General features: G+C 66.7%; 42 protein-coding genes (1 of these 42 running past the window's edge). 22 read left to right on the top strand and 20 right to left on the bottom strand.

Annotated elements, in window-relative coordinates; translation table 11 throughout:
* Window positions 1–121: 121 nt before the first annotated feature.
* The 6 genes from IAE41_RS05440 to IAE41_RS05465 are packed head-to-tail and all read right to left on the bottom strand — an operon-like array spanning window position 122 to window position 6269.
* Window positions 122–922, bottom strand: coding sequence for a class I SAM-dependent methyltransferase (locus IAE41_RS05440; protein WP_200732362.1), 801 nt, complete (start codon window positions 920–922; stop codon window positions 122–124).
* A 2-nt stretch (window positions 923–924) separates the two neighbouring features.
* Window positions 925–1695 (bottom strand): ABC transporter ATP-binding protein, encoded by a 771-nt coding sequence (locus IAE41_RS05445; RefSeq protein WP_200732363.1) that lies wholly within the window; start codon window positions 1693–1695, stop codon window positions 925–927.
* Window positions 1692–2660: an iron ABC transporter permease gene (locus IAE41_RS05450; RefSeq protein ID WP_234458323.1), complete on the bottom strand. Its 969-nt coding sequence runs from the start codon at window positions 2658–2660 to the stop codon at window positions 1692–1694. Before IAE41_RS05450 ends, IAE41_RS05445 begins: the two co-directional genes overlap by 4 nt.
* A gap of 47 nt (window positions 2661–2707) precedes the next feature.
* Window positions 2708–3781 (bottom strand): iron ABC transporter substrate-binding protein, encoded by a 1074-nt coding sequence (locus IAE41_RS05455; RefSeq protein ID WP_325166981.1) that lies wholly within the window; start codon window positions 3779–3781, stop codon window positions 2708–2710.
* Complete coding sequence (locus IAE41_RS05460) at window positions 3742–4281, bottom strand: DUF2478 domain-containing protein (protein WP_200732365.1); 540 nt, start codon at window positions 4279–4281, stop codon at window positions 3742–3744. The genes IAE41_RS05455 and IAE41_RS05460 overlap by 40 nt, the downstream gene beginning before the upstream one ends.
* A gap of 2 nt (window positions 4282–4283) precedes the next feature.
* A complete protein-coding gene (locus IAE41_RS05465; RefSeq protein WP_200732366.1) occupies window positions 4284–6269 on the bottom strand; it encodes a TonB-dependent receptor in 1986 nt (661 codons plus the stop codon).
* A gap of 183 nt (window positions 6270–6452) precedes the next feature.
* Between IAE41_RS05465 and IAE41_RS05470 the strand changes: the two genes are divergently transcribed.
* Window positions 6453–7259, top strand: a complete 807-nt coding sequence (locus IAE41_RS05470; RefSeq protein ID WP_200732367.1) for a TOBE domain-containing protein — start codon at window positions 6453–6455, stop codon at window positions 7257–7259.
* Between the two features lie 144 nt (window positions 7260–7403).
* Here the strand turns inward: IAE41_RS05470 and IAE41_RS05475 are convergent, their stop codons facing one another.
* Together IAE41_RS05475 and IAE41_RS05480 are read right to left on the bottom strand one after the other, a co-directional pair.
* Window positions 7404–8933 carry a sulfite reductase flavoprotein subunit alpha gene (locus IAE41_RS05475; RefSeq protein WP_200732368.1) on the bottom strand — a complete coding sequence of 510 codons (1530 nt, stop codon included), beginning with the start codon at window positions 8931–8933 and terminating at the stop codon, window positions 7404–7406.
* Complete coding sequence (locus IAE41_RS05480; RefSeq protein WP_200732369.1) at window positions 8930–9358, bottom strand: PAS domain-containing protein; 429 nt, start codon at window positions 9356–9358, stop codon at window positions 8930–8932. Before IAE41_RS05480 ends, IAE41_RS05475 begins: the two co-directional genes overlap by 4 nt.
* 331 nt (window positions 9359–9689) lie before the next feature.
* On the opposite strand from IAE41_RS05480, the gene glgA reads away from it, so the two are divergent.
* From glgA to glgX, 7 genes are read left to right on the top strand one after another with little or no spacing between them, the layout of a single operon-like run.
* A complete protein-coding gene (gene glgA / locus IAE41_RS05485; protein WP_200732370.1) occupies window positions 9690–11234 on the top strand; it encodes a glycogen synthase GlgA in 1545 nt (514 codons plus the stop codon).
* Window positions 11231–13465 (top strand): 1,4-alpha-glucan branching protein GlgB, encoded by a 2235-nt coding sequence (gene glgB, locus IAE41_RS05490; RefSeq protein WP_200732371.1) that lies wholly within the window; start codon window positions 11231–11233, stop codon window positions 13463–13465. The genes glgA and glgB overlap by 4 nt, the downstream gene beginning before the upstream one ends.
* Window positions 13462–15183 (top strand): malto-oligosyltrehalose trehalohydrolase, encoded by a 1722-nt coding sequence (treZ, locus tag IAE41_RS05495; RefSeq protein WP_200732372.1) that lies wholly within the window; start codon window positions 13462–13464, stop codon window positions 15181–15183. Before glgB ends, treZ begins: the two co-directional genes overlap by 4 nt.
* Window positions 15180–17018 carry a 4-alpha-glucanotransferase gene (locus IAE41_RS05500; protein ID WP_200732373.1) on the top strand — a complete coding sequence of 613 codons (1839 nt, stop codon included), beginning with the start codon at window positions 15180–15182 and terminating at the stop codon, window positions 17016–17018. The genes treZ and IAE41_RS05500 overlap by 4 nt, the downstream gene beginning before the upstream one ends.
* The gene (gene treY, locus IAE41_RS05505; RefSeq protein WP_200732374.1) at window positions 17015–19555 is read left to right on the top strand and encodes a malto-oligosyltrehalose synthase; all 2541 of its coding nucleotides are present in this window, start codon (window positions 17015–17017) and stop codon (window positions 19553–19555) included. Before IAE41_RS05500 ends, treY begins: the two co-directional genes overlap by 4 nt.
* A complete protein-coding gene (locus tag IAE41_RS05510; RefSeq protein WP_200732375.1) occupies window positions 19542–19715 on the top strand; it encodes a DUF2934 domain-containing protein in 174 nt (57 codons plus the stop codon). Before treY ends, IAE41_RS05510 begins: the two co-directional genes overlap by 14 nt.
* Entirely contained in the window at window positions 19702–21822 is a 2121-nt protein-coding gene (gene glgX, locus IAE41_RS05515; protein WP_200732376.1) for a glycogen debranching protein GlgX, read from the top strand. Before IAE41_RS05510 ends, glgX begins: the two co-directional genes overlap by 14 nt.
* 67 nt (window positions 21823–21889) lie before the next feature.
* On the opposite strand, the gene IAE41_RS05520 is transcribed toward glgX, so the two are convergent.
* Together IAE41_RS05520 and IAE41_RS05525 are read right to left on the bottom strand one after the other, a co-directional pair.
* The gene (locus tag IAE41_RS05520; protein WP_200732377.1) at window positions 21890–22204 is read right to left on the bottom strand and encodes an AzlD family protein; all 315 of its coding nucleotides are present in this window, start codon (window positions 22202–22204) and stop codon (window positions 21890–21892) included.
* Complete coding sequence (locus tag IAE41_RS05525; protein WP_200732378.1) at window positions 22201–22935, bottom strand: AzlC family ABC transporter permease; 735 nt, start codon at window positions 22933–22935, stop codon at window positions 22201–22203. Before IAE41_RS05525 ends, IAE41_RS05520 begins: the two co-directional genes overlap by 4 nt.
* A 125-nt stretch (window positions 22936–23060) precedes the next feature.
* Here IAE41_RS05525 and IAE41_RS05530 point away from each other — a divergent pair, with 125 nt between their 5' ends.
* A complete protein-coding gene (locus tag IAE41_RS05530) occupies window positions 23061–23525 on the top strand; it encodes an Lrp/AsnC family transcriptional regulator (RefSeq protein ID WP_079222062.1) in 465 nt (154 codons plus the stop codon).
* Between the two features lie 10 nt (window positions 23526–23535).
* Here IAE41_RS05530 and IAE41_RS05535 read toward each other — a convergent pair whose 3' ends face one another.
* Window positions 23536–23934 carry an OsmC family protein gene (locus tag IAE41_RS05535; protein ID WP_200732379.1) on the bottom strand — a complete coding sequence of 133 codons (399 nt, stop codon included), beginning with the start codon at window positions 23932–23934 and terminating at the stop codon, window positions 23536–23538.
* A gap of 148 nt (window positions 23935–24082) precedes the next feature.
* Here IAE41_RS05535 and IAE41_RS05540 point away from each other — a divergent pair, with 148 nt between their 5' ends.
* On the top strand, window positions 24083–24484 hold the full coding sequence (locus IAE41_RS05540) for a response regulator (protein WP_108760729.1): 402 nt from the start codon (window positions 24083–24085) through the stop codon (window positions 24482–24484).
* A gap of 9 nt (window positions 24485–24493) precedes the next feature.
* A complete protein-coding gene (locus tag IAE41_RS05545; RefSeq protein ID WP_200732380.1) occupies window positions 24494–26071 on the top strand; it encodes a PAS domain-containing protein in 1578 nt (525 codons plus the stop codon).
* 14 nt (window positions 26072–26085) lie between these two features.
* Here IAE41_RS05545 and IAE41_RS05550 read toward each other — a convergent pair whose 3' ends face one another.
* Entirely contained in the window at window positions 26086–27174 is a 1089-nt protein-coding gene (locus IAE41_RS05550) for a catalase family protein (protein WP_200732381.1), read from the bottom strand.
* 107 nt (window positions 27175–27281) lie between these two features.
* Complete coding sequence (proP, locus tag IAE41_RS05555) at window positions 27282–28769, bottom strand: glycine betaine/L-proline transporter ProP (RefSeq protein WP_200732382.1); 1488 nt, start codon at window positions 28767–28769, stop codon at window positions 27282–27284.
* 597 nt (window positions 28770–29366) lie between these two features.
* On the opposite strand from proP, the gene IAE41_RS05560 reads away from it, so the two are divergent.
* The 3 genes from IAE41_RS05560 to IAE41_RS05570 all read left to right on the top strand — a co-directional run bounded on the left by IAE41_RS05560 (window position 29367) and on the right by IAE41_RS05570 (window position 32242).
* Complete coding sequence (locus IAE41_RS05560; RefSeq protein ID WP_200732383.1) at window positions 29367–29783, top strand: host attachment family protein; 417 nt, start codon at window positions 29367–29369, stop codon at window positions 29781–29783.
* A 4-nt stretch (window positions 29784–29787) separates the two neighbouring features.
* Window positions 29788–30108, top strand: a complete 321-nt coding sequence (locus tag IAE41_RS05565; protein ID WP_200732384.1) for a thioredoxin family protein — start codon at window positions 29788–29790, stop codon at window positions 30106–30108.
* 121 nt (window positions 30109–30229) lie between these two features.
* On the top strand, window positions 30230–32242 hold the full coding sequence (locus IAE41_RS05570) for a DUF4034 domain-containing protein (RefSeq protein WP_200732385.1): 2013 nt from the start codon (window positions 30230–30232) through the stop codon (window positions 32240–32242).
* Between the two features lie 126 nt (window positions 32243–32368).
* Here the strand turns inward: IAE41_RS05570 and IAE41_RS05575 are convergent, their stop codons facing one another.
* Both IAE41_RS05575 and IAE41_RS05580 read right to left on the bottom strand, forming a co-directional pair.
* Window positions 32369–32617, bottom strand: a complete 249-nt coding sequence (locus IAE41_RS05575; RefSeq protein WP_200732386.1) for a hypothetical protein — start codon at window positions 32615–32617, stop codon at window positions 32369–32371.
* Between the two features lie 426 nt (window positions 32618–33043).
* On the bottom strand, window positions 33044–35353 hold the full coding sequence (locus IAE41_RS05580; RefSeq protein ID WP_200732387.1) for an autotransporter outer membrane beta-barrel domain-containing protein: 2310 nt from the start codon (window positions 35351–35353) through the stop codon (window positions 33044–33046).
* A gap of 346 nt (window positions 35354–35699) precedes the next feature.
* Here IAE41_RS05580 and IAE41_RS05585 point away from each other — a divergent pair, with 346 nt between their 5' ends.
* From IAE41_RS05585 to IAE41_RS05595, 3 genes are all read left to right on the top strand, one after another.
* Complete coding sequence (locus IAE41_RS05585) at window positions 35700–38054, top strand: GH92 family glycosyl hydrolase (protein ID WP_200732388.1); 2355 nt, start codon at window positions 35700–35702, stop codon at window positions 38052–38054.
* A gap of 445 nt (window positions 38055–38499) precedes the next feature.
* Window positions 38500–41307: a type VI secretion system Vgr family protein gene (locus IAE41_RS05590; RefSeq protein ID WP_200732389.1), complete on the top strand. Its 2808-nt coding sequence runs from the start codon at window positions 38500–38502 to the stop codon at window positions 41305–41307.
* 27 nt (window positions 41308–41334) lie between these two features.
* Window positions 41335–44427 carry a DNA repair protein gene (locus IAE41_RS05595; RefSeq protein WP_200732390.1) on the top strand — a complete coding sequence of 1031 codons (3093 nt, stop codon included), beginning with the start codon at window positions 41335–41337 and terminating at the stop codon, window positions 44425–44427.
* Between the two features lie 51 nt (window positions 44428–44478).
* On the opposite strand, the gene IAE41_RS05600 is transcribed toward IAE41_RS05595, so the two are convergent.
* Window positions 44479–45414 (bottom strand): SUMF1/EgtB/PvdO family nonheme iron enzyme, encoded by a 936-nt coding sequence (locus tag IAE41_RS05600; RefSeq protein WP_325166982.1) that lies wholly within the window; start codon window positions 45412–45414, stop codon window positions 44479–44481.
* A gap of 313 nt (window positions 45415–45727) precedes the next feature.
* On the opposite strand from IAE41_RS05600, the gene IAE41_RS05605 reads away from it, so the two are divergent.
* The gene (locus IAE41_RS05605) at window positions 45728–47341 is read left to right on the top strand and encodes a hypothetical protein (RefSeq protein WP_200732392.1); all 1614 of its coding nucleotides are present in this window, start codon (window positions 45728–45730) and stop codon (window positions 47339–47341) included.
* A 48-nt stretch (window positions 47342–47389) separates the two neighbouring features.
* Here the strand turns inward: IAE41_RS05605 and IAE41_RS05610 are convergent, their stop codons facing one another.
* From IAE41_RS05610 to IAE41_RS05620, 3 genes are all read right to left on the bottom strand, one after another.
* Window positions 47390–48322 carry an SUMF1/EgtB/PvdO family nonheme iron enzyme gene (locus IAE41_RS05610; protein ID WP_325166983.1) on the bottom strand — a complete coding sequence of 311 codons (933 nt, stop codon included), beginning with the start codon at window positions 48320–48322 and terminating at the stop codon, window positions 47390–47392.
* A gap of 367 nt (window positions 48323–48689) precedes the next feature.
* Complete coding sequence (locus IAE41_RS05615; RefSeq protein WP_200732394.1) at window positions 48690–50063, bottom strand: sensor histidine kinase; 1374 nt, start codon at window positions 50061–50063, stop codon at window positions 48690–48692.
* Window positions 50056–50730, bottom strand: coding sequence for a response regulator (locus IAE41_RS05620; protein ID WP_108746788.1), 675 nt, complete (start codon window positions 50728–50730; stop codon window positions 50056–50058). Before IAE41_RS05620 ends, IAE41_RS05615 begins: the two co-directional genes overlap by 8 nt.
* Window positions 50731–50792: 62 nt before the next feature.
* Here IAE41_RS05620 and IAE41_RS05625 point away from each other — a divergent pair, with 62 nt between their 5' ends.
* The 3 genes from IAE41_RS05625 to IAE41_RS05635 are packed head-to-tail and all read left to right on the top strand — an operon-like array spanning window position 50793 to window position 56283.
* A complete protein-coding gene (locus IAE41_RS05625; RefSeq protein WP_200732395.1) occupies window positions 50793–52040 on the top strand; it encodes a TolC family protein in 1248 nt (415 codons plus the stop codon).
* Complete coding sequence (locus IAE41_RS05630) at window positions 52037–53209, top strand: efflux RND transporter periplasmic adaptor subunit (protein ID WP_200732396.1); 1173 nt, start codon at window positions 52037–52039, stop codon at window positions 53207–53209. The genes IAE41_RS05625 and IAE41_RS05630 overlap by 4 nt, the downstream gene beginning before the upstream one ends.
* Complete coding sequence (locus IAE41_RS05635; protein WP_200732397.1) at window positions 53206–56283, top strand: CusA/CzcA family heavy metal efflux RND transporter; 3078 nt, start codon at window positions 53206–53208, stop codon at window positions 56281–56283. Before IAE41_RS05630 ends, IAE41_RS05635 begins: the two co-directional genes overlap by 4 nt.
* Window positions 56284–56413: 130 nt before the next feature.
* Here the strand turns inward: IAE41_RS05635 and IAE41_RS05640 are convergent, their stop codons facing one another.
* The gene (locus tag IAE41_RS05640; RefSeq protein ID WP_079225234.1) at window positions 56414–57157 is read right to left on the bottom strand and encodes an SDR family oxidoreductase; all 744 of its coding nucleotides are present in this window, start codon (window positions 57155–57157) and stop codon (window positions 56414–56416) included.
* Window positions 57158–57263: 106 nt separating this feature from the next.
* On the opposite strand from IAE41_RS05640, the gene IAE41_RS05645 reads away from it, so the two are divergent.
* Window positions 57264–57671: the 5' portion of a LysR family transcriptional regulator gene (locus IAE41_RS05645; RefSeq protein ID WP_200732398.1), read on the top strand. It continues 486 nt past the right edge of the window; the window shows 408 of its 894 coding nt (coding positions 1–408); its start codon is at window positions 57264–57266; the stop codon falls past the right edge of the window.

Here is a 57671-nt window from a genome sequence, read left to right on the forward strand (position 1 = left end):
TAGAGCCGAGCCCATGCTCGGCTGCTCTTCGCGTTGCCGCCAACGGCAGCCGAGCGTGGGCTCAGCTCTACAGAAACGTTAGCGCGGTGGATATCCGCCGGGCATGGCCCGGCACTACCGGTCAGCCGTCCGTCGCCCACTGGATGAACGCCCAGCGCCGTGTCGGTGCCATGCCAAAGCGATGCTGCGGTGAGCGGGCATGCCAGGCGCGCACGCGGTCCTGCTCGTCCTCATCCATTGCACCGAACAGGTCCACCGCCTGGCGCACCAGGCCATCGGCATCCTGGTCCACGTCGCGCACCGATTCGGGCAGGTAGTCCACCTGCGGCTCGCGGCCCATGTCCAGCAGCATGTTGATCGGGTAACGGTGATCGGGCATCGGCACCCACTCGCGGCCCAGCAGCTCGGCCAGTTCCGTGACACCGGCACGCGGCCCGGTGGCGAAGGTGATGCAGGCGCGCTGCCGTGCATGTGCATCCAGCCGGCGCAGCGCCGCTTCCAGGTCGGGCACCATCAGCGAGCGCGAGGCGATGGCCAGGTCGCAGGGCGGCACGGCCTGCCAGTCATCGGTCCAGGACAGCGGCCACGGCGTGACATTGCCGATGCTGTCGCGCTCGATGGCCGCGCGCAGTCCATCAAGCATGCCGCTGCTGTAGTCGAGTGCATGCACGTGCTCCACCTGCGCGGCGATGGGCAGGCTGAGCAGGCCGGGACCGCAGCCCACGTCCAGCACGGTGGCAATGCCAGTGAGATCGAGCCGGGCGAGGAAGGCCTCGCTGTAGTCATCATGCCGGCGCTTCCAGCTGGACTGTGCCGCCCGCGCGTCCCAGGCGCTGGCGGGCTTGGGCTGGAAGCCGCAGGCCAGCAGGTGCTGGCGGTAGCGGGCACTGTGGTCGATGGGCTGGGGAAGCGGGGTGTTCACGATCATGCTCCAGACGCGGGAAGTGCGGCGGCGACGCGGGCAGCATCGACGCCATAGAGGGCGGCCAGCCGCGCGGGCGTGGCGATCTCCTGCGCGCGACCGAGCGCGGTCAGGCTGCCCGCCGACATCAGCGCGATGCGATCGGCCACCTGCAGCGCGTGCTGCGGTTGATGGGTGGACAGCAGCACGCCGATGCCGCGCCCGGCCAGGCGCCGCACGGTATCGAGGATGTGCAGCTGGTTGCCGAAATCGAGACTGGCGGTGGGTTCGTCCATCACCAGCAGCTGCGCCTGCTGGGCCAGGGCGCGGGCGATCAGCACCAGCTGCCGTTCGCCCCCGCTGAGAGTGGTCACTGTGCGGTCGGCCAGCGCCTGCAGGCCCAGTTCGCGCAGGCAGTCTTCGGCGATCGCTTCATCGGCGCGGCCGGGTGCGGCCAGCAGGCCCAGGTGCGCAGCGCGCCCCATCGCCACCACGTCGCGCACGCGCCAGGCAAACGGCAGTGGCGCGGCCTGGGGCACGTAGCCCATGCGCCGCGCGCGTGTGGCGCGGTCAAGCCCGCGCAGCGGCTGGCCCAGCAGGCGTACCTCGCCGGCCACCGGCGGCAGCAGCCCGAGCAGGGTACGGAACAGGGTGGTCTTGCCGCAGCCGTTGGGGCCGAGCAGGCACATCACTTCGCCCGGCTGCACCGACAGCGCGAACGGTGGGCCCAGTGCCACCCCGGCATGGCCGATCACCAGGGCGTCTGCATCCAGCAGCGACGGGGGCGGGCTCATGCACGACGCTCGCTGCGCGCCAGCACCAGCAGGAAGCAGGGCACGCCGACGAAGGCGGTGAGGATGCCCAGCGGCAGTTCGATCGGCGCCACGATGCGTGCCAGCGTGTCGGCCGCCAGCAGGAAGCTGGCGCCCAGCAGCAGGCTGGCCGGCAGCAGGCGGCGGAAGTCCGCGCCGACCAGCAGACGGGCGATGTGCGGGACCACCAGCCCGACCCAGCCGATGATGCCCGCCAGTGAAACCGCCGCGGCGGTGCACAGCGTGGCCGCTGCGATCAAGGTCCAGCGCAGCGGCGTCACCGCCACGCCCAGCGCGCTGGCTTCTTCGTCGCCCAGGCTGAGCAGGTTGACCCGCCAGCGCAGCAATACCAGCGGCAGCAGGCCGATCAGCAGCAGCGGCGCGGTTACCCGCAGATCATCGGTGACCACCGCGTTGAGGCCGCCCAGCAGCCAGAACGTGATGGACGGCAGCTGGGTGTACGGATCGGCCAGCAGCTTCAGCAGCGAAATGCCCGCGCCCAGCAGTGCGGAAACCGCTACGCCGGCCAGCACGAGCACCAGCACCGGGTCATGCCGGCGCACCAGCGCGGCCACCATGCAGACCAGGCCGACCGCACCCAGCCCGCCCGCAAAGGCAATGCCCTGGACCAGCAGCATCGGCAGGCCGAGGAACAGGCCCAGCGAAGCGCCGAGGCCGGCGCCGGCGGAGACGCCAAGGATGTCCGGCGAGACCAGCGGGTTGCGGAACATGGCCTGGTAAGCCGCGCCGGCAGCAGAGAGCACCGCGCCGATCAGCACCGCCGCCAGAACGCGCGGCAGGCGGATATGCCAGAGCGCGGCCTGCACTGCCGGAGGACTGGGCTCGCCGATGCCGAACAGCTGCCAGCCGATGGCCTGCAGCAGCGCGCCGGGCCGCACGGGGAACTGGCCGACCGAGAACGCCGCCAGCAGCATCGCCAGCAACAAGGCCCAGCCACCCACATGCCAAGCCCAACCAGGAAGCGGACGCCGCATCAGCTGCGCGGGTCCAGGTGGCGTGCGATGTCGGCGGGCAACGGCTGGCCCCACAACAGCAGATGCAGTGCCGCCAGCCTTGCGTGCAGTGCGGCCGGTGCCAGTGCCGGCGCTGCGCCGGGGTGCAGCTTGGACAGCAGCCAGGGCAGGCCTGGCAGGCGGTTGATGCCCGGCGGGCCGTCCAGCCAGCCGAACGGCAGCACCGGCGCGCAGTGCAGGCGCCCCTCGCGTACCGCGCGCAGGGCCCGCCAGCGCGGATCCTGCACGGCACGTGCGGCAAAGCCGGCATCCTGGGTCAGGATCACGTCCGGGTCCCAGGCCAGCAGCTGCTCGAACGACACCCGAGCCAGGCCACCGCTGCCGGCACTCGCCGCCACGTTGCGGCCGCCACAGAATTCGATCACCTCGGTATTGATGGAGCCGGACAGGCCGCTCTCCAGGCCATCGCTGCCGCGGCCATAGTAGACGGTGGGGCGGGAGGCGGGCGGACGCGCGGCCAGCACCTCGCGCACCAGCGCCAGTTGTGCTTCGGCGGCCGTGGCCAGCGCTTCGCCGCGCGCAGGCACGCTCAGCAATCTGCCGACGTGGCGCAGCTGCGCGGGATGGTCGGGCAGCCGGCCTGCAATCAGCTCGAAGGGGATGGCGGTCTGCTTCCAGACGCGCTCGGCGCCGTCGCGGTAGTTGGCATCGAAATCCCCCGCGTCCAGCACCAGGTCCGGCTGCAACGACAACAGGCGTTCCAGGCTGACGGTGCTGCCACGGCCGGCCAGGCGGCCGACCACGGGCAGGGTGCGCAGCGATGCCGGCAACTGCGCCAGGGCATCCGGCGAAACCTTCATCGGCCAGCCGAGCAGGCGGTCCGGCGCCACGGCGGCGATCAGCACGGCGGCCGGCGGACCGGCCGCGAACACGCGCCAGGGCGTGGCCTTCGGCGCACCCAGGCGCAGCACGCGCTGGGCGGGCATGGCCAGCAGTTCTGCACTGGCGGCCAGCAGGGGTGCCAGCGCGAAGGCCTGCAGCAGCGCACGCCGCCTCATGCCGCCGCCACCGGAGTGCTGCGGCAGGCCTTCCACCAGCGCTCCAGTGCATCGGCGTCGGCGGGCAGTTCGGCGGCCAGCCCGCCGGTGAATTCGCGCCAGGCCTGCAGGTAGGGCAGCTTCACTGCGGTCAACACGGGAATGTCGGCCATCATCAGCGCCAGCAGTTCGTCGGCCATGCCGCCGCCTTCCGATTCCAGCGTGCCGAAGCGGTTGGCGATGGCCAGCTCGGCAGGTTCCTGCAGGGCACGACGCAGTACGACGCTGGCATCGGCGATGCCGCCCGGGTCCAGATTGCAGCCGCACGACGCCGGGCCGAGCGCCTGGCTGATGGGGTAGCGTGAGCCGGGGTCGGTCACGTCCATCAGCGCCATGCGCTTGCCGTTGGCAGTGGATTCGTGTGGCAGGTGCACCAGCCCGCGCACGCGCACCCCGGCAGCCAGCTGGCGCGCGGCGAACGCGGCCAGCAGCCCATCGGGTTCGCCGCTGTGGTCATGCACGATCGCGGCGATGCGCGGTGTCGGGGTGGTGCCCATGCTCAGAACCTCCAGTTGGCGTTGGCGAACCAGGTGCGGCCGGGCATCGGGTAGCCATCGGCCAGCTCATACCACTTGTCGCCGATATTGCGCACGCCGACGTCGAAATCCAAGGCGTCGCGCGGGGCCCAGCTGGCCTTCAGGCCGACGATGCCGTAGCCGGGCAGGGCACGTACCGGGCGCGCGGTGTCGGCGTAGCTGACCTTGCGCCCCTGTTCGGCTTCCACCGTGGCCTGCAGCTTCACCTGCGGCAGCATCTGCCAGCCAAGGGCCATGAACAGGCGTTGCCGCGGGCTGTCGAGCAGGGCGACGTCGCGGTTCTGCAGGTTGGTGCGGCGCAGCCAGGTGTAGCTGCCCTGCAGATTCCAGTCATCGCCGAAGCGCTGCTGCAGCCCCAGTTCCACGCCCTGGTGGCGGGCCTTGCCGATGTTCTGCGCCTGGTTGCAGGTACTGCCGCCGCAGTCGGTCGAGGCCACGATGGCGGTCTGGATCAGGTCATCGATGCGGCTCTGGAACAGTGCTGCCTGCAGCTGGCCGCCTTCCCGCCAGCGCCCGCGCAGGCCCAGTTCGAAATGGGTGGCGTGCTCGGGGTCGAGGTCCGGGTTGGGCAGGGCCGCACCCATGCGCGCCGAATAGCGGTCCTTGATGGTCGGGAAGCGCGTGCGCCGCGCGACGCTGGCGTACCACTGCTGGTCCGGCGCCATCTGCTGCACGTACTCGACCACGCCGTTGGTGGCGTCGGTGCTGCCGGTCGGCCAGAAGTACACGCGCTTGGCTTCGCGGCGGTCGTGGCCGATGCCCACGCGCAGGTGCGAGGTATCGGTGAGCGCGATGCGGTCTTCGATGGCCACCGAGGTGGTGACATCGCGGTAGTCCCTGGTCGGCGAATGCGGATTGCTCTCGCTGTGCTTGTCTTCCTTGTAGTGCATCGCCAGTTGCAGTTCCTGGCGCGGCAGCACGGTGGTGGCCAGGGTGACCGAGCCGCCGACGGTGCGGTCGTCGTAGATGCTGGGGAAGCTGGCGTTGTCCATGGCCACCTGGTAGGTGCCATCGGTATAGGCATCCAGGCCGTTGCCGTAGGTATCGCGGTAGACGCGCGTGCGCAGGGTGGTGTGTTCGCCCAGGGCGGTGTTGCCGATGAAGTACAGGCTGTCCTTGTCCCACCAGGGCCAGCGCCAGTAGCGGATGCCGCTGCGCGCGGTGCCGGTGTAGACCGGGTTGCCCTTCTCGCCGTCCTGGCGTGCATAGCCGATGGCGTACTCATCGCCTTCGCGCGGCGTGTAGCCGAGCTTGAACGACAGGCGACGGTCTTCGCGCTGGGCATTCTGGCGGTCGCTGCCGGTGTCGGTGGGCACGCGCTTGTAATCGACGAAGCCGTCGGGCAGTGGGAATTCATCGGCCTTCAGGATCGATGCGCCCAGCTGGTAGTACCAGTCGCCCTGGCGGCCGCCAAGGTTGAAGGCCGCCTTGCGCTCGCCGCCATCGGCGATGCCCAGGCGCACATCGCCTTCGAACGGGCGGTCGGGGCGGCGACTGACCAGGTTGATCGCACCGCCGAGGATGTTGGGGCCATACAGCAGCGAGGCGCCACCGCTGGCGACCTGGATCTCGGCGAGATCGAAGGTGGTGAAGCGGCCGAAATCCACATAGCCGTCGTAGGGCACGTACAACGGGATGCCATCCAGGAACACCGGCACCTGGCGCGCATCGAAGCCGCGCAGGTAGATCATGTCCTCGTTGCGCGAGTTGCGGGCGAGGCTGACGCCGGGCAGCACGCTGACGGCCTCGCCGACGGTGTTGCGGTCCAGCTGCTGGATGCGTTCGGCATCCAGGCGGCGCTCGGCGACGGTGGCCGACGTGCCGCGGGTGGCGTGCACGTCAACCGTGCCCAGGGTGAATACCGGGGGCGGCGCGGCCGCCTCGAGGGCATGTGCGGAGAGAGGGAGCAGCAGGGACGACAGGGGTAGAACGAAACGACAGGTACGCATCCTCGCGAGTCCTCGGGTTCGTTATATCCACGATGATATAACGGTTGGCAGGGGTCAACTTGATGACCGGCCGGGGTAGTGTCGGCGGTGCGGTGAATGGGCACCTTGATTCATATCAAGGCCGGTGCGGTGCGGCGACGCCTTACACTGGGGTCCCGCACGCGCGGCATGGAACGGAGCACGATGAGCGAGGCCGACCCCACCCTGGAACTGCAGGGCAACCTGTGGCTGAGCATCGCCGGGCAGAACCTGGGCGGACGCGGGCGCTTCGCCCTGCTGGGCCTGATCGACGCCTGCGGTTCGATCAGCCAGGCCGCCAAGCGCATGGGCATGACCTACAAGAACGCCTGGGATGCGGTGGACGCGATGAACACCGCGGCCGGCGAACCGCTGGTCGCGCGCAGCGTGGGCGGTCGCGGTGGTGGCGGTGCGCGCCTGACCGAGCGTGGCCGGCAGCTGATCGCGCGCTTTGAACAGGTCGAACGTGCGCACCGCGCATTCCTGCAGTCGCTGCAGGCCACCCCCGGGCTGGACGAGGATCTGGCCCTGATCCGGAGAATCGGAATGATCACCAGTGCACGCAACCAGTTCCACGGGCGCGTCAGCGCGCTGGCCAACGGCGCCGTCAATGACGAAGTGCAGATTGAGGTCGCGCCCGGCGTGGCGGTGGTCGCCACCGTCACCCACGGCAGCGTGGAATCGCTGGGCCTGGCCCTGGGGGTGCCGGCGTATGCGCTGGTCAAGGCGTCCTCGGTGATCGTGGCGCAGGGCGATGGCACGCGGTACTCGGCACGCAACCAGTTCAGTGGCACGGTCGAGCGCATCACCGAAGGCGCGGTGAATGATGAGATCGTGGTGGATATCGGCCATGGCTGCACCGTGGTGGCGATCATCACCCGCACCAGCACCCGCGCACTGGGGCTGCAGGAAGGCGGCCCGGCCACGGTGCTGTTCAAGGCATCAAGCGTGATTGTCGGCGTGCCGATGTAACGGCGCGCATCCCGCCGGGCACGGCCCGGCGCTACCAAAGGCAGCGGCGCCCCGCCGGTGGTAGCGCCGGGCCATGCCCGGCGGAGGGCAGCGTCGCCTGCAGGTGGTAGCGCCGGGCCATGCCCGGCGGAATGGACCCCGCCGTCAATACAGCTCGCAGTGGGTGCGGCCTTCACCGCGCAGTGTCTCCCAGCGCCCCTCGCCACCGATCACATCGATGGCCTCACGCACCGCTGCTTCCAGGTGCCGCTTGTTGCCGCACAGGTACAGATGGCCGCCACGTGCCAGCAGATCACGCACGTCATCGGCGCGCTGCTGCAGCACATGCTGCACGTAGACCTTTTCGGTACCGTCACGCGAGAAGGCGGTATGCAGGCCGGCCAGCAGCCCCTGTGCGTGCCAGTCCTGCAATTGTTCGCGGTACAGGTAATCGTGTTGCCGGTGCTTCTCGCCGAACACCAGGTGCACGTCGCGCGCGTGCGTACCGGCCTGCAGTTCCTGCATCAGGCCCATCAGCGGCGCGATGCCGGTACCGGTGCCGACCATCAGCAGCGGCACATCGGCAGCGTCGGGCAGGTGGAAGCCCGGGTTGGACCGGCAGTACACGCGTGCATGGCCGGCACCGTGCAGCAGGCTGCCGGTGGCGGTGCCGCAACGCTCGCGGCCGCGAAGGTGATATCGCACCTCGCGCACGCACAGGCTTACCTGGCCGCCGCCGGGGTGCGAGGCAATGGAGTAGGCGCGCGGCAGGCGCGGCGAAAGGATGCTGCACAGCCGGTCCAGCGGGATGCTGTCCGGCGTGGCATGGTCCTGCAGAAGGTCCAGCACATCCAGGCCATGCAGGTAGGCGTCCAGTTCGCGCTTCTGGCTGACCTTGAGCAGGCCTTTCAGCGTTTCGCTGCCGCCAAGGCGGGCCAGTTCGCGCAGCATGCCCTTGCTGGGCAGGCGCAGCTCGCGGTCCTGCAGTGCCGTCACTGCCGCGGGATTGCCGTACCACGTTGCGAGTGCCTGCAGCAGCGACGGATCGTTGTCCGGGACCACGTGCAGGGTGTCGCCGGCGCGGTAGGCCATGCCGCTTCCGGCAATGTCGAGCTGCACGTGCCACGCAGCGGGGTCGCTGCTGTTCAAGCGGCGGCGCTCAACGATGGGCGCGGCAAAGGCGTTGTCTTCGCCGTAGGCGGTGACCTGCAGGCGCAGGTCCTGGCCGGCGGCCAGGTTCCCTCGCAACACCTGGCCCAGCACCGGCTGCCATTGCTGGAAGAACTGCTCGTAGCCGAGATCGGCATCCACGCGGTGCAGCAGCGGCTGCGCCTGGCGCTCGCTCAGTGCGGCGTCCAGCGCCTTGGTGAAGCCACAGAAACTGGGGTAGCCGGTATCGCCCAGGCCGAACACGGCGTAGCGCAGCCCGCTCAGCATCGGGGTCTGGCGCAGCGTTTCAAAGAACTGCTCGCCATTGGCGGGCGGTTCGCCGTCGCCGAACGAGCTGGAAATGGCCAGCAGCACGTCGCCGTGGCCGAGGCTGGCCACGTCGATATCGTTGAACGGAAGGACCTGCGGCGCGTGCGGCTGCAGCTCCGCGCCCAGGCGCTGGGCCAGGGCGCGGGCATTGCCCGACTCGGACGCGAAGCCCACCAGCAGGCGGCTGAAGGACGTACTGGTCGGGAGGGCGTTCACGCGGCCTCGTAGAAGTCGTCGAACTTTTCCTTGCTGAACTCGACCAGGTCGTAGTTCTGCATCAGGTCGTTCACCACGCGGCGGATGCTGATGTACGAGGTGATGTTGCCTTCGGCATCGAACAGCGGCTGCACGGTGGTGTCGACCACGTAGAGCACGCCGCCCTTGCCCAGGTTCGGGACGATGCCGGTCCAGGTCCTGCCGGCCTTGATGGTGTCCCACATATCCTTGTAGACGGCCTTGGGCACGTCAGGGTGGCGCACGATGCTGTGTGGCTGGCCGATCAGCTCCTCGCGCGCGAACCCGGTAAGCGTGCAGAACAGGTCATTGGCATAGGTGATGTTGCCCTGCAGGTCGGTGGTGGAGATCACCATGACGTTCTGCATGGCGTTCAGCAGCTGGGCGTTGTCGGGGGAGTAGCTCATCGCAGGTCCTTTGGATGCCGGTGACGCCGGCGTTGGGGTTCCTGCATAGAGATACGCGCACGGCACGCGGCGCGGATTGATATTGGTCAAGTGCGCCCGCGCCGGGCCCTGCGACCGGGTGACGCAGGCACTGCACACAACGATGCGTACTGAGCAGATGCCGCGCTGTCACAAAGAAATCGCCATCGCTTCACGGGTGTTTGATATGGAACCGTGCACAGTCGCGTAGAGCCTACGCAAACGTCCCCCACGTTCCGCGACGACTTCCCTCCCAGTACCAGCGCCCATCGGGGCGCCGCTGGCGTCTGCCTGACTGATTCAGAGAAGCACCATGGCCCTCGACCTCGTCGCCGATTCCCTGCACGATCCCGTTGCAGAGACTGTCCTGCCCGCCCTCGACCTCGTGCCGATCGGCACCCGTCGTGGCCCATCACAGCCGATCGAACTGCCGGAGCTGGTGCAGCGGGTACTGTTCGTCGCCACCGAGATGGCGGACTTCATCAAGGCCGGTGGCCTGGGTGATGTGGCAGCCGCGCTGCCTCGCGCGGTGCGCAGCGGCTGTGATGCGCGCGTGCTGTTGCCGGGCTACCCCGAAGTGCTGCAGCGCTTGCCGCACCTGCGCGAGGTGGGCCGCGTCGCAGGACGCGCCGGGCTGCCGGCCTGCACCGTGGCGATGGCACTGCAGGACGATGGGCTTCCCATCTATGTGCTGCTGTCCCCGGCGCTGTATGAACGAGAGGGTTCGCCCTACGTGGATGCGCAGGGCCGCGAATGGCAGGACAACGCGGTGCGCTTCGCGACATTGTCCCATGCTGCCGCAGAACTGGCTGCTGGCCGCGCCGGGCTGGACTGGAAGCCGCAGCTGCTGCACCTGAATGACTGGCCGGTGGCCATGGCGGCGGCCTATGTGCGATGGGATCGCACGGCAGTGCCGACCCTGCTGACCATCCACAACCTGGCCTATCAGGGCCTGTTCCCGTTCGCACTGGCTGCCACCCTGGGTGTGCCCGCCGAGCATCTGGACGAACTGCATTTCCACGGCCACATGTCGTTCCTGCAGGGCGGCATTGCCAATGCAACCCGACTGAACACGGTCAGCCTGCGCTATGCGCAGCAGATCACTGCCGCCGAGGATGGCTGTGGCCTGCACGAACTACTGGCACGGCGCGCCGCAGGCGGCCACCTCAGCGGCATCGTCAACGGTATCGACTCGAGCTGGGACCCGCGCCGCGACATTCACCTCAAGGCCCGTTTCAGCATCGGCCAGTGCGCCGGGCGTGAAGCCAATGCCCAAGCGGTGCGCCAGGCATTCGGCCTGCAGCCTTCGCAGGGGCCCCTGTTCGCAGTGGTCTCGCGGCTGGTCCACCAGAAGGGCCTGGATATCACCTGTGACGTTGCCCCGCAGATCGTGGCAGCCGGTGGCCAGTTGGTTGTGATCGGCGGCGGCGAGCCGCAGGTGGAGGCTCAGGTGCAGGCGCTCGCGCAGCGCTATCCGGGTCGGGTCGGGGCCTTCATCGGTTTTGAGGAGGGCCTGGCGCGGCAGATGTTCGCGGGCGCCGACTTCCTGTTGATGCCCTCGCGCTTCGAGCCATGCGGACTCAGCCAGATGTATGCACAGCGGTTTGGTTGCCTGCCGGTGGCCCATGCCACCGGTGGTCTGGTCGACACGGTCGAGGATGGCGTGACGGGTTTCCTGTTCCATGGCGCAAATGCTGATGGGCTGCGGCGCTGCGTGGAACGGGCGATGCGCACCTTCCGCCTGCCGGCATTGATGCATGCGATGCGACGGGCCGCGATGCTGCGTCCAGGCGGATGGGAAACCGCAGGCAAGGCCTATCTGGCGCTGTACCAGCAGACCTGCCAGGTGGCTGCATGAATGACGAAGGACGGGGTGCGGTGGCGTTCGAGTACGAAGGCGTAGAGCAGCGCGACGCGGCCACGCCGGTCGCGCACGAACTGCAGGCGCTGGTCCAGGGTCGCCCGGCCGATGCCTTTGCCTGGCTGGGTCCGCATGCTGATGCCAGTGGTAACCGCAGCATGCGGGTGCTGGTGCCGGGCGCGCAGCGGGTGGAGGTGGTCGAGGCGGGTGGCAGCCGCTGGGACTTGCGTGCCACCGCCCTGCCGGGGCTGTATGAGGGGCCTGCAGGGGCGGATGGGATCCCGCTGCTCACGTTGCACCTTCCCGATGGCATCGAGCAGGTGCACGACGCCTATGCATTCGGCCCGCTGCTGGATGAGGCGCTGTTGCAGCGTATCCACCAAGGGGATGCCGAGGCGGTCCGCGCCCTGGGCGCAACGCAGATGTCCGTGCAGGATGTCGAGGGCGTACGTTTCGCGGTATGGGCACCCAATGCCCGGCGTGTGGCGGTGGTGGGGGACTTCAATGGCTGGGATGGCCGCCGGCACCCGATGCGGCTGCGGCACGCCGCCGGCGTGTGGGAGCTGTTCATTCCCGGGGTGAAACCGGGCGACTGCTACAAGTTCCGCCTGATCGGCATGGACGGGCAGAGCCTACCCGACAAGCTGGACCCGATGGCGCGCTGGGCTGAGCGCTCGCCTGCCACGGCATCGCGGGTGGTCGCCTCCCAGCCTCTGCAGTGGAACGACCAGGCGTGGTTGCAGCGCCGCAGCCAGCTGGGCATCACTGCGCCGCTATCCATCTATGAGGTGCACGCGGGATCCTGGCAACGTGCCGAAGACGGCAGCGTGCTCGACTGGGACGCGCTGGCGGATCGCCTGATTCCCCACGTCACCGGTCTGGGATTCACCCACATCGAACTTCTGCCCATCAGTGAGCACCCCTTCGGGGGCTCGTGGGGCTACCAGCCGTTGGGCATCTACGCGCCAACGGCGCGCTACGGCACCCCGGAGGCATTCGCCCGCTTCGTCGACCGCTGCCACCAGGCCTGCCTGGGCGTGATCGTCGATTGGGTCAGCGCGCATTTTCCTGACGATGCCCATGGCCTGGCGCGCTTCGATGGCACGGCGCTGTACGAGCACGCCGACCCGCGCGAAGGCAAGCACGCCGACTGGGATACGCTGATCTACAACTATGGCCGCAACGAGGTGTCTGCCTACCTGATGGGCAGCGCACTGGAGTGGATCGAGCGTTTCCACATTGATGGGCTGCGCGTGGATGCGGTGGCGTCCATGCTGTACCGCGACTACAGCCGCCCGGAAGGACAGTGGGTGCCCAACGCCCAGGGTGGCCGCGAGAACCTGGAAGCGGTGGCCTTCCTGCAGCGCATGAACCAGACCCTGCACGAGCGCTTCCCGGATGTGCTGATGATCGCCGAGGAGAGCACGGCCTGGCCGGGCGTTACCAACCCGGTAGCCGATGGCGGGCTGGGATTCACCCACAAATGGAACATGGGCTGGATGCACGACACGCTGCACTACCTGCAGCGCGATCCGGTGCATCGCCCGCACCACCATAGCGAAATCAGCTTCGGCCTGGTCTACGCCTTTTCCGAGCGCTTCGTGCTGCCGCTTTCGCATGACGAGGTGGTGCATGGCAAGGGTTCGCTGCTGAACAAGATGGCGGGCGACCGCAACCAGCAGTTTGCCCAGTTGCGTGCCTACTACGCCTTCATGTGGGCCCACCCGGGCAGCAAACTGCTGTTCATGGGCGCTGAATTCGGCCAGCGCGGCGAATGGGCGCACCAGCGGGCGCTGGAATGGGATCAGGCCGGGACGGCCGAGGGGGGAGGGCTGATGCGCCTTGTCGGTGACCTCAACGCACAGCTGCAGCAGCAGCCTGTCCTGCATGGGGACGAGCGTGACGAGCGCGGGTTTGCCTGGAGCGTCGCCGACGATAATCGCAACAGCGTGTACGCCTTCATCCGCCAGGACCCCGCAGGCTTTGCCCCCGCGATGCTGGTGGTCAGCAACTTCACGCCTGTGCTGCGCGAAGGCTACCGCGTTGGCGTGCCCGAAGCCGGCCAGTGGTCGGAGCGGTTGAACACGGACAGCCACCATTATGCCGGCGGCAATGCCGGCAACCTGGGTGCGGTGGCGACAGAACCCAGTCCGATGCACGGCCATGCGCAGTCGCTTCGCTTGACGCTGCCGCCGATGTCCACGCTCTACCTCCAGGTTGTCACATGACCGCGGTCGGTCGTCTGGGTGCGTCGCCAGTGTCGGAATGCGTGGTGGATTTCAGGTTGTGGGCACCGGACATCGCGCAGATGGAACTGGTGCTGGGTGACGCACCATTGCCCATGCGCCGGGAGGCGGACGGCCTGCATTGGATCCGTACGACGGCGGCGCATGGCGACCGTTATCGCTACCGCCTGCCGGATGGCAGTGAGGTACCGGACCCAGCATCGCGCTGGCAGCCGGAGGGCGTGGAGGGCCCTAGCGCCGTCGTGGCGCCCGGTGCCTACGCCTGGCAGACGCGGGATTGGAGCGGCGTGGCCTGGTCGGATATGGTCATCTACGAAGCGCACGTGGAGGCGGCCGGCGGCTTCGCTGCATTGACGGCACAGCTGCCGCTGCTCGCTGCGACGGGCATCACCGCGATCGAGCTGATGCCGGTGGCGCAGTTTCCTGGTACACGCAACTGGGGCTATGACGGTGTGTTTCCCTATGCGCCTGCGCAGGCCTATGGCGGGCCAGACGCGCTGAAGCGCTTCGTTGATGCGGCCCATGCCGCCGGTCTGGCGGTGCTGCTGGATGTGGTCTACAACCACTTTGGCCCGCAGGGCAACCACCTGGCGCAGTATGCAAAGGCCTTCTTCCACAGCGGCCGCAGTACCCCGTGGGGTGAAGCCATCGACTTCGAGCAGCCCTGGGTGCAGCGCTTCTTCATCGACAATGCGCTGATGTGGCTGCAGGAGTACCGGTTGGATGGGCTGCGCCTGGACGCGGTGCATGCCATCGATGACGACCGCTTCCTGCAGCAGCTGAGCGATGCGATCCGTGCCGAGGTGCCGCACGCGCATCTTGTGCTGGAAAACGAGCGCAACCAGGCCCGTTGGTTGCGGGGTGCCTACCAGGCGCAGTGGAATGATGATTTCCACAATGCCCTCCATGTGTTGCTGACCGGCGAGCATGAGGGCTACTACGCCGCTTACGCCGGGCGCGCCGAAGCGTTGCTGGCGCGCACCCTGGCCGAGGGCTTTGCCTGGCAGGGCGAGCCCGACCTGCATGGCGAAGCCCGCGGTGAGCCCAGTGGCGATCTGCCGCCGTCCCGTTTCGTGGTGTTCGCGCAGAACCATGACCAGGTGGGCAATCGCGCCTTTGGCGACCGGCTGAGCCAGTTGCTGGAACCGCAGGCGCTGCGCATGGCCACCGCGCTGACCGTACTCACACCCATGGTGCCCATGCTGTTCATGGGTGAGCCATGGCAGGCCACCGCGCCATTCCTGTTCTTCACCGATTACCAAGCGCCGTTGGACGAGGCGGTGCGTGAAGGGCGCCGACGTGAATTCGCGGGTTTCGGTGCATTTGCGGATGCCGCTTCACGGGCCCTGATTCCCGACCCGAATGATCCCGCGACACTGCAGGCTTCGTACGTTCCCCCTCCGGATGACGGCTTTGCTTCGCAGCAGGCGCTTGGATGGCTCCGCGAACTGCTCAGCCTGCGCCGGCGCTATCTGCAGCCCGGCCTGGAGCAGGCACGTTCGCTGGGAGCGAAGGTGCTGGGCCCGGGCGCGGTGCAGGCCGGTTGGCAGTTGCCGGCGGGACAGTGGTGGATTGCCATCAACGCCGGGCCGGCCGAGCTGGCGCATGCCCTCCCTGATGGAGAACGGCTGCTTGACCTGCCGAACGGCCCGTTGCTCCTGCCGGGTGGTGGTCTGCAGCTGCGCTGGCTGCCGGCATGAGCCGCGATGCAGCGCTGCAGGCCGCCGCACGTGCGGCTGGGCTGATACCGCAGTGGGAAGATGTTTCCGGGCGCCAGTGCGATGTGGCACCGGAGGTGCTGCGCGCGGTACTGCAGGCGCTGCAGCCGGATGGTGCCGACGTGAGGGGGCCGCTGCACACGGCTATCTGCGGCGAGGCCGTGGCCCTGCCCAGCGCTGTGGGCACGGCGTGCTGGGTGGACGAAGCCGGGCAGGCGACCGTGGCGCGCCAGGAGGGCGATGGACGCTGGCGCGTACCCTCGCAGCCCGGGTACTGGCACTGGCAGCAGGGGCCGCGTCGCATTGCGGTTGCGATCGCGCCACGGAAGGCATGGTGGCCCTCACAGGTCGACCGCGGCTGGGGATTGGCCGCGCAGGTCTACAGCCTGCGCAGCGCCGGCGATGCCGGTATTGGCGACAGCGCAGGTTGCGTGCCCTGGCTGCAGCGGCTGCGTCAGCAGGGCGGGCAGGCGCTGGCACTCAGCCCGATGCATGCTGGCTTGCCACCTACGGCCGGCTACAGTCCCTATTCGCCCAGTGACCGTCGCTGGCTGGACCCGCTGCAGGCATCGCTTCTGCAGGCCGTACCGGAGGCAGCCCGCGCGGCACTCGCGGAAGATTCTGCCTTGGCCCGCGCCGTGCAAGCGGCTAGTACCGCGCGTCGTATCGACTGGCCCGGCGCCGCCGACGTCAAATGGCGCTGGCTGTGCTCGACCCGGCGGCATCTACAGCAGGCGCAGTCCGAGCTGTGGGCAGAGGCCTGCCAGTGGCGCACCGACGCAGGGGCTGCACTGCAGGACTATTGTCTGCTGGCTGCCGACGCCCGCAGCGGGACCGCGGATGACCACGCTCTTGCGCAGTGGATGGCGCAGCGCTGCTGGGCCCAGGTCCATGCCGAAGCGCGTGCCAGCGGCGCCGGCATCGGGCTGGTTGCCGATCTGGCGATCGGTTGCGCGCCTGCAGGCGCCGAGGCGCGCTCGCAATCGCATGCAATGCTGGCGGGCCTGGAGCTGGGTGCGCCACCCGATCCGTTCAATACCCAAGGCCAGGCATGGGGCATCACCAGCTTCTCACCGCTTGCGCTGCGCAGGCAGGGCTATGCGCCCTTCATCACGCTGCTGAGGGCGGTCATGGCCAGCCGTGGCGGCGTGCGTATCGACCACATTCTGGGCCTGCACCGGTTGTGGGTGCTGCCCCAGGGCGCGCCGGCCAGTGAAGGGGTCTATCTGCAGTTCCCGCTGCAGGACCTGTTGAACCTGCTGGTGCTGGAATCCTGGCGGCATCGATGCGTGGTCATCGGCGAGGACCTGGGCGTGGTTCCCGACGGTATTCGCCAGCAGTTGGCCGCCCGCGGCGTGCTCGGTGTGGATGTCCTGCCATTCACCCGCGATGCGTCGGGTTTCCTTCCCGCTGCGCGCTGGCGCCGGGATGCCGTTGCCATGCCTTCAACCCATGATCTACCGCCCCTCGGGGGATGGCTGCGTGGGCGCGACCTGCGCTGGCGGGCGCGCCTGGGCGAAATCGAAGACCTGCCTGCAGCGCTGGGACAGCGTCGGCAGGATGCAGGGGCACTGGCAAAGATCATAGATGGAGACAATGTGGAAGACGAAGCACTGGACCTGCTGGCCCGCACCCCATCTCGGCTGGCCCTGCTTCCTTTGGAGGACGCTCTGGGCCTGCGCGCACAGGTCAATCTGCCGGGAACCGTCGGCGGCCATCCGAACTGGCGCCGCCGGATGCCCCTGCAGGTGGATGAGCCTGCGTTGCAGGCGCGCCTGCAGCGCGTCAGCATCGGCCGTGGTGGAGCCATGCCATGACCGCGTTGCGCGCGACCGCGCGGCTGCAGCTGCACAAGGGCTTTGATTTCGATGCAGCGGCGGCACAGGTGGACTACTTCGCCGACCTAGGGGTCAGCCATCTCTACCTGTCGCCCATTGCAGCCTCGATGCCGGGCTCGACCCACGGTTACGACGGCATCGATCCCACCCTGATCAATCCAGAGCTGGGCGGGGAGGGCGGATTCCTGCGGCTGGCACAGCGTGCACGTGCGCGCGGCCTGGGCCTGCTTCTGGACATCGTGCCCAACCATCTGGCGGCCGCGCCGCAGAACCCCTGGTGGTCGGATGTGCTGATGCACGGTCGGCGCAGCCGGTACGCACAGTGGTTCGACATTGACTGGGATGCCGCCAGCGGCGGTGAGCGGCTGTGGCTGCCGGTGCTGGACCGGCCGCTGCAGGAGGCAGTACAGGCGGGCGTCGTGCGCATTGAGGACGGTGGCGATCAACCGTACCTTTACCACCATGACCTGCGCCTGCCCCTGTCACCGCGCAGCTATCCGCTGCATCACGGTGTTCGGCAGGGCTGGATTGAACGTTGCAACCGCTCAGCGGAGCGGATGCATGCGCTCCTGCAGCGGCAGCACTACCACCTTGCGTGGTGGCGGAGCGCAGGGGACCAGGTCAATTACCGGCGATTCTTCGACATCACCTCCTTGGCCGCACTGCGGGTCGAGCGGGAGGATGTCTTCGCTGCCGTACACGCGCTGCCGCTTCGGCTGGTGGGCGAAGGCTGGGTCGACGGCCTGCGGATCGATCACATTGATGGCCTGGCCGACCCGGGTGCATACCTTGGGCGGCTGCGCGCACACCTCGATCAGGCCGCAGAAGCAGGCGGACGCCGGGGCGCAGACATCACTCTGCACGTGGAGAAGATCCTCGCCGAGAGTGAGGCACTGCCTGCGGACTGGGCCTGTGACGGTACCACCGGCTACGACTTCATGGATCAGGCCGGTGCCTGGCTGCATGAGCAGGAGGCTGCAGAATCGCTGAATGGAGAGTGGCAGGCACGCTCGGGTGACCCGCGCAGCCTGGACGCGGTGCAGCTGGCGGCCCGCGATGCGCTCCTGGATGGATCGCTGCACGCGGACCTGCAGCGCCTGATGCGCACCGTGAAGCAGGCGATCGGTGAAGCAGCCGCCCGTAGCGACCTCAGCGATGCGATGCTGCGCAGGGCGGTGTGTGCGCTTCTGCGCCATTACCCGGTCTATCGACCCTATGCGTTGCAGACGCAACCAGAGCGGGACATGCTGAGGCGGGCCGACGCAGCCGCAGCGCAGCAACTTGATGCGTCGGGACGCGCGGCGCTGTGTCTTCTGGTGGACGCCCTGCAGTCGCCGGAGGGCCACGGACTGCGCGTGCGGTTTGGCCAGCTGTCGGCACCGCTCAATGCCAAGGCGGTGGAAGATACGGCTTTCTATCGCTACTACCGGCTCCTGTCACGCAACGAGGTAGGCAGTGATCCGCAGCGGGTCGGCCTTGCCAGCGAGGCAATGCTTGCGTTGGCCCAGGCCCGCGGGAACCAGCACCCGCAGGCCATGCTTGCCCTGGCCACGCATGATCACAAGCGCGGCCCGGATGCGCGTGCCCGACTGGCGCTGATCAGCGCCGACGTCGGGGCATGGCAGTCAGCGCTGGCCGAGTGGGAGCGGCAGTGCGCGGCAGCAGCCATGCCGATGCCATTGCCCGCCGCCGAAAGCTATGCACTGTGGCAGGCGCTGGTCGGCGCGTGGCCGATGCGCGGTGCGCCCGCAGCGGACTTCCCTCACCGCATGGACCAGTGGCTGCGCAAGGCACTGCGGGAAGGCAAGCGGATCAGCAACTGGCTCGATCCCGATCTCGCCGTCGAAGATGCCGCGCAGCAGTGGCTGCAAGATTTGACGCACGCCAACGAACTGCAGGGCGTGCGCGATGCACTGGCTGAGTTCGTGAGGACACTAGCGACCGCCGGCGCGAGCAACGGACTGGCGCAATTGTGTCTGCAGCTGTGCCTTCCGGGTGTTCCCGATATCTACCAGGGCACGGAGTTCTGGGACCTCAGTCTGGTGGATCCGGATAACCGGCGCCCCGTGGATTTCGCGCAGCGCGCACAGGCGTTGGCTGATGATCGATCGTGGCCGCAGTTGCTGCAGGACTGGCGCGAAGGAGCGCCCAAGATGCGCCTGCTTTCGCTGCTGTTGCGGCTGCGGCACGAGCACCCTGCGCTGTTCCTGCAAGGCACCCTGCATGGCCTGCCCAACCCTGCATCGGATCGCCTGGTCTTCGTGCGTGAGCACGCCGGGCAGGCGCTGTTGGTGGCGGTACGCAGGGCGAGCGTCGCGCGATGCCCGGGGCCGGGTCTGGCCTGGCAGGACGACGATGCGACGGCTGCCGCGGTGGTGCCGCACCGGACGATGCGCAACGTGCTGGACGGTCGCACGGAAGTTTTCAACGGTTCCGCCTCGGCCGCGCTGCTGTTTGCCGGCAGTCCCGTGGCGGTGTGGATCAGCCAGGAGAGTGGGGCAGATGGACAGCAGTGAACGACGCCGCCGTATCGAGATGCTGGCGCACCAGATCTGGGAGGCCGAGGGCCGCCCCGATGATCAGCAGCAGCGCCATTGGCATATGGCCGAGCGCCTTGTGGAAGCAGAAATTGCAGCCCTTCATGCGGGTGAGGACGAGAACGATGGCAACCCGTAAGTGGACACAGACCTCGCGTGTGCGCGAGGGCAGGCCGTTCCCGCTGGGCGCGACCTGGGATGGGCTGGGGGTGAATTTCGCGCTGTACTCGCGGCATGCCACCAAGGTGGAGCTGTGCCTGTTCGATGCGCGCAATCGCGAGATCGAGCGCATCGCGCTTCCGGAGTACACCAACGAGGTGTGGCACGGCTATCTGCCGGATGTGCGCCCGGGCCAGCGCTATGGTTACCGCGTGCATGGCCCCTATGCGCCGCAGGATGGGCACCGTTTCAATCCGAACAAGCTGCTGCTGGACCCGTATGCAAAGCAGATCGTGGGCGAGATCAAATGGGCGCCGCACCTGTTCGGCTATACGCTGGGACACCGCGATGCCGATCTGAGCTTCGACCGCCGCGACAGCGCTCCGTACATGCCGCGCTGCGCGGTGATCGACCCGGCCTTCAGCTGGGGCAGCGAGCGCGCGCCCGCTACGCCGTGGGATCGCTCGGTCATCTACGAGGCGCATGTGCGCGGCCTGACCATGCAGCATCCCGGCGTCCCCCCTGCCGAGCGCGGCACGTTCTCGGCGCTGCGGCATGATGCGGTGGTGGACCATCTGGTGCATCTGGGCGTCACGGCCATCGAGCTGCTGCCGGTGCACGCCTATGTGGACGACCAGCAATTGCTGGAGCGCGGCCTGCGCAACTACTGGGGCTACAACACGATCGGCTTCTTCGCGCCGCAGCCGCGCTACCTGTCGCTGGAGACGGTGGCCGAGTTCAAGCAGATGATCGCCCGGCTGCACAGTGCAGGCATCGAGGTCATTCTGGACGTGGTCTACAACCATACCGCTGAAGGCAATGAGCTTGGGCCGACGCTCTCGTTCAAGGGCATCGACAATGCCAGCTACTATCGCCTGGCCGATGATCGCCGCTTCTATATCAATGACACCGGCACGGGCAATACCTTCGACCTGACCAACGCCGGCGCGCTGCGCATGGTGATGGATTCGCTGCGGTACTGGGTGACCGAGATGCGCGTCGATGGCTTCCGCTTCGACCTCGCCACCATCCTCGGCCGCGAGCGGCACGGCTTTGACCCGTCGGGCAGCTTCCTCGATGCGGTGCGCCAGGATCCGGTGCTCAGCCAGGTGAAGCTGATTGCCGAGCCATGGGACATCGGGCCCGGCGGCTACCAGCTGGGGCAGTTCCCACCCGGCTGGGCCGAGTGGAATGACCGGTTCCGTGACACCACCCGCGCGCTATGGCGCGGGGATGCCGGCCAGTTGCCGGAATTCGCGGCGCGGTTCACCGGTTCTGCCGATCTGTTCGACCATCACGGCCGTCGGCCGTCGGCCAGCATCAATCTGGTCACCGCGCACGATGGCTACACCCTGCACGATCTGGTGAGCTACAACGACCGCCACAATGAGGCCAATGGCGAGGACAACCGCGATGGCCATTCCCACAACCTGTCGTGCAACCACGGCGTGGAAGGCGATACGGACGATGAGGGCATCCTCGCCGTGCGTTCGCGGCAGATGCGCAATCTGCTCGGTACGCTGCTGCTCGCACAAGGTACGCCAATGCTGCTGGCGGGCGATGAGTTTGGTCATTCGCAGCAGGGCAACAACAACGCCTATTGCCAGGACAATCCGCTGAGCTGGATTGACTGGGAGCGTGCGGCGCAGCCGGGTGCGCAGGCGCAGGCGGCCTTCGTACGGCGTGCTCTGGCACTGCGTCGCCGCTACGGGCTGCTGCGCCGCAACCGTTTCCTTACCGGCGACTACGACGAATCGCTTGGAATGCGCGATATTGAATGGCGCAGGCCCGATGGGCAGCCCATGGGCGAAGGGGATTGGCACAACCCGGCGCAGCGGGCGTTGCTGATCGTGCTGGACGGACGCAGCCCGGACAGCGGGCTGCGTGAGCCAGGCCGTCATGTCAGCCTGGCCCTGCTGTTGAACCCGGGTGACCAGGCACAGCGGTTCTGGCCGTCCGACGAGACGCTGTCGTTCCGTCGCGTGGTGCTGCAGACCGACGATGCGCCACTGGAGATGGACGAGGAAGGGCAGTGGACGCTGCCTGCGCGGAGCCTGTGCCTGCTGGCCTCCAGCAGCGCAGGGTGATGGTGTGGCGCCGGGCGTGGCCCGGGGCCGCAGCCTGGGTTGCGCCGGGCCATGCCCGGCGGGCCGTTCACCCCATCACCTGGCGCAGTACTCCCGCAGAAACCACACCGATCAGCACCGTCGGCAGCATCGACCACCGCGTGGCAGCCAGCAGGGTGATCGCCAGCGCGGCAAGATCGGCCGAGTGGCTGGAAACGAAGTCCGGTGCGATCACCGAGATCAGCACGCAGCCCGGCGCCGCTTCCATCACCGTGACCGCGCGCTTGCTGAGGGTGCGGTTGCGCAGGGCCAGGTAGCCAAGGATGCGGGTGAGGTAGGTCACGGCCGCCATCAGCACGATGGTCAGCAACGAGGTCCAGTGGATCAGTCCGCCGAGGATCATGCCGCGTCCTCCGCCAGCAGCCACGCGGCGGCAAGCCCGGCCAGCGCACCGCTGGCCACGTACCACGCGCCGGGCACCAGCAGGTAGGTGCCTGCGGCCACCAGCAGGCTGACCAGCCAGGGGCGAGCGGCCTTCATGCCCTGCCACATGCCGCGCAGCAGCACCAGGAACACGGCCGGGAAGGCCATGTCGAACCCATAGGCGTGGATGTCGCCCAGCAGCGGCCCGACCAGCGCGCCCAGCGTGGTGAACACCACCCAGACCGTGTACAGCCCCGCCGAGACTCCCAGGTAATAGGCCAGGCTGAAGCCGCGCCCACGGTGCCGTGCATCGGCCACGCCCAGCGCCCAGCTTTCATCGCACATGAAGAACAGCGCGGGCAGGACCCGGCGCCGCGGCAACTGCTGCAGCAAGGGGGCGAGGCTGGCGCCCATCAGCAGGTGGCGGCTGTTGACCAGGGCGGTGATGGCCACGATCAAGGCAATGTGCGGCGGCGAGGTCCACAGTTCCACCGCGGCGAATTCGGAGCCGCCTGCGAAATTGAGGCCGGTCATCAGCGGCACTTCCAGCGCGGTCAGGCCCCTCTGCGCGGCCTGGGCGCCCAGCACCAGGGCAAAGGGAAGGAAGCCGATCATTACCGGGATGGCGGCGCGCAGGCCACGCAGGAATTCGGCGCGGGGCGCAGTGTCGCAGGCGGGGTCGGGCAGGGGCAGGGTGGTGCGGGCGTCCATGGAGCGATCGCGGGTGGGGGGACGACCATGCTAACGGCCAGCCCCTCGAATCGGGTTGCGTTGATGCCGTGATGATCCGAATATCTGCAATCCTGTGCGCGCCATCGCCATTCCAGTGAAATCCCATGCAGAACGAGCTCGACAGTCTGGACCGCCGCATCCTTGATGCCCTGCAACGTGACGGGCGGCTGCAGAACCTGGAGCTTGCCCGGCAGGTCGGCCTGTCTCCGTCGGCCTGCCTGCGCCGGGTGCGGCTGCTGGAGGAGGGGGGCTACATCGACCGCTACGTGGCGCTGCTGAACCCGGCCAAGGTCGGGCGCGGCTTCACGGTGTTCGTGCGGGTGTGGCTGCGCGGGCAGGACGAGGACACCACCAACCACTTCATCAACAGCATCAAGTCTTTCCCCGAGGTGCTCGAGTGCCACCTGATGGCGGGTGACTGCGACTTCCTGCTGCGGGTGGCCGTGGCGGACCTGGATGCGTACCGGCAGTTCCAGATCCGGCACCTGAACCGCATCGCGGGCGTGCAGAACACCAAGACCGAGATCCCGATGCAGCGGATCAAGCAGACCACGGAGCTGCCGCTCTGAGCTCCGGCTCTCAGCCCACCTGCCCGCGCTCGCTGGTGATGCGGGCACCCTCGCGCATCACCAGGGTCACCGGGGTCTTCTCCACCACCTCCAGCAGCCGCGACCACTGCGCATCGCTCAGCTCGGCGCTGGCGTGCAGCACCCGGTGCACATGCAGGCGACCGTCCGCGTCGCGCTCCGACCGCAGTTCGGCGTGGAACTCGCCCAGCTCCCAGCCCTTGCGCTGGGCATACATGCGCAGGGTGATGGCCGTACATGAGGCCAGCGAGGCCAGGTACAGGTCGAAGGGGGCGAAGCCGCGGCCCTGGCCGCCCAGCGACGCCGGTTCGTCGGCATAAACGGAATACGTGCCGTTGCTGACGTGGTGCAGGTAGTTGTCGGCGGTGGAGGTGATGCGTGCGTAGGCCATTGGGGGCACAGGAAAGTGGAGGCCGGGAAATGGTACCGCCGCCGGCCCGGCACCGGTACGTGGCCCTGTCGTCACGCGATCTTGTAGGCCGATTGGCCACCCTTTGCCTGCAACAGACGGAGGTGCCGCCTGGACAGGAGCGTTGTACGTGTTGGGAGCCGTTGATAACCCGGGCCTGCAAGGGGTGCGTGTGCTGGTGGCGGAAGATGAATTCGCCATTGCCATGTTTCTGGTCGACTATCTGGAACTGAAGGGCGTGCACATCGTGGGCCCCGCTGGTGACCTCGCCGCGCTGAACAGGCTGTTCGACGAGCAGCCCATCGATGTCGCCCTCCTGGATATCAACCTGGGGGGCGAGCAGGTCTACCCCTTGGCGGATCGGCTGGCGGCCGCCGGCATTCCGTTCCTGCTGACGTCCGGCTATGACGACAACGTGCCCAGCCGCTTTGCCGATGCGCCTCGCTGCGCCAAGCCCTACCACATCCAGGCGCTGGCCCAGCAGCTGGAGACTCTGGTGCATGCCCGCCGCGCCACCGCAGGTGGCAGTTGAAGGTGCCGCATGGCTAGCCGGATGGAGCTGAGCGCTCCCGTCGCCACGACGCCGGTGCTGCCCACGTCGCCGCCGCTGCACGCGCTGCGCGGCGGCATGGCCGAACGGATCGCCGGGCACGACTGGTCGGCCACCCCGCTGGGGGACCGTGACGGCTGGGCGCCGCACCTGCGGGCGACCGTGGACCTGATGCTGGCCCACGGCTTCCCGATGATCGTGCTGTGGGGCGAAGAACTGGTCCAGCTGTACAACGACGGCTACGCCGAGATCCTGGCCGACAAGCACCCGCACGGCCTGGGCCAGGCGACCCGCATCTGCTGGCCCGAGGTGTGGCACATCAACGGGCCCATCTATGCTCGGGTATGGCAGGGCGAAACCATCACCTACGAGGACAAGCTGTATCCGCTTGCCCGGCAGGGGGTGCTGGAAGACATCTGGTTCACCATTACCTACAGCCCCATCCGTGATGCGTGCGGGCGCATCGATGGCGTGCTCGTCACGATGTTCGAGACGACCGCCGCGCATGCCGCGCACGCCGCACGGGAGCATGAACAGCGACGCAGGCGGCAGAGCGACGAGCGCCTGTCACTGGCCTTCCAGATGCTTCCGGTGGGGCTGTGCATCGTCGATACCGAAGGCCGCGTGCTGCAGTCCAACGAGCAGATGCGCGCCTACCTGCCCAGCGGCGAACTGCCGTCACGCGACAGCCGCAACATGCCGCGTTGGCAGGGCTGGCATGAGGATGGCAGCCTGATCGGCCCGGAAGACTTTGCCGTAGCGCGCGCGCTTCGCGGCGACACGGTCGTGCCAGGGCTGGAATTCCAGTTCACCCACGAGGATGGACAGGTGCGCTGGACACGCGTTGCAGCGGCGCCGTTGCGGGATGCGCAGGGCGAAGTCACCGGTGTGTTCGCCATCGCCATCGACATCGATACGCTGAAGCGCGCCACCGAGCGCCAGGCCGTGCTGCTGGCCGAGCTGCAGCACCGGGTGCGCAACATCATGGCGATGATCCACGCCATCGCGTGGCGCACGCAGGAAACCGTAGGCAGCGTCGAAGAGTATGCCGAGCGGCTGTGCGGCCGGTTGATGTCACTGGCCCGCACCCAGGCGCTGCTGACCCGCGGTGACAATGCGGGGGTCTGCCTGCGCGGCATGCTGGACGAGGAAATATCGGTGCAGGTGCACCGTTCTGACCAGTATCTGCTGGAAGGCCCTGACGTGCTGCTGCCGCCGAAGGCTGCCGAGGTCCTCTCGCTGGCCGTGCACGAACTGGCGACCAACGCGCTCAAGTATGGGGCCATCCGCAGCAATGGTCGCATCGAAGTTTCGTGGTCCGTGCAGGTGCAGGTGGGGGATAGTCCCTGGCTGGCCCTGCACTGGTGCGAGCGGCATTCGCCCGTGGACGGCTGGTCGCAACCGCAGCGACGCGGGCTCGGCTGCTCGCTCATCGAGAAGCGGGTGCCTTACGAGCTGGCCGGCAGCGGGCAGCTGCTGTTCCGCGCCGACGGCGTGGATGCCCACATCCGTTTCCCGCTGCGGGACCGGGACAGCCTGCTGCAGACCGACGCACCGGCAACGGGTTGACGCGTCGCGGCCGGCTACGCGCCGGGAAGCGGCTCATGCAGCGGGCAGCCATTGTGCTGCGAGCGATGCGCGCGCGAAGCAGCCATCACCACGCGGCGTGCCCGATTCAAAGCGCCCAATGGCCGGTGCGCCTGCAGTGCGTGCCATGGGCTGAAGGCCAGGCGGTCCTCGATGCCCGGTGACTCGGCGTCGTCCCAGCTCACCTGGGGTGGAACGTGCAGCGTAGCCACTGCAATGAACGGGCTCTGCTCCTGCGGCCATTCCACCGAGGCATCCTCGATGGGCATCGTCTGCTCGTCACGGCACAGCTGTGCACACAGTTCCCAGACAAGCTCAGTGCGGCCGCTGGCAAGCGCGTCCTGGATGGCATCGCGCTGGCTGTCCTCGCTGTTCTCCACGGGCGCACCGCTGAGCGACAGCAACGTCGCGGAGACGGGGCGAAGGCAGAACTTGGCCACATAGGGGCCGAAGCGGAACGGCACCTGGCTGAAGAAGGTTTCGCCCATCGGGTGGGTCTGCGGTTCGCCACCCATTCCCTTGATCTTGCCGCTGCCGCCGCCAGCGGCTTCCAGCAGCCGCTCGCCGCCACGCAGGGCGGCTGAAATCACTGCCTTGGTGCGCGGCATGCGCTCGGTGGTTGCCGCCAGCAGCTTGGTGGAGCGGAGGAAGCCCTTGGGGCCAGGGCTGGTGAAGGCCGGGCCGTTGACCATCAGGAAGTCCTGGCTGTGCTGTTCTTCGCTTTCCGCCACGCGCTCGCCCGGCACGCCAAGAATCTTCAGCGCAATCGCACGTGGCGTGGACACCGTGTCCGGCAGCTGCTCGGCAGGCGGGGAAGAGAAGCGCACGACCGCTTCATACGCGCCCGGCGCGGCAAACAGTCCATGTGCGAGCTCCTCTGGCAGGTTGTCTGCTATCTGCAACTTTCCCTTCAGCAGGGCCTGGCCCTTGGCGTGCACGGCGCGATGCGCGTGGCCTTCAGCGGCGGCGACCGTGCGGGCCATGTCCAGGAACACATCGCGCAACGCATCGATGGTCTCAGCTTCGTCAGCCTCGGGCTGCTCCATGCCGGCATGGAACGGAACGGGGGAAAGTAGCGGGCGCATGGCTGGCTCCATCAGGGATGAAGCCAGCATGCGTGATTGCGGTTATCCGCCAGTGCAGGGCCGGCATGGGCCGCTTTCACGACCCATGCGCGGGCGCCTGCGATGCCTCAGGCAGGCTTGGGTGCCTCGCCGTCACCGGCGTCCGGCAGCGGCGGCAGGGTCGGGTCCACGGTCACCGGGACATCGCTCTTGAGCAGCGCAGCGGCTTCCTTGTCGCTGGCCACGGCCGGCGGTGAACCGCGCAGCGGCATGTTCGCCGTCTCCTTCACGAACATCATGGTGACCAGGCCGACCACCGCCGCAACCATCAGGTAGTAGGCCGGCACCAGCGGGTCGCCCGTGCGCTCGACCAGCCAGGCGGTGACCAGCGGCGTGGTGCCACCGAACAGCGAGACCGACACGTTGAAGGCGATCGACAGTGCGCTGTAGCGCACCGGCGTGTAGAACAGCGCCGGCAGCGTGGAGGGCATCGAGCTGGTGAAGCACACCAGGGCCAGGCCGAGCAGCATCAGGCCGAGGAAGATCAGCCAGTCATTGCCGCTGCCGATCAGCAGCAGGCAGGGCACGGCCAACACCAGCAGCGCGATGCAGGCACCGATGATCATCGGCCGGCGGCCCAGCTTGTCGCTGAAAAGCCCGCCGACGATGTTCAGCGGCATCATCACCAGCATCACGATGATGATCAGCAGCAGGCCCTTGCTCTCGGCATACCCCATGGTCACGCTCAGGTAGCTGGGCATGTAGGTCAGCAGCATGTAGTCGGTGACGTTGAACACCAGCACCAGGCCCATGCACACCAGCAGCTGGCGGCCATGCACGCGGAACAGGTCCCCCAGGCCCGGGCGGTCGTGCTCGCGCTTCTCGGCTTCTTCGGCAAAGGCGCGGAAGGCCGGGGTTTCTTCCAGCTTCATGCGCATGTACAGGCCGAGCAGGCCCAGCGGGCCGGCCACCAGGAACGGAATGCGCCAGCCCCAGTCCAGCATGTCCTCGCTGCTCAACAGCATGTGCAGCGCGGTGACAGTGCCTGCACCGGCGATGTAGCCGCCCAGCGTGCCGAACTCCAGCCAGCTGCCCATCAGGCCGCGGTTGCGGTCGGTGGAATATTCGGCGATGAAGGTCGCCGCGCCGCCGTACTCGCCGCCTGTGGAGAAGCCCTGCACGACGCGCGCGAGCAGCAGCAGGACCGGCGCCCAGATGCCGATGCGCTCGTAGGAGGGGATCAGGCCGATGGCAAACGTGCCCAGCGCCATCAGGATCATGGTAAAGGCCAGCACTTTCTGCCGCCCGTAGCGGTCACCCAGCGGGCCGAACACCAGGCCGCCCAGCGGGCGCACCAGGAACGCCACGGTGAAGGTGGCAAAGGCGGCGATGACCTGCGCGGTGGGGTTGCTGGAGGGGAAGAAGACCTGGCCAATGGTCACGGCAAGGTAGCCGTAGACGCCGAAGTCGAACCATTCCATCGCGTTGCCCAGTGCAGCGGCACCGACGGCGCGCTTGAGCATGGGCTTGTCGACAACGGTGATCTCGTCGACGTTCAGGTGGCGGCGGCGCTTGAACCAGCCGAAATGGGCATGGGCATCGGGGTTGTCCTGCATGGGACGTCCTTTCTGTTCTTGGATTGGAGTGCGGAATAGGCGGTGTGGTGTGTCCCGAGAATCGGAAACGGCGATGCTGGCGCAACTGGCGCAGGGGCATCGGTGCGGGCGGTCCACGCTGGACCAGGACGTACGGGAAAAGACCACGCACGGGAAACTACGCCGTGGATCGGCGAGGGCTGGTGAAGATCAATGCCAGCGGTGATGGCACGTGCCGCCGATCAGAACGGGCTGACCGGAACAGGCTGGGTGCGCATCGGAAAAGCAGCGAAGATCAGCGCCTGAGCGGCGTCATCCACCCGGATCCTGCACGCGGCGAAGGAATGAAGGGGTGGGAGCGGGTGTGGCAAGCGGTACGCCGGTCGGCCGTGCTTCCCACGTAACAGGCGTGCCTGCCACGTAGTACGTCGTGTCGATCATCCGTTCATGATAACGGTTACGGCGTGAACATGCAGCGAAGCGGCCACGGGCGGACGCTGTGTTCCAGCGTGCCTGTTCATGTGCGCGCTGCGATGACATGCTGTGGACTCAGTGTGGCCGCATCGCTCACAACGCAGCCTTTACGGTGGTGGCGAACCAACGCAACCGGAGCATCGCATGACCCGTCGCATTCCCGAAGGTACCCTTGTCGTCGTCACCGATGGTGGCTCGGCGCGCGTGTTCACCAACGTCGGCACCGATCATCAGCTGACGCTGAAGCAGGAGGGCGAGCTGCGCCTGCAGGACATCAGCGAGCAGGGCGTGTCGGGCCAGGGCCCTTCCGGTGCCGTGCCGAAGGACATGTCCATTTCCCAGCTCAACGAAGCTACGTTCGCCAAGCAGGTGGCCGAACAGTTGAACGAGGATGCGCTGAAGAACCGCTATACGCACCTGATCCTGGTGGCTGACCCGATCACCCTGGGCCGCATCCGCCCACTGCTGCACAAGGAAGCGCAGGCGCGCCTGCTGGATGATCTCGCCAAGAACTTCACCAACGCGCCGCTGGAAGACATCCAGCGCGCACTGGCGGCGTAACCGCATGCCGTTCATGCGCGACCACCAGGCCGTCGAGCCGGCCCGCAGCGATGTCGATGCGCAGGCGGGTTGGCTGCTGATCGAGTTCGGCGCACCCTGGTGCGGCCATTGCCAGGCCGCGCAGCCGGCGCTGCAGGCTTTCGTGGACGCGCATGACCTGCCGCACTGGAAAATTGAAGATGGCAAGGGCAAGCCGCTGGGCCGCTCATTCCAGGTGAAGCTGTGGCCCACTGTCGTGCTGCTGCGCGACGGCCAGGAAGTGGCCCGCGTAGTGCGGCCGGTGGACAGCGCGGATCTGTCCACGCTGGTGGCAGCACTACCGTGAAAGACCCCGGAGTCCGGTAGAGCCGAGCCTGCGCTCGGCTGCTCTTGATCCCTGCTTCGGGAATTGCCGCCCCTTCCGCAGCGCTATACTCCGCGCGTGCTGTCGCTCTGCTTGAATCCTGATGACCTCTCCGCTTTCCGTTGAATCCCCGCGGCGTCTTGCCGCACCCGCGATCTGGGATGACCTGCTCGCCCATCGCTTCGAGGCCATCGAGTCCGCCTTGCCTGAACTCCTCGCGCCGCAGGACGCCGATGGCGGCGCGCGCGTGCTCGCCTTGCTTGCCCCTCCGCAGGCGTTGCCGATCAACACGTTGTGGCAGGCACTGGCTGCCTGGCAGCAGGCCTCGCCGCAGGCCGACGCGCCGCTGCTGCTGGCAGCGCTGGTCTGGGACCGCATCGCCGTCGATGCGCGTGGCTCGGGCTGGACTGCTTCGGTGGGCGAGGGCGCCTGGTCGAGCGTGCACGCCGCGCAGACCGCGCTGTTCGTTCATGCCATCGCTCTGGCCGATCGCGGGCCACTGTGCTGGCCGCTGCTGCACCAGCTGATGCGCAGCGTGGCTGCCTTCGGCGTTCCCGTGTGGATGAGCGACTGGATGCATGATGGCTTCCATCCCGCCGATGGCGCCGGCCCTTGGCGCGACATGCAGGCACTGCTGGGTGCGTGGATGGCCGAGGCACCCCGCCTGCCGGCGCTGCCGGCGCAGTTGCCCGCGTCGTGGGCGACCGCCATTCCGCTGCCGCCGGAGCTGGACGAGGATGGCGACCCGATCGAGGCAGACGGCGCTTCGCCGGAGCCGGCGCTGGCCTGGCTGCAGATGGGCCTGCAGGCCGCTGGCCATGGCCTGCAGGCCGCTGGCCATGGCCTGCCGTTGCTGGACACCTACGCGCGGCTGCGCACGCCACGTTGGGGTGGCAGCCATGACGAGATCCTGGCGCTGGCCGATGGCCCCCTGGCCGAAGGCCTCGATGCATCGCAGCGCAACCAGCTGCGGATGGTCGCCTGGCTGGATGCCATCGACGTGGACAGTATTGATACCGGCAACCGCGGCGCGGTCCAGCAGGCGTTCGCGCGCGGCATGGAACTGCTGGCGCAGCCGCAGTCGGCACTGGAGCGCACGGGCATCCACCTGCAGCTGGCCGAACTTGCATCGCGGGTGGACAACACCGATATGGCCGCGGCGTATTATGCGCAGGCGGCCGACCCCAGCGTGCCGCGCGGGTTTGATGATCACCAGTTGATGCGCATGCTGCACGCGGCCGCCGCCACCGGCATGGGCGAGTGGCTGGCGCCGGTCGTCGCGCGGCAGTGGCGCAATTCTGCCTGGGCGGCGGTGATGCAGGGCGCACTGCGCGACACCGGCTGGTGCGGCGTGACGCCGGATGCAGCACAGGCCGAGGCGGCCTATCGCCATGCGGCGACGCTGATGGCGGTGCCAGCGCCGGGCGCGGACTGTCCGTTCAACGACGTCTATTACGCCTTCGACGAAACGCAGCAGCACACCGCGCTGCTGCACATGGCGCAGGCCGGCGCCGAGCTGGGCTTCCCGGAAATGCAGGCCGCGCTGGGCTACCACTATTTCGAGCATGCGCCGGCCTACGATCCTGCGCTGGCCATCCAGTGGTACCGCCGCGCAGCGGAGCAGGACAGTGGCCGCGCGCTCTACAACCTCAGCCTGGTCTACGACCGCGGGCTGGAGGAGGGCGGCATTGCGGGCATGGGTGTGGACGAACTGGTGCATCTGTCCAACGCCTGCGAGCTGCGCTGCCTGGAACTGGCTGCGACCGAAGAGGAGTGGGGCGAGCGCCTGCAGCGTCGGGTGCGCAGCTGCGTGGCCGGCGTCGGTTATTACCTGCGCACGCAGGTGCCTGCCGAAGGTCGCCTGCCACGCCTGCTGGAGACCCTCGAATTCTGGGCTGGCCAGGCGTGGACGCAGGCCGCCTGGATGCTGGCGCAGTACTACGCCGCACGCAGCGAGCACGACTTCGACCGGGCGGTGTTCTGGGCCGAGCGCGCCTGCGCGCAGCAGCCGGACGATGAGGACGTGCTGGCGCTGCGCACGACGCTGCAGCGCGGCCTGTTCGGCAGCCGGCGCTACCGGCAGGCGCTGGAGCGCGTCAGCGACGGCCTGCAGTAGAGTCGAGCTTGCTCGACTGCTGTGTCTGTAGAGCCGAGCCATGCTCGACTGCTGTGTCTGTAGAGCCGAGCCCATGCTCGGCTGAGAGGGCAGCCGAGCATGGGCTCGGCTCTACCCACCCGGGCCTCAATGCAACGTAATCGGGCCGTGGTGCGCACGCAGTTCACCCAGCAACCGGCGGCCACGCTGGCTGACGGCAATGATGGCCGAGCTGACCTTGTGCACGTTGTAGCCCGGGCGGCCATGCGCCGCCGGGTCCGGCGGTTCGTTCTCGTTGATCATCGTCGCCATGCCTTCGGCGGTGTACAGGGCGTGTTCCAGCCGGAAGAACAGCGATTCCACTTCGTTGGTGATGGTGGGTGCTTCAGGTGACATGCGATGGCTCCTGCAAGAGTGGGCCACCCGTAGGTGGCGGGCGATACGCGGGTGGAACTTCGGCTGAAACAAGAGGAAAAAGCCGGTGGGCCATGCGGCCGCCGCGCACCGCCCGCCGTAGTCACGGCAAGCAGTCCTCTTGATTCATTTCGGGGTTCCACGCCCGGCAGCGGTTACGCCACTGCGCCGCCATCCTGCACTCCGCCATCGCAGCGGATCCAGCTTATTTTTCTTCATCGCGTGGCCTCAGTTGCGGCGCTTCCAAGAGCGCTTGAACACACAGCCCTACAAATGGTCTGAATGCGTCACGGTACGGCGCAACGCGCCCATCGTAAATCACTGCGCTTGTTGCGCTGGGCTTCGCATCAGGAAAAAAGAACGGCCCCGGCACACACACCGGAGCCGCTCAACAACGCCAAAAGCGTCTTACCAGCTGTAACTCACGCCCACCTGGGCCGCGTTCTGGTGGTAGCCACTGGCGCGCTGCAGCGACACCCCACCCCAGATGCCCATCCCGCTCGCGTACCGGATCGTAGCGCCTGCGCTGAACTCGCCACGGCTGCGTGGGATGCGCGCATCCACCACTTCATCATCCATGCGGATCTGCGATTCGGCGCGGGTGTGCAGCCAGTTGGCGGCCACGTAGGGCTGAACTTCCGCGGTACCGTTGCCCCAGCGGGTCACGCCGGACAGGCGCAGGCCTGCACGGCCAAACAGGCCATCGGCGTCTTCGGTGCCAACCACGGTGCCGTTGGCCTCGGTATGGCGGTTGCTGTCCCAGCGGTTGTAGCCCACCTGCAGCTGCGGTTCCAGGAAGATGCCACCATTGCTGGCACCGCCCACGCGGAACGCATAACCGGTTTCCACGGCCCCCTGCCACGCGCGGCTGTCGTAACGCTCACCGGCCAGGCCGATACCCTCGACGCGGTTGCGGAACTGGGCGCGCTGCACCGATCCATCCACATAGAAGCCGGCATACGGGTCAGCATCGTTGCCACCGCGCCACGTGCCATAGAGGCCCAGGGCCTCGCCCTTCACCTTGCCGCGTGCGTAGTAGCCGGTCAGCTCATTGGTGGAGGTACTGCTGGCATTGCCGGTGGACAGCATCACGCCCACGCTGCTGCCCGAATCGTGACGCCACACATCGGCGCCGACCGTCAGCGCCTGGCTGTTGCCGCGGATGTCGAGCTGGCGGCTGATGGCATCGAAGCCATTGCGCGAGCCATCCACGCGGGCCCAGGCGCGGCCGGCATTCTGGCCAGCGTTGCGGTCGTGGTAGCCCAGGCGGAACATGGTCTGCGCGGCCTGCAGGTTGGCCAGGTAGGCCCCCGGTTCCGGGCGCAGCACCGGATCCGGATCGACCGGGTTGCACTCAGGCAGGGTCGGGTCCACCACGCACGGGTCCGGCAGGGTCGGCAGCTGCGAACGCAGGTACCAGTTGCCATCGGTGCCGGTGCCCTTGAACAGGAAGTACTCGTACTGGCCACCCACCGCGCGACCGGCCAGGTTGAACTGGCCGTTGGACGCACCGCCGACCTGGATCAGCTCGATGCCCTGGTTGGTCTGCGCACCGGCACCGCCGACGTTGTTGACGCGCACGTTGGCACTGCCGCTGGTATCACCGCTGATGATCAGCTTGTCGGTGGCGGCATCGTCGCCGGCCAGCACCGTGTTGAACAGGATCGTACCGTCGTTGCCGGTGAAGTTGCCGGCCACGTTGAGGGTGTGGAAGGCGGAGCCGTCGCCGAGGGAAACCGTGCCGTTGCCTAGATCCAGTGTGCCGACCGTGGAATTGCCGGTCATGTTCCAGGTGGCAGCGTCCAGCGTGGCGCTGGTGACATTGGTCATGACGCCGTTCAATACGGCGCCATTGGAAAGCTTGGCGTGCAGCTGCGAGGTTGCATCGGCACGAAGCGTGCCCTGCAATTGCGACGCGCCGACGTTCAGATTCAGAGTGCCGCCATCGACGGCTTCGGCAATTACGCCATTGCCGCCGCTGACGGTGCTGCCATTGAGAACGTTGATCGTGGTAGGAGCGATGAACCCGGCGCCCCTGACGACAATACCTGAGCCGTTTCGGCCGGCAACGCGCGATCTGTCGATCGTAAGAGTGTTGTCGCTGATCGGGCTGGTGAGCGTTCCACCGATGTCCTCCACCACGATGCCGTTCTGATCCCCTGTGACGGCAGATCCGTTGGTGATGCTGACGCTTGAATTGGAGAAAACCGCCAAGCCCGATGAAATTTCGGGCGGAAGAAGCCCGGTCCCGATGCCGGTTCCATCAACTGTGGTATTGCTCAGCGTGAGTACACCGCCCAGAACATAGCTGCCGATGCCTTGGCCGATGACGGTCGAGTCGGTCACCGTTGCGGTGCCTGCTGCGCCGCCCGATGCACCGTTGGTTACCGCTAACCCTGCGGCAGCGCTGTTCTGCATGCGGGTGCCAACGATGGTTGCGTTGGAGGAGGCGCTTGTGACTGTAGCGAAGATATCTGCAGCGGTGGCCGTTGCTCCCGTCATGGCAAGCGTGGACCCATCGTTGACGCTCACCGATGTGGCGGCACCACCATTGTTGAAAATGAGCTTGGCGCCGTGAGCGATCCAGCCTTCAACGGGGTCTCCAGCATTGACGGTCGCGGACTGGCCGGGCCTGAGGCTGCCCGCCTGCACGGTGGAGGCGAGGGTGATGCCGGCGGCGATGGCCAGCGCAAGGGAACGACGAACTGCGATCTTCATGACGGAACTCCAGTTGAAAGAGGACTTTCAGAAAAGGAACCACGCTCACTTCGGAACGTTATTGATTCGCTCATGCGAGGTGAAGAATCTGTGAGGCGGAACCCGTTCAGAAGTAGCGCGGTGAAGGTGGCATCCACTCCATCCACGACGGTATGCGTCGTTGGTCCCTTCACGCGCCGTTGAAGGTTGTAGAGAAGGCTATACGGCGGGGTATGGATGAAAGAATAAAAAAACTTGCAAACTAATCAGGACAATTGTTGCCGCGTTTAAGTCTGTTCAGCTGCAGCGCAACATGTCTGGGCGCCGCGCCGGTGCTAGGATCTGACCACCACCTGAATCGATCCAAATGCCGATGCCCCTGCTGGACCGTCGCCTCCTGATCGCCGTCGCCGCCACCGCCATGCTCGCCTCCGGCGTGGGCACGGCCGCCACGCCGAAGTCCGCCGCCGACAAGGCCTATGCCTCGGTCGACCCCTTCATCGGCACCGGCGGGGAAGGGCATACCTACCCGGGTGCCACCGTGCCCTTCGGCATGGTCCAGCTCAGCCCGGACACACGTATCCAGCCGCGCGAGAAGGCCTATGGCTGGGCAGCGGGCTACCGCTACGACGACAGCAGCATCGTCGGCTTCTCGCATACGCATTTCTCCGGCACCGGCCATTCCGACCTGGGCGACATCCTGGTGATGCCGTTCACCGGCGAACCGGGCCTGGAGCGCGGTGACCCGGAGAAGCCGCGCAGTGGCTACGCCTCGCGCTTCCGCCATGACGACGAGAAGGCCGAGCCCGGTTACTACGCCGTGACCCTGGACGACTACAAGGTGCGCGCCGAGCTGACCACCAGCGCCCGCGTGGGCGTGCATCGCTATACCTTCCCCAAGGGCACCGACGCGAAGATGCTGCTGGACATGCGCACCAGCATGTACGACTACCCGGGCAAGATCCTGTGGTCGCGGGTGCGCGTGCGTGACGATGGCACCGTGACCGGCTTCCGCGAAACGCGGGGCTGGGCAGCGGGCCGCCAGTTGTACTTCGCCATGCGCTTCTCGCGGCCGCTGGCCAGCCACGAGCTGCACAACACCGAGAAGGACATCGTCTACAAGGGCTTCGCGCCCCCTGGCGAAAAGGACCCGGCGCAGCGGGCGCAGATCGAGGGCCGGCAGCTGGTCGGCACGTTCGACTTCGGCAAGCTCGATGCGCCGCTGATCGTCAAGGTCGCCATCTCGCCGGTCAGCGAGGCCGGTGCGATCGCCAACCTTGATGCGGAGGTGGCCGACTTCAATTTCGACCGCGTGCGCGCACAGGCGAAGCAGGAGTGGACGCAGGCGCTGTCGGTGCTGGACATCGACGCGCCGGAGCATGCACGGCGCAGCGCCTACACCGCGCTGTACCACACCCTGCTGGGCCCGACGCTGTTCATGGATGCCGACGGCCAGTACCGTGGCGCCGACAATGCGGTTCACAAGGCCGAGGGCTACACCAACTACTCGACGTTCTCGCTATGGGATACCTATCGCGCCCTGCATCCCCTGCTGACCCTGGTGCAGCCGGAGAAGCGCAACAGCGATTTCATCAATTCGATGCTGGCCCACCACGACCACAGCCCGTACGGCATGCTGCCGGTATGGTCGTTCCATGGCCTGGAAGACTGGTGCATGATCGGCTACCACGCGGTGCCGGTGATCGCCGATGCCTACGTGAAGGGCATCCGTGGCTTCGATGCCGACAAGGCACTGAAGGCGATGGTCGAGACGGCGAACTACGGCCCTTACGATGGTATCGCGCAGTACCGCGAGCTGGGTTACGTACCCATCGATGAGGAAGGCGAGGCTGCCAGCAAGACCCTGGAGTACGCCTTCGACGACTGGACCATCGCGCGCATGGCGCAGGCGATGGGCAAGGCCGACGTGGCCAGCACCTTCGACAAGCGCGCCGGCAACTGGCGCAATGCGTTCGACAAGGACACCGGCTTCATGCGTGCGCGCAAGCGTGACGGCAGCTTCCGCACGCCGTTCGACCCCAGCGCCAGCGGCTACGGCACCGACTACACCGAAGGCAACGCCTGGCAGTATTCCTGGTACGTGCCGCAGGACGTGGCCGGCCTGGCGGCAGCGCATGGTGGCAGCGACAAGCTGCTGGCGCGGCTGGATGAGGTGTTCAACGCCAAGGTGGATCCGTCCATCTTCGAGCACATGGAAGACATCACCGGCCTGATCGGCTGGTATGCACATGGCAACGAACCCAGCCACCACGTGGCCTACCTGTACTCGTATGCCGGCCAGCCCTGGCGCAGCCAGGCACGCCTGAAGCAGATCATGGACACGCAGTACGCCGATCGCCCCGATGGCCTGGCCGGCAACGATGACGTTGGCCAGATGTCGGCGTGGTACGTGTTCACTGCATTGGGCTTCTACCCGGTGGCGCCGGGTTCGGGCGAATACATCCTGGGCCGCCCGTTCCTGCCGAAGACCGCGATGCGCCTGCCGAACGGCAAGACCTTCACCATCGTGGCCAACGGCCTGGACGACAAGCACACCTACGTGGGCAGTGTCAGCCTCAACGGCAAGCCGCTGCAGCGCACCTTCCTGCGCCATGACGAGATCCTGGCTGGTGGCGAGCTGACCTTCACCATGCAGGCCGAGCCGAACAAGGCATGGCCGGGGCAGGGTGCGCAGGCGCCGTATTCGATGTCGAAGCCGTAGCCGGTAGCGCCGGGCCATGCCCGGCGCCCGAGCTGTAGAGCCGAGCCCACGCTCGGCTTGGGCATCGCGCCAGAAGCAGCCGAGCCCATTCGGTGCGCGCTGAGGCAACGCGGTAGCGGTAACGCCGGGCCACGCCCGGCGACCGAGCCTGTAGAGCCGAGCCCACGCTCGGCTTGGGCATTACGCCAGAAGCAGCCGAGCAAGGGCTCGGCTCTACCAAAGCGATGCGCGCTGCGCAGGTGCCACCTTCCGTGTCGCAATCAGCACCTGCTGTTGGCCGCACGTTACGTCCCGGCCATACAACTCGCTGGCCAAACCGTGACGCAATCATGTTCTCTGGCTGCCTGAGGTCATTTTCGTAATCGTCTGATTTTTCCTCGGCCAACCCCTTGCTAGGGTCCTGCGCACAGAAGTGCGCCAGGGTGGTGCACAGGGCGTAAGCCATATGCACACGTTGCAAGCGCATGAGGATGCAGCGCTGCTGCACCGGTTTGAACTGCCTGGCGCGGGCCTTCTGCTGGTGGAGCGCTGGCGCGGACGCGAAGCGTTGTCCGAAGGACTGGATTACCACGTCGACATACTCGCGGCGCACGCGGACCCTGCCTGCGAAGCGTGGCTGGGCCGGCCCGCAACGCTGTCCACCCGCGATGCGCAGGGGCGCGACATCCAGCGGGTCGGCCTGGTACGCGAGGTGTGTCGGCTGGACTGCGATCGCGGTTTCACCCGCTACCGCATTCGCCTGGCGGCATGGACGTGGTGGCTGGCGCAGCAACGGAACAGTCGTGTTTTCCGCGATGCAACCGTCCGCCAGATCGTGGATGCCGTGTTCGCCGGCCATCCAGCGCTTGCCCGCTGGCGCTGGAGCGGCGATGCGCGGGCCTGCCTGGACGCGCTGCCGCCGCGTCACTACTGCGTGCAGTATCGCCAGTCCGATATGGATTTTGTCGCCGGCCTGCTGGCCGAAGAGGGCATTGGCTGGCGTGTCGAGGCAGATGCGGAGGCGCCCGCACTGCATCGAATCGAACTGTTCTTCGATAGCGTGGCCTTGCCACAGCACGCGGTTTCGGCACGTGGCGGTGGCCTTCGCTTCCACCGCGGCGACGCGGCCGAGCAGGAGGACAGCGTGCTGCACCTGGCCCGGCGCGTGCGGCTGGGCCCTCACCGGTTGAGCATGGTCAGCGATGACTATCGGCAGGATCGCACGCTGGCCGTGCAGTTGCCGGTGGATGGCGGCGGCAGTTCGTCTTTCGAGGAGTATCTGGCGTGCGGCTCGCTGGGCTTCGAATCACGCGCAGAAGGCGAGCGGCGCGCCGTCCTTGCGGTTGAGCGCCACGAGGCGGATCGGCATGGGTGGCAGGGCATTGCGACAGTGCGAGGCCTGGCCGCAGGCAGGTGGTCAGCCATCAGCCAATGGTCGCCGCACCACACGCCCGAACTTCTGATCACTTCGCTGGAGCATGCCGGCGCCAATACCTTGCCAGATCGGCTGCTCCCGCAGCGTTGGGTGGAGGCGCTGCAGAGTGACGGGTTCCTGCCTGCCGAACTGCAGCGCCATGCACAGCAGCTCGGCTATGCCGCCGCCTTCCATGCTGTTGACCGCCAGCGTCCCTGGCGTCCAACCACGCCAGACCCGGCGAGTGAAGCCCAGGTGGTGGGTCGGCAGACGGCCATCGTGATCGGTGCCGATGAGGGCGGCGGAGCAGCCGTAGGCGATCGCGTGTACGCCGACGCCCTCGGGCGGATCCGCGTGCGCTTTCCACTGATGGATGCAGCGGGCAAGCCGGCGCACAGCGCATGGTTGCGCGTTGCACAGCGGTTTGCAGGCCCGGGCGTGGGCAGCCAGTTCCTGCCGCGCGTCGGCCAGGAGGTGTTGGTGGGCTTCCTGGCGGGGGATGTGCAACGCCCGATCGTACTGGGCGCCCTGTACAACGGGCGCGGCGAGAACGATCCATCGCTGCATGCGCAGGCGAGCGATACGCGCGTCGGCGGCACCGGCAACCTTGCCGGTGGAAACGCACCGGTCTGGCACGCAGCGGGTGAGGGCGCGCAGGCGCATCGCCATCCCGGTGCGCTCTGGGGTTTCAGCTCCCGCGAATGGGGCGGTGAGGGTGGCTCCACCTTGCAGTTCGACGACACGGACGACCAGCTCCGCCTGCAGTTGGCGACGACACAGGCGGCCACCCAGTTGAACCTGGGCCACGTCATCCACCAGCGCGGGAATCATCGCGGCAGCCTGCGTGGGCAGGGCTTCGAGCTGCGCAGCGATGCAGCGGGCGTGGTGCGCAGCGAGCGCGGGCTGTGGCTCGGTGCCCATCCGTCAGGGCGTGGCCAACCGGCGGGTACGGCAGCGCAGGCAGGCGCGCTGCTGGCCCAGTGTGGGGCGATGGCCGCTGCGTCTGGGCAGAGCGCTGTGCTGCACGGCACCGGAGGGTTGCATGCCTCGCCTGCGTTGGCACCGCTGCGGCAAGCGGCAGCGGGCGTGGTCGCGGCCGATGGCTTCGCCCGTGCGTGCGCCGCCGCCGGCGACACAGCCGGTGGCGTGCCCCACAGCACGGCACCGCTGCTGGGCATGGTCGCGCCGCTGCAGGCAGTGGTGGCGGGGCAGGGGCTGTTCTGGCAGGCAGGGCAGAACGTGGTCCTGGGTGCCGGCGGTGCTGCACACGCGGTCGTCATGGGCCACGCGCGCCTGCACGCGGCACAGTCGGTCGGCGTCCTGGCGTCGGCCGCCACTTCGGCATCCGGCGGTCCGTCCGGCCTGACCATCGCCGCCGGTGAGCAGCCTGTCGAGATCCAGGCGCAGGGCGACGCGGTGAAGCTTCAGTCTCGGCAGTCACAGCGCCTGTCCAGCGCGCATGCGGCGGTAGAACTGGCCGCTGGAGGTGCACTGGTCGTACAGGTAGAGGGCGGCGCCAGCCTGCGCATGGAAGGGGGCAACCTGCAGTTCAGCTGCCCGGGAACACTGACGGTCCATGCGGGCCAGCACAGCTTCATCGGCCCGGCGTCCCTTGCTTATCCGCTGCGCACGCTGGGTATTGCGCCTTGCCGTGCACGCTTCCTGGTGCGCGATCACGCAGGCGCGCCACTGGCTGGGGCGGCCTACTCGATGCAGCTGCCGGATGGCCGCTGGCTGAGCGGAACGACTGATGGCAACGGGTTTACCCAGGAAGTTGTCACCGACGGACCGGAGAAGGTGGGCCTGTTCGTGGATGACGAGCGGCACGAGGGCTACCTGCGCGACGCAGGCGATAGCTGATCACGTTGGAAGAAAGGAATCTGGAACATGAGCTCTGGAAAGTTCACGCTGTTTCGCCATGACGGGCATGGCAACGTCGTGCCCTGTGCGGGCGTCACCTATCGCATCCGCGATGTGCTGCATGGCTTCACTATCGTGGCGTCCGGCAGGACCGACATCCACGGCGATACGGATCGGGTGATACTGCCCGAGCGTGCACCCACCCCAGCGCCACCGGTCCTCCCTGACTGGCGTAAAGGCTGGCCGCACCCCGGGGCCGGGCCAGCCGGCCTGAAGCTGCCCTGGCCGCGGCGAAACGTGCAGGATGCCGCTGCGGGTCCCGGGCAGGGCGTGCTCCTGCCGCAGAGTGAACATCGATACCACCTGCAGGTCCGCGATGATGCAAGCGGCGAGTGGACCGATCCGTTGCTGCACCCGGACTGCCTTGAGCCCGCGCAGCTGGGGCCGTGGAGCGAGGATCCACATGCCGACGCGTCGATGCGGCCTGCGCTGCAGGTGCGGAGGCTGCGGCTGCGGCCGTTCCACCAGCTGCAGCTGCAGCGGCAGGATCCGCCAACACCGGTGCCGGGGGCCGCGTTCGTGGGTTACCGCCGCGACAGCAAGGGGGCTGAAGTCATCGCCCGCGATGTGCACGGCCAGGTGGTGCGTGGCGTAACGGACCTGCAGGGGATGACCCCGCGCATCTTCTGCGAATCAGATCTACGGCTGGTGTTCACGCTGCCGGGCAGCCGGAGCGAGCTGCGCAGTGGCCTGTCCGAGCCACGGGTCGTGGGGCAGCCCCGCCTGGTGCCGGTGGTGCCGGTGAAGATGCATGCCGTTGTGAGCGGGCCGGGCGAAGGTGCCACACTGGAGCTGGCCGGGAAGATAAGTGTGCCGGCGCTGCTGAACGCGGCCGACGAAGAATTTCTGCTGCTGACACCCGAGGTCTGGGAGGAGTTCCGTGAGGTCTCGCGTTCCATCGAAGGCAGCCTCTCCGCCGTACCGCGCGCCCGCTGGCAGCTGGAGGAGGCGCTTGCCGGCCGCAGCCTGGAAGCGATTGCCCAGGCGGAGAAGAACCTCGGCATGGCCGAGGACCGTGCGGCGGCGATGCTCAACGGCAACTTTGCCCGGAAGGCCGATCTTGTTGAAGTGATCACATTTGAGAGCTACAGCCGCAAGGATGATGGCGAGCCACAGCAGGAGGTAGGCCTTCGCCGCAACTACCTGCCGCGGTTCAAATACGATGAGTTCAAAGGCCGTCGGGTGATGGGCGTGCCCACCCACGTGGATGTGGGCGCGACGACGCGGGCGGGTGACAGCACGATGTCCGTGGGCAGCGCCGCCCGCCAGAAAGGCTCGGCCTTCGAGAACTTCGATTCACGCAAGTTCAAAGAGTCGCTGATGACGATCAAGGGCCAGATCGGCCGGAACGTCAAGGCGCCGAACATCCAGTTCGATCTGATCGAGCTGGGTGGGAATCAGTTCTCCGACCTTGTGCGCGAGTCGAAGACCTATTCGCTGGAGACCTCCGCGCAGTGGTTGCGGTTTGTGGCAGGCGCCGGGGCCAGCGCGCAGGCCGAGTGGGATCCCCTGCACCGCAAGCTCAGCGCCAAGGTCGAAGCAAGCGCGCATTACAAACTGGCGCTGTTTGAAGCGAAGGCCGTGCATACGTGGTCGATTCCTTCGCGCACGGGGTGGATGCAGCGCTACGGCGATATCGACCTGGGTGCGATCGTGTTCCAGATGTCGCTGGAGCTGCATGGCTTTGCCGGAATGAAGCGTGCCTTGATGGGCGCTGCTGGCGTGACCATTCATCGCGGCGCTGTGAAGGTTGAGGCGCAGCCGCGCGATCGTGATGACAGTTTTGTGCCCAGCTTCGACATTGTGCGGGGCATGCCCCGGGCTGACATGGGCGATCCGCCGGACAAGGATGGCAAGCCGTCGGGGCGCTTCGTGATGGCGGCGGTGGGCGAGAAGCCGCCAAAGAGCCTGAATGGCATGCAGGTGAACGCCGAGGCGTTTGTGGGTGTTGAGGCGGGGCTGACGCCTGCGGGGGAGTTGCAGTGGCTGCCGCCGCAGCAGGGAAAGCCGGTGACGCTTGCGAAGCTGAGCCAGGGTCTGGCCGGTTCTGCAGGGGCGGGTGTCAAGGCGCAGCTGTATGTGTACTACGCGGATGGGAGGTTCAGGATCAAGGTCAGTGCGCGGTTGTGCCTGGGCATTGGCTGTAGAGGGTCGCTGGATTTCGTGGTGGGCGTGGAGGGGATGCTGGAGTTCGCCAAGTGGGTGTATTACCAGTTGGCGCATGCTGGATTCAGGAAGTTGTTGTTCATTGCGGGGGAGGCTCTGGAGTATCTCTCCCAGATTGTGTACTTGGTTTTCTCCCGAGATGGTTCCATCGCTGAGTACCTGACTGGCGGCATTGGTGAGGCTCAGTACAGAGTAAAGGCGATGATCCGCGCAATTGACGTGGCGAAAAATAGATTTAATCTGGTGCGGCGCATCAACTCTGTCGCAGCGAGTCCATCCAACGGTAGTGGGACATGGCTTCTGTATGCCACTCCTATGACTCGTGGGTTGCTTCTCTACGCGATCACTCGCCACAATTGGATGACGCACACGCAGAATTCAGCCGATATCGATGGGGTGCTCGATCCCCAGTTGCACTACCTTCCTGATCACAAGAAGGCAGTGATCCATGTGATTAGGGGCGTCACTCTGGCCAGTGAGTGGGAAGCCATGTTTCAGCACATGACCGCTGTAGGCGAGCCCAGCGATGAAAAGCCAGGTAAGCTTGAGGGCGATGTGATGAGATTTCTGAACTACGGTGTTTGGTTGTCCGATGATCTAAAAGGCCAAGTGATTGATCCCATTAATGCGGAGGGTGAAGCACCTTCGGGCCAACTTGGGAACATCTACCTTGAGCAGTTCCTTGCCCATCGCAACAGTTTGTTGGGTAGCTTCCCCAAGGGGTATGAGCTGGCGGACCTGCAGATGATGGATGTCGATACACTTCTGGCGCTTGACGGCAGGGAAGCTCCTACCTTCGCTAGCTTCGATATGAACTATCTCCAGCCGCTTGGTCATGAGCGACGAGCCATCGCTACGGTCGCGATAGCTGGAACGTCCGAAAGCACATCCTGACCACGACGCCTCAGCTCATGGCTGAGGGTGTCGTGAGGAACAGTCGCGCGATCACCTATCCTTCGCAGCCTGAGTAGTGGGGGATGCACATCGGAACCTGTTTCGGCTGTTGGGGTTAAAGAGGTGTTTGTCCTTGTCTTCGAGCAGCGAATTCGGGCCAGGATTTGGATGGCGTTTGAATCGAGTAAATGTCATAGAGACGATGAAGAGCGAGTCCCCCCCACGACTGTTATGACTTCGCTGCACCTTCTCCTCACCATGCGCAGGTCCGCGCGGATCTCGTGTGTCGGATATGTCGTAGGGATCCTGATACCAGTCAAACATCCACTCAAACCCATGATCGATCATGTCGTACAGACCCAGCGGAGTGGGTGGGTACTGACCCAACGGGGTTGGGCCAATTGTGTAGCCATGCTGAGAGGCGTAGCGACCGATTGTCTCGAAGTCCCCAACGTTCCTTCCATCATCGACGCTGCCATCATCGGTTGGCCAGATGACGAACTGGCCCCGGTTACGCGCCGCATACTCCCACTGCGCCTCTGTTGGCAGCTCCATCTTCCTGCCGATCAATTTTCCCACCCATCCGCAGTATTGCTGTGCAGCTTCCCAGCTCACGCCGACCGGTAGGTCGTCCGGTATGTTTCTGTACTCCAGGTCGATCGGGTACTGTGCCGTTCGGGGCTGACCCGTGGCGTCGGTATAGACGTCGAAGTCGGCGTAGGTGATCTTCTTTGCACCAATTGCGTAGCTGCTCAACGTTACCTCACGCAGCACGTCGTCGTTGCGGTCACTGCTGTAAGGCATCTCTGCGCGCGGGTCGATGGGGCCGAAGTCGCCCATGATGAAGGTGCCGCCTTCCACCTCCACGAGGTCTTTTTGGGTCTTTTGCGACAATGCTTCGATGCGCGCGGTGAGCTCAGGAGAGAGCGTTTGGGGATTTTTCGGCGCGGGGCCTTGGCATGCGGTCAGTAGAAACGCTGTTGGCACAAGGGATTTCAGAAGCACGGATCGAAGTGGTCGCATTGAAAGCACCGATCAGTTCTGGAGGGACTGAATCAGCCTAGCAACCACAGGTATGGGTGTGACACTCATGACGTGTGAGGGGCGTAAGCCAAAGCCGCTGATTGGGCGGGGGATTCGCTATGCAGTGCATCGAAGCTTGTAGGTGCCACGCTGGCTCAGGTCGGGTAAACCCTGGGCATGTCCGAGGGCCGTGCAGCGGCAATGCTCACTGGAAACTTTGCCCGAAAGGCCGACATGGTCGAAGTGATCACCTTTGAGAGCTACAGCCGCAAGAGTGATGAACGTGCCCACCCACGTGGATGTGGGCGTGACGACGCGGGCGGGTGACAGCGCGATGTCTGTGGGCAGCGCCGCCCGCCAGAAAGGCGAAGCAAGCGCGCATTACAAACTGGCGCTGTTTGAAGCAAAGGCCGTACATACGTGGTCGATTCCTTCGCGCACGGGGTGGATGCAGCGCTACGGCGATATCGACCTGGGTACGATCGTGTTCCAGATGTCGCTGGAGCTGCATGGCTTTGCCGGAATGAAGCGTGCCTTGATGGGCGCTGCTGGCGTGACCATTGATCGCGGCGCTGTGAAGGTTGAGGCGCAGCCGCGCGATCGTGATGACAGTTTTGTGCCCAGCTTCGACATTGTGCGGGGCATGCCCCGGGCTGACATGGGCGATCCGCCGGACAAGGATGGCAAGCCGTCGGGGCGCTTCGTGATGGCGGCGGTGGGCGAGAAGCCGCCAAAGAGCCTGAATGGTATGCAGGTGAACGCCGAGGCGTTTGTGGGTGTCGAAGCGGGTCTGACGCTTGCGGGCGAGCTGCAGTGGCTGCCGCCGCAGCAGGGAAAGCCGGTGACGCTTGCGAAGCTGAGCCAGGGTCTGGCCGGTTCTGCAGGGGCGGGTGTCAAGGCGCAGCTGTATGTGTATTACGCGGACGGGAGGTTCAGGATCAAGGTCAGTGCGCGGTTGTGCCTGGGCATTGGCTGCAGAGGGTCGCTGGATTTCGTGGTGGGCGTGGAGGGGATGCTGGAGTTCGCCAAGTGGGTGTATTACCAGTTGGCGCATGCTGGGTTTAAAGAGCTGTTGTTCTTTGCAGATGGAGTTCTAGAGTATCTCTCGCAAGTCGTGTTCTTAGTCTTTTCCCGCAATGGCGCGATAGCAGAGTATCTGACCGGGAGCATTGATGAGGCTCATGAAAAAGTGAAAGCGATGACCCAAGGAATTAACGTGGCGAGAAATAGAATTGAGCTGGTGCGGCGCATCAACTCTGTCGCAGCGAGTCCATCCAACGGTAGTGGGACATGGTTTCTGTATGCCACTCCTATGACTCGTGGGTTGCTTCTCTACGCGATCACTCGCCACAATTGGATGACGCACACGCAGAATTCAGCCGATATCGATGGGGTGCTCGATCCCCAGTTGCACTACCTTCCTGATCACAAGAAGGCAGTGATCCATGTGATTAGGGGCGTCACTCTGGCCAGTGAGTGGGAAGCCATGTTTCAGCACATGACCGCTGTAGGCGAGCTCAGTGCTGAAAAGCCAGGCAAGCTTGAGGGCGATGTAATTAGATTCCTGAACTACGGTGTTTCGTTGTCCGATGATCTAAAAGGCCAGGTGATTGATCCAATCAATGCGGAGGGCGAAGCGCCTTCGGGCCAGCTTGGAAATAGCTACCTTGAACAGTTCCTTGCCCATCGCAACAGATTGCTGAGTAGCTTCCCCAAGGGGTATGAGCTGGCAGGCCTGCAGATGATGGATGTCGATACACTTCTGGCGCTTGACGGGAGGGAGGCTCCTACCTTCGCGAGCCTCGATGATGGCTACCTCAATCCATTGGATCAGGATCGACGAGCCATCGCTACGGCCGCTAAAGTTGGCACGTCCGACAGCAAATCCTAACCAAAGCGCGTCTATCCTTAGCTGACGGTGTGATGATAAATGGTCGGATTACCTCGTCGGACTTGGATAGGTGGGGGATGCACATCGGAACCTGTTTCGGCTATTGGGGTTGAAGAGATGTATTTCACTGTCGTCGAGTAATGGATTCGGAGCTGGGTTCGGAAAGCGTTTGAATCGAGTGAATGTCATCGATACGATGAAGAGGGAGCTGCCTCCTTGATCGCTGTGGCTCCGCTGGACCTTTTCATTGCCATGTAGGGGCCCGCGCGGGTCTCGTGTGTCGGAAATGTCGTAGGGATCTTGATACCAGTCGAACATCCACTCATATCCATGGTCGATCATGTCGTACAGGCCCAGCGGGGTGGGCGGGTACTGACCCAGCGGCGTTGGGCCGATTGTGTAGCCATGCTTGGACGCATACGCTCGGAGCGTCTTGTAGTCACCAACATTGCGACCATCGTCGACGCTACCATCATCGGTGGGCCAAATAACAAACTGGCCCCGATTACGCGCCGCGTATTCCCACTGCGCCTCTGTTGGCAGCTCCATCTTCCTGCCGATCAATTTTCCCACCCATCCGCAGTATTGCTGTGCAGCTTCCCAGCTCACGCCGACCGGTAGGTCGTCCTGTATGTTCCTGTACTCCAGATCCATCGGGCACTGCGCCGTTCGCGGCTGCCCCGTGGCGTCGGTGTAGACGTCGAAGTCGGCGTAGGTGATCTTCTTGGCACCAATTGCGTAGCTGCTTAGTGTCACCTCGCGCAGCACGTCATCGTTGCGGTCACTGCTGTAAGGCATCTCTGCGCGCGGATCGATGGGACCGAAGTCACCCATGATGAAGGTGCCGCCTTCCACCTCCACGAGGTCTTTTTGGGTCTTTTGCGACAATGCTTCGATGCGCGCGGTGAGCTCGGGAGAGAGCGTTCGTGGCTTTTTCGGCGCGGGACCCTGGCAAGCGGTCAGTAGAAACGCTGCTGGCACAAGGGATTTCAGAAGCGCGGATCGAAGAGGCGGCATTCAAAGCACCGATCAGTTCTGGAAGGACTGAATCAGCGTAGCAATGCGGGGGGCATCACACGTGGCGGCTGAGGCTGTCCGCCGCCCGGATCTTGTAGTGCCTTACCCATGCTCGGCTCAGACACCGCGCCAGAAGCAGCCGAGCATGGGCTCGGCTCTACCAATGCGGTGCGCGCTGCGTCAAAGTCGTCACGGTAGCGCCGGGCCATGCCCGGTGGAGGAATCTGTAGAGCCGAGCCCGCGCTCGGCTTGGGCACCAGGCAGGAAAGCAGCCGAGCATGGGCTCGGCTCTACAGAATCCGCCTGCAGTCGAGCAAGCTCGACTCTACGGTCAGGTGGAAAACCGCAATCCCACCCGCGCGCCGCCCATCGGGGCGCTGCCGATCTCCAGCGCGGCGCCATGCCGCTGCGCGATCTCGGCCACGATGGCCAGGCCCAATCCACAGCCATCGCCTTGGCTGCTGGCGCGGTAGAAGCGTTCCGTGACGCGGCCGCGCTCAGTCGCTTCGATGCCGGCACCATCATCATCCACCCACAGCTGCACGCCGTCATCCCGGCGCCGCACCGCCAGCGTGATCACCCCTTGCTCGGCGCCGTACCGCAGCGCGTTGTCCAGCAGGTTGCCCAACGCTTCACGCAGTAACGGCGCATCGCCTGCAACCGGCACGCCGTCATCCGGCCCTTCGTAACCCAGGTCCACGCCAGCCGCCAGCGCACGGTCGGCATAGCGCTCGACCACGCCACGTGCCAGCACGGCGACGTCCAGCGTCTGCAACGGCAGGGCACTGCCCTGTGCATCCTCCGAACGGCTGAGCAGCAACAGCTGGTTGACCAGGTGCTGCAGCCGCGACAGGCCGGCCAGCGTGCCGGACAGCGCCAGTTGCTGTGCCTGTGGATCCTGCTGCCGCAACGAACTCTCCAGCTCCACCTGCATCGCGGCCAAGGGCGTGCGCAGTTGGTGCGCAGCGTTGCTGACAAAGCGCCGCTGCGCCGCCTGCATCGCATCCAGCCGCTGCAGCAACGCGTTGTAGGCCTCCACCGCCGGCCATAGTTCGCGCGGCGCTTCCTGCGCCGGGTCCAACGGCGCCAAGGGGTCCGGGCGCGGGCTGGCCAGGCGCCGCGCGACCTGGTTGGCATGCCGCGCCGCAGCGCCGGTACCGGACCAGGCCAGCCATGCGGCCAGCGCGAGGATCGCAGCCTGGAACGGCACGCTGGTCATCAGCAGCTTGCGCTCCAGCCGGTGCCGCTTGCGCAGGGTCTCGGCCACGCGCAGGCGCACGTCGTGGCCACCCACAACAGGCACCACCACTTCCACCATGCGCACGGGTTGCCCGCGCAGCCGCGCATCGTAATAGGTCGCATCGTCGTCCGCGGCCTGCGCGGGACGCGGCAGCGCTTCGGGCAGATCGCCGTAGAGACGTGCACCAGCGGCGTCGACCACTTCGCCATGCACCTCGTCCACGGTGTCCCAGGTGAACATGCGCGACATCGCCGGCGTCACGTCCATCACGGCGCGTCCGTCCTGGTCCTTCACCAGCTCGGACAGCGACATCGCTGAATCCAGCAGCCAGCGGTCGTAGACCTGGCCGGCAAAGTAGCGCGCCAGTGCGAAGGATCCCACCGCACTGCACAGCAGCAGGACCAGCAGCGGTAGCCACAGGCGCCGCAGCAGCAGCCCGCGCAGGCTGTGCACGCGCTCAACCATCGATGGCCTCCAGCCGGTAGCCGAGACCGCGCAGCATGCGGATGCCAACGCCCGCGCCGGCCTGCTCGAACTTGCGGCGCAGGCGGCTGACATGCACCTCGATCACCGACAGGTTGGCGTCGTGGTCCCAGCTGTACAGCGTGTCGAACAGCCGTTGTTTGGTGACCGTGCGCCCGGGTTGCTGCATCAGTGCATCCACCAGGGCGAGTTCGCGCGCGGTCAATTCGATGCGCTGGCCGTCCACCTGTACTTCCTGGCGGATGCTGTCCAGGCACAGCCGGCCGAGTCGCTTCTGTGCCGGGGCATCGCTGCGGCGGCGCGACAGGGCGCGCAGGCGTGCTTCCAGCTCGCCCAGTGCGAAGGGTTTGGCCAGGTAATCATCACCACCGCGGTCCAGGCCGAGGATGCGATCCTCCACGCCGTCGCGCGCGGTGAGGATCAGTACGGGCAGCGTGATGCCTTGGTCGCGCAGGCGCGAGAGCAGTTCCAGTCCATCCACATCGGGCAGCGACAGGTCCAGCACCATCACGTCATAGGGTGCGGCGGCCAGTGCCGCGGGTGCCAGCAGGCCCAGCGCAAGGTGGTCACACAAGTGGCCGGCGCCCTGCAGGGCGCGCACCAGGCCGTCGGCCAGGGCCGCGTCGTCTTCGATCAACAGAATTCGCATTGCAAGCTTCGCGCAAGGTTCGGGAAAGTTTGGCGCAAGTGCGCCACCTTACCGTGGCGCGCATGAATTTCCTCCCTCGTTCGGCGGCCCTGCTGGCCGCACTGGCGTGCGCACCGGCGGCGTGGGCGATCAGCCTGCAGGACGCACAACGCGCCATGGATGCACACAACCCCGACCTTCGCGCGGCAGCACTGGAACTACGTGGTGCACAGGGTGATGCACTCAGTGCCGCACTGCGGCCGGCGCCGGAACTGTCGCTGGGCAGCAGCAAGATCAGCCCGAAGCATGGCATCGGCAGCGGCCGCTGGCAGGACAAGCGCGTGGACAGCACCGTTGGCCTTGGCTGGACCTGGGAGCGCGGTGGCAAGCGCAGCCTGCGCATGCGCCAGGCCGATGCGCTGGTGGAGGCCGCCGGACTGGACATGCTGGATACCAAGCGTCGCCAGCAGCTGGCGCTGCACGAGGCGTACTTCGGTTTGAAGGCCGCGCAGGACAACCTCGACGTTGCCGAGGCGAACCGGCGCAGTTCCGCCGAGCAGATGGCGGCGGCCGAACGCCAGGTCGCGTCCGGGGCGATGGCGCCGGTGGATCGTGCGCGCCTTGCGGTGGATGACCTGGCGGTGGCCGACGCGGCGGGTGACGCGGCGCTGGATCTGCGCGATGCGCGGCACGCGCTGGCCCTGCTGCTGGGCTTGGATGAAAGCGCGTCGCTCAGTGCCGACGATGACTGGCCGGATGCCACCTTCGAACCCGCAAGCAGCGCTGCCGATCCGCAGCAGCGTGTCGACCTTCGCGCCGCCCGTTCGCGGCTGGCCGCCGCCGATGCGGGCGTGTCGCTGGCGCGCAGCGAGCGCCGCCGCGACATCCAGTGGGGCGTGGAAGCCGAGCGCGAGCCGACCGATATCAACGGCGTTACCTGGGGCGTTTCGGTGACCATTCCATTGGGCGCGCCGTCGCGCGCGCGTGGCGGAATCCAGCGTGCCGAGGCTGACCGCGATACCGCCGCGCTGGAACTACATGCGCTGCAGCGCCAGGCCTGGGCCGAGCTGGACCAGTTGCAGGCCAGCGCCGCAAGCGCCGCGCAGCGCCGGCAGGCGTACGAAGGCCTGCAGGCCGACAGCGCGCGCAAGGCCGTTGAAGGCATCGAGCTGGCCTACCGACGCGGTGCGGCCAGCCTGACCGACCTGCTGGATGCGCGCCGCAGCTGGCGCGATTTCGAAGCCGCGCTGATCCAGGCGCGTGCCGACCATGCCATTGCGTTGGCGCGCTGGAACGCGGCCACGTCTGTAGCCCAAGGAGATGCCCCATGACCCCGCGTGACGTCACCCAACCGCGGGCGCGCCGCGCATTGCTGCCAGCGCTGCTCGCGCTGGGCCTGCTGTCCGGCTGCGGGCGTGCGCCGGCGACCCATGCCGATCCTGCGCCGGCCGTCAGTGCCGGCCAGATCCAGTTTCCCGCCGACAGCCGCCAGCTGGAGGTACTGCGCAGCGAGGCCGTGGGCGAGGGGGCCAGCGCATCGCTGCCGCTGCCTGGCCGCATCGTGTGGGACGAAACCCGCTCCAGCGCCCTGCGGTCACCGATGCCGGGGCAGGTGTCGCGCATCGAAGCGCAGCCGGGGCAGAAGGTCAAGGCGGGTCAGGTCATCGCCTGGATCACCTCGCCGGAGTTCGGCCAGGCGCAGGCGGAGGGTGTGCGTGGGCAGGCTGAACTGCAGCAGGCCCGGCGTGAGCTGGAGCGCACCCGCGAGCTGCATGCCGCCGGCGTGGCCTCAGGCCGCGAACTGGACGAGGCGGAAGCGCATTTTGCCGGCAGCCAGGCCGACCATGCCCGCGCCGCCGCGTTTGCTACCGCCTATGGCAATGGCAACCGCGTTGACCAGCGATTGCCGCTGCGCGCGCCCATCGACGGCGTGCTGGTGGAACGGCGCATGAGCCCCGGCATGAACGTCGGCCCGGAGAGCGAGCGGCCGCTGGCGGTCATCGGCGATCCGGATCGCCTGTGGCTGCTGCTGGACATCCCGGAAAGCCTGGCTGGTCGCCTGAGGCCCGGCATGCAGGTGCGTGTGCCGGCGGCCGATGGCAGCACGCTGCAGGCCACGCTGCAGCATGTCGATGACTTCGTCGACAGCGAGCGCCGCGTGGTGCAGGCCCGCGCCGAGCTGGACAACCGCAGCCGCAGCCTCAAGGCCGGGCAGTATGTGCGGGCCCAGGTCGCGTTGCCGGGGCAGGGTGGCGTATCGCTGCCGGATGCGGCGGTACTGCTGATCGACGGCAAGCAGGTCGTGTTCGTGGAGGAAGGCAGGGGGCACTACGCCCGCCGTGCCGTGCAGGCCGAAGAACTGGGCGATGGCCGCCTGTGGGTACGCGAGGGCCTGCCCGCCGGCAGCCGCGTGGTGGTTGAAGGTGGCCTGCTGCTGCAGCAGCTGGTGGATACCGCGCCGGCCACATCCTCCTCCGGCACGGGGCGCGCCGCACCATGATTGACCGTTTGATTGCGTACTGCCTGCGCCAGCCGCTGATGGTGATGCTGGCGCTGCTGCTGTTCATCGGTGGCGGCGTTGCGGCGTTCCGCGTGCTGCCGGTCGAGGCCTTCCCCGATGTGTCCGACACCCAGGTGACGGTGGTGTCGCTGCACCCGGGCCGCGCGGCCGAGGAGGTCGAGCGCGAGGTGACGATGCCACTGGAAGTGGCGTTGTCGGGCATTCCGCACTCGGTGCGGGTGTTCTCGCACACGCAGTTCGGCCTGTCGATGATCATCCTGACCTTCGATGACAAGGCCGATGACTACTTCGCCCGGCAACAGGTGCTGGAGCGCCTGCAGGGCGTGGACCTGCCCGAAGGCGTGACGCCGGAGCTGGAAGCGATGAGCTCGGCGGTGGGCGAGATCTACCGCTACGTGCTGAAGGCACCGCACATGAGCCCCACCGAACTGCGCACGGTGCAGGAATGGGTAATGGAACGTGGCCTGCGCACCGTGCCCGGCGTGGCCGATGTGATCAGCTTCGGCGGCTACGCGCGTACCTTCCAGGTCAAGCCGGACCTGGACAAGCTGCGCGACCGTGGCATCAGCCTGGCGGAGTTTTCCGAAGCGCTGGAGAAGGGCAGCTCCAATGCCGGTGGTGGCTATGTCGAACGCGGCCAGCAGCAGTTCCTGATCCGCGGCGTTGGCCTGATGCGCTCGCCCGCCGACATCGGCAGCGTGGTGGTGGCGCAGAAGGGCGGCACGCCTGTGCTGGTGCGTGACCTGGCCAGCATCGCCGACACCGGCCTGCCACGGCAGGGCCTGGTCGGCCAGGACGGCAACGATGACGCGGTGTTCGGCATGGTGCTGATGCGCAAGGGCGAAAATCCGTCCGATGTGCTTGATGCCCTGCATGCGCGCGTGGCCGAGATCGAGGCCGGCCAACTGCCGGTCGGGGTCAGCATCGAGCCGTTCTATGACCGCTCCTGGCTGGTGTCGACCACGTTGAAGACGGTGTTCCGCAACCTGCTGGAAGGTGCGGTGCTGGTGTTCCTGGTGCTCTGGCTGTTCCTGTACAACGCCCGCGCGGCGCTGATCGTGGCGGCGATGATGCCGCTGGCGCTGCTGTCCACCTTCCTCGGCCTGCACCTGTGGGGCGTGCCGGCCAACCTGCTGTCGCTGGGGGCGATGGACTTCGGCATCATCATCGACGGTGCGGTCATCGTCACCGAGCACATCGTTTCACGCTTGTCCTCGCTGCCACCCAGCGCGGACCGGAAGACACGGTTCTCCACCGTGCTGTCGGCGGCCTCGGAGGTCGGGCGGCCGACGTTCTTCTCGATGCTCATCATCATCGCCGCGCATATTCCGATCTTCACCCTGCAGCGGCAGGAAGGCCGGATGTTCGCACCGATGGCCTACTCGGTGACCTCGGCATTGATCGGCGCACTGATCCTGGCGCTGACCGTGGTGCCGCTGTTGTGCTACTGGTGGCTGCGCCGTGACCGCATGCGCGGCGAAAACCCGCTGATGGACCGGCTGACCGGCTGGTACCAGCCGGTGCTGGAACGCGCCCTGGCCCGACCGCGGGCAGTGGTGCTCACCGCCGTGGCCCTGCTGGTCGGCACCTTGGCACTGGGCACGCGGCTGGGCTCGGAGTTCCTGCCCGAGCTGGATGAGGGGTCGATCTGGCTCACCGCCACCCTCGACCCCAGCACCAGCCTGGCCGAAGCGCAGCAGCAGTCGCGGCGCATCCGCGAACTGGTGAACACCTATCCGCAGGTGTCGACGGTGGTGGCCAAGCTTGGGCGGCCCGAAGACGGCTCCGATGCCAAGGGCGCGAACCAGATCGAGGCGCTTGTGGCGCTGAAGCCGGAGAAGGAATGGCCCAAGGGCGTGGACAAGCGGCAACTGATCGCCGACCTGCAGCGCACGCTCGAACAACGCATTCCCGGGCCGGAGTTCTCGATCTCGCAGCCGGTGCGCGACAACATCCTGGAGAGCATCTCGCAGATCAAGGGTCAGGTCGTCATCAAGGTCAGCGGTGCCGACCTGGACGTGCTGAATCGACAGGCCCAGGCCATCCTCGGCCAGGTGCGTGGCGTGGACGGGGTGGAGAGCGCCTTCATCGACCGCGATGGTTCGCTGCCGCAGCTGCAGATCGAGATCGACCGCGACCGTGCCGCGCGCTACGGGCTGAACGTGCGTGACATCGACGAGGTGATCGAGACGGCGCTGGGGGGCCGTGAAGTAGGCGAACTGTGGGAAGGCGACCGCAGGTTCCCGATCACCCTGCGCCTGGACGATGCCGACCGCGACCTGCAGCGCCTGCGCATGGTGCCGGTGGGGATCGGCGATGGGCATACGGTGACGTTGTCCGATGTGGCTGAGTTCCGCATGGCCAGCGGTGCGATCAACATTTCCCGCGAGAATGCGCAGCGGGTGAAGGCCGTGAGCATCTTCATCGCCGGCCGCGACATGGGCAGCGTGGTGGCCGACATGCGTTCGCGGGTGGATGCCAGCGTCGCACTGCCCGACGGCTACCGTCTGGAATGGTCGGGCGAGTTCGAGAACCAGCAGCGCGCGATGAAGCGGCTGGGCTGGGTCATCCCGCTGTCGGTGCTGATCATCTTCGTGCTGCTGTTCGATGCGTTCAAGGACATCAGCAGTGCGGCACTGATCCTGGCCAACGTGCCGCTGGCGATGATCGGCGGCATCCTGGCCCTGTGGGTGACCGGCATTCCGCTCTCGGTATCGGCCGCGATCGGCTTCATTGCATTGTTCGGCCAGGCGGTGCTGAACGGCGTGGTGATGCTCAGCCGCTTCGCCCAGCTGCGCGAGCAGGGCATGGATCTGCTGCAGTCGGTGGTGCAGGGCTCGCTGCAGCGCCTGCGCACGGTGCTGATGACCGCGTTGCTGGCGATGTTCGGCCTGCTGCCGATGGCCACCTCGCATGCCATCGGTGCGGAGACGCAGAAGCCGCTGGCGGTGGTGGTGATCGGCGGCCTGCTGTCGGCGATGCTGCTGACCCTGCTGGTGCTGCCGACGTTGTATTACTGGGTGCACCGCCGGCGGGAGGCGCGGGCGGGCTGATCAAAGTGTAGAGCCGAGCCCATGCTCGGCTGCTTCTGGCGTCTGTGCGAAGAGCAGCCGAGCATGGGCTCGGCTCTACAGGGCTTGGACGGCCACCGTGCCGCCGCCGGGCAGGGCCCGGCGCTACCGGCTACACCATCCCGCCATTGGCACGCAGCACCTGGCCGTTGATCCATCCGCCATCAGCGCCAGCCAGGAACGCCACCGCGCCTGCGATGTCTTCCGGCGTGCCCAGTCGCTCGAGCGGATTCATCTTCGCGAGGCGATCAATCAGTTCCGGCGACTTGCCATCCAGGAACAGATCGGTGGCGGTCGGGCCCGGTGCCACCGCATTGACCGTGATGCCGCGCCCGCGCAGTTCTTTGCTGAGGATCGCACCGAGCGTCTCCACCGCTGCCTTGCTGGCCGCATAGACGCTGTAGTTCTCCAGCTTGATGCCGACCACGCTGGTGGACAGGGTGACGATGCGGCCGCCGTCGCGGACCCGTCGCGCGCTTTCGCGCAGGACGTTGAACGCGCCCTTCAGGTTGATGCCCATCACCCGCTCAAACAGTGCGTCGTCGCTGTCGGCCAGCGCGGCCAGCTGCAGGACGCCGGCACTGTTGACCACCACGTCGACGCCACCGAAGCGCGCCTCGATGGCATCGAACAGCTGGCGGACGGCCTGCGGGTCGGCGACGTCGGCCTGCAGTGCGATGGCCTGGCCCCCGGCGGCGGTCAGTTCGGCCGCCAGCGCTTCGGCATCATCGCGGCGCCCGGCGTAGTTGATGGCCACGGCATGGCCATCGGCAGCCAGGCGACGCGAGATGGCCGCGCCGATACCGCGCGAGCCGCCCGTGACCAGGGCGACGGAAGGGGAGGAGGCAACGGTCATGTTCGGTTCCAGCAGGACACGCCCGATCGGCGCAGGGCCATCTTCGCGCAGTCGCGTGTCCGGATAATCTGGCATGATCCGCCAACATCATCCGGCAGGCCGAACAATGGATCGCTTCACCGCCATGCGTGCCTTCGTCCGCATCGTCGAGCGCCGCAGCTTCACCCGCGCGTCCGAAGACCTGGGCCTGCCACGGGCCACGGTGACCGATGCGATCAAGGCGCTGGAACAACGCCTGGGCGTGCGCCTGCTGCACCGGACCACGCGGCTGGTGGTGCCGACGCTGGAAGGCGAGGCGTTCTACGGCCGCTGCCTGCGCCTGATCGCTGACATGGACGATACCGAGGCCGCCTTCCGTGACGTGCCGCCACGCGGCCCGCTGCGCATCGAGGTACACGGCACGCTGGGCCGCCACCTGTTGTTTCCGCACCTGCCGGACTTCCTGCAGCGCTACCCGGAGATTGAACTGGATGTCAGCGAAGGCGACCGCTACGTGGACCTGCTGCGGGAGGGC

This window comes from Stenotrophomonas sp. S39 (genome assembly GCF_016624665.1).
In the GTDB taxonomy this organism is placed as follows: domain Bacteria; phylum Pseudomonadota; class Gammaproteobacteria; order Xanthomonadales; family Xanthomonadaceae; genus Stenotrophomonas.

Excerpts from the sequence above, each read along its gene's own strand:
- IAE41_RS05445 (WP_200732363.1), bottom strand. The coding sequence starts at position 1,695 with ATGAGCCCGCCCCCGTCGCTGCTGGATGCAGACGCCCTGGTGATCGGC.
- IAE41_RS05460 (WP_200732365.1), bottom strand. The coding sequence starts at position 4,281 with ATGGGCACCACCCCGACACCGCGCATCGCCGCGATCGTGCATGACCAC.
- IAE41_RS05465 (WP_200732366.1), bottom strand. The coding sequence starts at position 6,269 with ATGCGTACCTGTCGTTTCGTTCTACCCCTGTCGTCCCTGCTGCTCCCT.
- IAE41_RS05470 (WP_200732367.1), top strand. The coding sequence starts at position 6,453 with ATGAGCGAGGCCGACCCCACCCTGGAACTGCAGGGCAACCTGTGGCTG.
- IAE41_RS05480 (WP_200732369.1), bottom strand. The coding sequence starts at position 9,358 with ATGAGCTACTCCCCCGACAACGCCCAGCTGCTGAACGCCATGCAGAAC.
- glgA (WP_200732370.1), top strand. The coding sequence starts at position 9,690 with ATGGCCCTCGACCTCGTCGCCGATTCCCTGCACGATCCCGTTGCAGAG.
- glgB (WP_200732371.1), top strand. The coding sequence starts at position 11,231 with ATGAATGACGAAGGACGGGGTGCGGTGGCGTTCGAGTACGAAGGCGTA.
- treZ (WP_200732372.1), top strand. The coding sequence starts at position 13,462 with ATGACCGCGGTCGGTCGTCTGGGTGCGTCGCCAGTGTCGGAATGCGTG.
- IAE41_RS05500 (WP_200732373.1), top strand. The coding sequence starts at position 15,180 with ATGAGCCGCGATGCAGCGCTGCAGGCCGCCGCACGTGCGGCTGGGCTG.
- treY (WP_200732374.1), top strand. The coding sequence starts at position 17,015 with ATGACCGCGTTGCGCGCGACCGCGCGGCTGCAGCTGCACAAGGGCTTT.
- IAE41_RS05510 (WP_200732375.1), top strand. The coding sequence starts at position 19,542 with ATGGACAGCAGTGAACGACGCCGCCGTATCGAGATGCTGGCGCACCAG.
- glgX (WP_200732376.1), top strand. The coding sequence starts at position 19,702 with ATGGCAACCCGTAAGTGGACACAGACCTCGCGTGTGCGCGAGGGCAGG.
- IAE41_RS05520 (WP_200732377.1), bottom strand. The coding sequence starts at position 22,204 with ATGATCCTCGGCGGACTGATCCACTGGACCTCGTTGCTGACCATCGTG.
- IAE41_RS05525 (WP_200732378.1), bottom strand. The coding sequence starts at position 22,935 with ATGGACGCCCGCACCACCCTGCCCCTGCCCGACCCCGCCTGCGACACT.
- IAE41_RS05530 (WP_079222062.1), top strand. The coding sequence starts at position 23,061 with ATGCAGAACGAGCTCGACAGTCTGGACCGCCGCATCCTTGATGCCCTG.
- IAE41_RS05535 (WP_200732379.1), bottom strand. The coding sequence starts at position 23,934 with ATGGCCTACGCACGCATCACCTCCACCGCCGACAACTACCTGCACCAC.
- IAE41_RS05545 (WP_200732380.1), top strand. The coding sequence starts at position 24,494 with ATGGCTAGCCGGATGGAGCTGAGCGCTCCCGTCGCCACGACGCCGGTG.
- IAE41_RS05550 (WP_200732381.1), bottom strand. The coding sequence starts at position 27,174 with ATGCGCCCGCTACTTTCCCCCGTTCCGTTCCATGCCGGCATGGAGCAG.
- proP (WP_200732382.1), bottom strand. The coding sequence starts at position 28,769 with ATGCAGGACAACCCCGATGCCCATGCCCATTTCGGCTGGTTCAAGCGC.
- IAE41_RS05560 (WP_200732383.1), top strand. The coding sequence starts at position 29,367 with ATGACCCGTCGCATTCCCGAAGGTACCCTTGTCGTCGTCACCGATGGT.
- IAE41_RS05565 (WP_200732384.1), top strand. The coding sequence starts at position 29,788 with ATGCCGTTCATGCGCGACCACCAGGCCGTCGAGCCGGCCCGCAGCGAT.
- IAE41_RS05570 (WP_200732385.1), top strand. The coding sequence starts at position 30,230 with ATGACCTCTCCGCTTTCCGTTGAATCCCCGCGGCGTCTTGCCGCACCC.
- IAE41_RS05575 (WP_200732386.1), bottom strand. The coding sequence starts at position 32,617 with ATGTCACCTGAAGCACCCACCATCACCAACGAAGTGGAATCGCTGTTC.
- IAE41_RS05580 (WP_200732387.1), bottom strand. The coding sequence starts at position 35,353 with ATGAAGATCGCAGTTCGTCGTTCCCTTGCGCTGGCCATCGCCGCCGGC.
- IAE41_RS05585 (WP_200732388.1), top strand. The coding sequence starts at position 35,700 with ATGCCGATGCCCCTGCTGGACCGTCGCCTCCTGATCGCCGTCGCCGCC.
- IAE41_RS05590 (WP_200732389.1), top strand. The coding sequence starts at position 38,500 with ATGCACACGTTGCAAGCGCATGAGGATGCAGCGCTGCTGCACCGGTTT.
- IAE41_RS05595 (WP_200732390.1), top strand. The coding sequence starts at position 41,335 with ATGAGCTCTGGAAAGTTCACGCTGTTTCGCCATGACGGGCATGGCAAC.
- IAE41_RS05605 (WP_200732392.1), top strand. The coding sequence starts at position 45,728 with ATGAACGTGCCCACCCACGTGGATGTGGGCGTGACGACGCGGGCGGGT.
- IAE41_RS05615 (WP_200732394.1), bottom strand. The coding sequence starts at position 50,063 with ATGGTTGAGCGCGTGCACAGCCTGCGCGGGCTGCTGCTGCGGCGCCTG.
- IAE41_RS05620 (WP_108746788.1), bottom strand. The coding sequence starts at position 50,730 with ATGCGAATTCTGTTGATCGAAGACGACGCGGCCCTGGCCGACGGCCTG.
- IAE41_RS05625 (WP_200732395.1), top strand. The coding sequence starts at position 50,793 with ATGAATTTCCTCCCTCGTTCGGCGGCCCTGCTGGCCGCACTGGCGTGC.
- IAE41_RS05630 (WP_200732396.1), top strand. The coding sequence starts at position 52,037 with ATGACCCCGCGTGACGTCACCCAACCGCGGGCGCGCCGCGCATTGCTG.
- IAE41_RS05635 (WP_200732397.1), top strand. The coding sequence starts at position 53,206 with ATGATTGACCGTTTGATTGCGTACTGCCTGCGCCAGCCGCTGATGGTG.
- IAE41_RS05640 (WP_079225234.1), bottom strand. The coding sequence starts at position 57,157 with ATGACCGTTGCCTCCTCCCCTTCCGTCGCCCTGGTCACGGGCGGCTCG.